The sequence below is a fragment of the Pseudacidovorax intermedius genome (genome assembly GCF_003350475.1).
Lineage (GTDB): Bacteria > Pseudomonadota > Gammaproteobacteria > Burkholderiales > Burkholderiaceae_C > Xenophilus > Xenophilus intermedius.
In genome coordinates, this window is sequence record NZ_QQAV01000012.1 from 109,977 (window position 1) to 158,523 (window position 48,547).

The 48,547-nt window shown below is 70.2% G+C and carries 44 protein-coding genes (1 of these 44 running past the window's edge); 16 read left to right on the forward strand and 28 right to left on the reverse strand.

The features are described 5' to 3' along the window. Positions 1-327, reverse strand: the beginning of a protein-coding gene (locus DFR41_RS23160; RefSeq protein ID WP_114804448.1) for a bestrophin family protein. The gene continues 585 nt to the left of window position 1, outside the view; the window shows 327 of its 912 coding nt (coding positions 1-327); its start codon is at positions 325-327; its stop codon lies beyond the left edge, outside the window. 60 nt (positions 328-387) lie between these two features. Between DFR41_RS23160 and pdxH the strand changes: the two genes are divergently transcribed. Next, positions 388-1,035 (forward strand): pyridoxamine 5'-phosphate oxidase, encoded by a 648-nt coding sequence (pdxH, locus tag DFR41_RS23165; RefSeq protein WP_114804449.1) that lies wholly within the window; start codon positions 388-390, stop codon positions 1,033-1,035. A gap of 36 nt (positions 1,036-1,071) precedes the next feature. Here pdxH and DFR41_RS23170 read toward each other — a convergent pair whose 3' ends face one another. Continuing rightward, positions 1,072-1,581 carry a DUF4019 domain-containing protein gene (locus DFR41_RS23170; protein WP_170159446.1) on the reverse strand — a complete coding sequence of 170 codons (510 nt, stop codon included), beginning with the start codon at positions 1,579-1,581 and terminating at the stop codon, positions 1,072-1,074. Positions 1,582-1,598: 17 nt separating this feature from the next. Next, positions 1,599-4,067: a YadA family autotransporter adhesin gene (locus DFR41_RS23175; protein ID WP_114804451.1), complete on the reverse strand. Its 2,469-nt coding sequence runs from the start codon at positions 4,065-4,067 to the stop codon at positions 1,599-1,601. A gap of 19 nt (positions 4,068-4,086) precedes the next feature. Here DFR41_RS23175 and DFR41_RS27795 point away from each other — a divergent pair, with 19 nt between their 5' ends. After that, positions 4,087-4,245, forward strand: a complete 159-nt coding sequence (locus tag DFR41_RS27795; protein WP_170159447.1) for a hypothetical protein — start codon at positions 4,087-4,089, stop codon at positions 4,243-4,245. A gap of 644 nt (positions 4,246-4,889) precedes the next feature. On the opposite strand, the gene DFR41_RS23180 is transcribed toward DFR41_RS27795, so the two are convergent. Further along, complete coding sequence (locus DFR41_RS23180) at positions 4,890-6,095, reverse strand: aspartyl protease family protein (RefSeq protein ID WP_114804452.1); 1,206 nt, start codon at positions 6,093-6,095, stop codon at positions 4,890-4,892. A gap of 76 nt (positions 6,096-6,171) precedes the next feature. Between DFR41_RS23180 and DFR41_RS23185 the strand changes: the two genes are divergently transcribed. Then, positions 6,172-6,738, forward strand: a complete 567-nt coding sequence (locus DFR41_RS23185) for a hypothetical protein (RefSeq protein ID WP_114804453.1) — start codon at positions 6,172-6,174, stop codon at positions 6,736-6,738. Between the two features lie 12 nt (positions 6,739-6,750). Continuing rightward, positions 6,751-6,987 (forward strand): helix-turn-helix domain-containing protein, encoded by a 237-nt coding sequence (locus DFR41_RS23190; protein WP_017760966.1) that lies wholly within the window; start codon positions 6,751-6,753, stop codon positions 6,985-6,987. 139 nt (positions 6,988-7,126) lie between these two features. Here DFR41_RS23190 and DFR41_RS23195 read toward each other — a convergent pair whose 3' ends face one another. From DFR41_RS23195 to msrA, 7 genes are all read right to left on the reverse strand, one after another. Next, entirely contained in the window at positions 7,127-8,362 is a 1,236-nt protein-coding gene (locus tag DFR41_RS23195) for an OmpA family protein (protein WP_244917847.1), read from the reverse strand. Next, positions 8,359-8,673: a hypothetical protein gene (locus tag DFR41_RS23200; protein ID WP_170159449.1), complete on the reverse strand. Its 315-nt coding sequence runs from the start codon at positions 8,671-8,673 to the stop codon at positions 8,359-8,361. The genes DFR41_RS23195 and DFR41_RS23200 overlap by 4 nt, the downstream gene beginning before the upstream one ends. Before the next feature lie 243 nt (positions 8,674-8,916). Continuing rightward, positions 8,917-11,013 carry a TonB-dependent receptor gene (locus tag DFR41_RS23205; RefSeq protein ID WP_114804456.1) on the reverse strand — a complete coding sequence of 699 codons (2,097 nt, stop codon included), beginning with the start codon at positions 11,011-11,013 and terminating at the stop codon, positions 8,917-8,919. 82 nt (positions 11,014-11,095) lie between these two features. Next, positions 11,096-11,509 carry a hypothetical protein gene (locus DFR41_RS23210; protein WP_017761108.1) on the reverse strand — a complete coding sequence of 138 codons (414 nt, stop codon included), beginning with the start codon at positions 11,507-11,509 and terminating at the stop codon, positions 11,096-11,098. Positions 11,510-11,528: 19 nt separating this feature from the next. Beyond that, entirely contained in the window at positions 11,529-13,709 is a 2,181-nt protein-coding gene (locus DFR41_RS23215; RefSeq protein ID WP_114804457.1) for a TonB-dependent receptor, read from the reverse strand. A 78-nt stretch (positions 13,710-13,787) separates the two neighbouring features. Continuing rightward, positions 13,788-14,201 carry a hypothetical protein gene (locus DFR41_RS23220; protein WP_244917848.1) on the reverse strand — a complete coding sequence of 138 codons (414 nt, stop codon included), beginning with the start codon at positions 14,199-14,201 and terminating at the stop codon, positions 13,788-13,790. A 52-nt stretch (positions 14,202-14,253) separates the two neighbouring features. Beyond that, positions 14,254-14,814 carry a peptide-methionine (S)-S-oxide reductase MsrA gene (msrA, locus tag DFR41_RS23225; protein WP_114804459.1) on the reverse strand — a complete coding sequence of 187 codons (561 nt, stop codon included), beginning with the start codon at positions 14,812-14,814 and terminating at the stop codon, positions 14,254-14,256. A 112-nt stretch (positions 14,815-14,926) separates the two neighbouring features. On the opposite strand from msrA, the gene DFR41_RS23230 reads away from it, so the two are divergent. From DFR41_RS23230 to alr, 5 genes are all read left to right on the forward strand, one after another. Next, positions 14,927-15,628, forward strand: coding sequence for a TetR/AcrR family transcriptional regulator (locus DFR41_RS23230; protein WP_244917849.1), 702 nt, complete (start codon positions 14,927-14,929; stop codon positions 15,626-15,628). Between the two features lie 41 nt (positions 15,629-15,669). Next, positions 15,670-16,341: a protein-L-isoaspartate O-methyltransferase family protein gene (locus DFR41_RS23235; protein ID WP_017759610.1), complete on the forward strand. Its 672-nt coding sequence runs from the start codon at positions 15,670-15,672 to the stop codon at positions 16,339-16,341. Between the two features lie 111 nt (positions 16,342-16,452). Beyond that, the gene (locus tag DFR41_RS23240; RefSeq protein ID WP_017759611.1) at positions 16,453-16,794 is read left to right on the forward strand and encodes a rhodanese-like domain-containing protein; all 342 of its coding nucleotides are present in this window, start codon (positions 16,453-16,455) and stop codon (positions 16,792-16,794) included. A 13-nt stretch (positions 16,795-16,807) separates the two neighbouring features. Next, positions 16,808-18,169, forward strand: coding sequence for a TolC family outer membrane protein (locus DFR41_RS23245; protein ID WP_114804461.1), 1,362 nt, complete (start codon positions 16,808-16,810; stop codon positions 18,167-18,169). Between the two features lie 129 nt (positions 18,170-18,298). Continuing rightward, the gene (gene alr, locus DFR41_RS23250; protein ID WP_114804462.1) at positions 18,299-19,435 is read left to right on the forward strand and encodes an alanine racemase; all 1,137 of its coding nucleotides are present in this window, start codon (positions 18,299-18,301) and stop codon (positions 19,433-19,435) included. A 118-nt stretch (positions 19,436-19,553) separates the two neighbouring features. Here alr and DFR41_RS23255 read toward each other — a convergent pair whose 3' ends face one another. Both DFR41_RS23255 and DFR41_RS23260 read right to left on the reverse strand, forming a co-directional pair. Next, the gene (locus DFR41_RS23255; RefSeq protein WP_114804463.1) at positions 19,554-21,200 is read right to left on the reverse strand and encodes a 3-deoxy-D-manno-octulosonic acid transferase; all 1,647 of its coding nucleotides are present in this window, start codon (positions 21,198-21,200) and stop codon (positions 19,554-19,556) included. Between the two features lie 2 nt (positions 21,201-21,202). Continuing rightward, positions 21,203-22,585: a phosphomannomutase/phosphoglucomutase gene (locus tag DFR41_RS23260; RefSeq protein WP_114804464.1), complete on the reverse strand. Its 1,383-nt coding sequence runs from the start codon at positions 22,583-22,585 to the stop codon at positions 21,203-21,205. A gap of 112 nt (positions 22,586-22,697) precedes the next feature. Here DFR41_RS23260 and DFR41_RS23265 point away from each other — a divergent pair, with 112 nt between their 5' ends. The 5 genes from DFR41_RS23265 to DFR41_RS23285 all read left to right on the forward strand — a co-directional run bounded on the left by DFR41_RS23265 (position 22,698) and on the right by DFR41_RS23285 (position 26,591). Then, on the forward strand, positions 22,698-24,245 hold the full coding sequence (locus tag DFR41_RS23265) for an AlkA N-terminal domain-containing protein (RefSeq protein ID WP_114804465.1): 1,548 nt from the start codon (positions 22,698-22,700) through the stop codon (positions 24,243-24,245). Further along, a complete protein-coding gene (locus DFR41_RS23270; RefSeq protein ID WP_114804466.1) occupies positions 24,242-24,838 on the forward strand; it encodes a methylated-DNA--[protein]-cysteine S-methyltransferase in 597 nt (198 codons plus the stop codon). Before DFR41_RS23265 ends, DFR41_RS23270 begins: the two co-directional genes overlap by 4 nt. Further along, positions 24,835-25,749: a DMT family transporter gene (locus DFR41_RS23275; protein WP_244917851.1), complete on the forward strand. Its 915-nt coding sequence runs from the start codon at positions 24,835-24,837 to the stop codon at positions 25,747-25,749. The genes DFR41_RS23270 and DFR41_RS23275 overlap by 4 nt, the downstream gene beginning before the upstream one ends. A 255-nt stretch (positions 25,750-26,004) precedes the next feature. Continuing rightward, on the forward strand, positions 26,005-26,289 hold the full coding sequence (locus tag DFR41_RS23280; protein ID WP_114804467.1) for a ribbon-helix-helix protein, CopG family: 285 nt from the start codon (positions 26,005-26,007) through the stop codon (positions 26,287-26,289). An 8-nt stretch (positions 26,290-26,297) separates the two neighbouring features. Continuing rightward, entirely contained in the window at positions 26,298-26,591 is a 294-nt protein-coding gene (locus DFR41_RS23285) for a type II toxin-antitoxin system RelE/ParE family toxin (RefSeq protein ID WP_017758483.1), read from the forward strand. Positions 26,592-26,631: 40 nt separating this feature from the next. Here the strand turns inward: DFR41_RS23285 and DFR41_RS23290 are convergent, their stop codons facing one another. The 14 genes from DFR41_RS23290 to DFR41_RS23355 form a co-directional block, all read right to left on the reverse strand. Continuing rightward, complete coding sequence (locus tag DFR41_RS23290; RefSeq protein ID WP_114804468.1) at positions 26,632-27,075, reverse strand: hypothetical protein; 444 nt, start codon at positions 27,073-27,075, stop codon at positions 26,632-26,634. Beyond that, positions 27,072-27,836: an FAD:protein FMN transferase gene (locus tag DFR41_RS23295; protein WP_170159450.1), complete on the reverse strand. Its 765-nt coding sequence runs from the start codon at positions 27,834-27,836 to the stop codon at positions 27,072-27,074. Before DFR41_RS23295 ends, DFR41_RS23290 begins: the two co-directional genes overlap by 4 nt. A gap of 97 nt (positions 27,837-27,933) precedes the next feature. After that, positions 27,934-28,488 (reverse strand): FMN-binding protein, encoded by a 555-nt coding sequence (locus tag DFR41_RS23300; RefSeq protein WP_425326725.1) that lies wholly within the window; start codon positions 28,486-28,488, stop codon positions 27,934-27,936. Continuing rightward, positions 28,488-29,330: a DUF6662 family protein gene (locus DFR41_RS23305; RefSeq protein ID WP_211322649.1), complete on the reverse strand. Its 843-nt coding sequence runs from the start codon at positions 29,328-29,330 to the stop codon at positions 28,488-28,490. Before DFR41_RS23305 ends, DFR41_RS23300 begins: the two co-directional genes overlap by 1 nt. Positions 29,331-29,565: 235 nt before the next feature. Then, on the reverse strand, positions 29,566-30,462 hold the full coding sequence (locus DFR41_RS23310) for an alpha/beta fold hydrolase (RefSeq protein ID WP_114804471.1): 897 nt from the start codon (positions 30,460-30,462) through the stop codon (positions 29,566-29,568). A gap of 60 nt (positions 30,463-30,522) precedes the next feature. After that, the gene (locus DFR41_RS23315; RefSeq protein ID WP_017762240.1) at positions 30,523-30,738 is read right to left on the reverse strand and encodes a hypothetical protein; all 216 of its coding nucleotides are present in this window, start codon (positions 30,736-30,738) and stop codon (positions 30,523-30,525) included. 91 nt (positions 30,739-30,829) lie between these two features. After that, entirely contained in the window at positions 30,830-31,594 is a 765-nt protein-coding gene (locus DFR41_RS23320; RefSeq protein WP_114804488.1) for an aspartate/glutamate racemase family protein, read from the reverse strand. 8 nt (positions 31,595-31,602) lie between these two features. Continuing rightward, a complete protein-coding gene (hydA, locus tag DFR41_RS23325; protein ID WP_114804472.1) occupies positions 31,603-33,021 on the reverse strand; it encodes a dihydropyrimidinase in 1,419 nt (472 codons plus the stop codon). A 28-nt stretch (positions 33,022-33,049) separates the two neighbouring features. After that, on the reverse strand, positions 33,050-33,847 hold the full coding sequence (locus DFR41_RS23330) for an SDR family NAD(P)-dependent oxidoreductase (RefSeq protein WP_244917852.1): 798 nt from the start codon (positions 33,845-33,847) through the stop codon (positions 33,050-33,052). After that, positions 33,840-34,850, reverse strand: coding sequence for an NAD-dependent epimerase/dehydratase family protein (locus DFR41_RS23335; RefSeq protein ID WP_114804473.1), 1,011 nt, complete (start codon positions 34,848-34,850; stop codon positions 33,840-33,842). The genes DFR41_RS23330 and DFR41_RS23335 overlap by 8 nt, the downstream gene beginning before the upstream one ends. Beyond that, positions 34,843-35,628: an ABC transporter ATP-binding protein gene (locus DFR41_RS23340; protein ID WP_114804474.1), complete on the reverse strand. Its 786-nt coding sequence runs from the start codon at positions 35,626-35,628 to the stop codon at positions 34,843-34,845. The genes DFR41_RS23335 and DFR41_RS23340 overlap by 8 nt, the downstream gene beginning before the upstream one ends. Positions 35,629-35,631: 3 nt before the next feature. Then, positions 35,632-36,447, reverse strand: a complete 816-nt coding sequence (locus tag DFR41_RS23345; RefSeq protein WP_114804490.1) for an ABC transporter permease — start codon at positions 36,445-36,447, stop codon at positions 35,632-35,634. A 79-nt stretch (positions 36,448-36,526) separates the two neighbouring features. Beyond that, positions 36,527-37,528 (reverse strand): ABC transporter substrate-binding protein, encoded by a 1,002-nt coding sequence (locus DFR41_RS23350; RefSeq protein WP_244917853.1) that lies wholly within the window; start codon positions 37,526-37,528, stop codon positions 36,527-36,529. A 302-nt stretch (positions 37,529-37,830) separates the two neighbouring features. Beyond that, positions 37,831-39,726, reverse strand: a complete 1,896-nt coding sequence (locus DFR41_RS23355) for a TolC family outer membrane protein (RefSeq protein ID WP_170159451.1) — start codon at positions 39,724-39,726, stop codon at positions 37,831-37,833. Positions 39,727-39,993: 267 nt separating this feature from the next. Between DFR41_RS23355 and DFR41_RS23360 the strand changes: the two genes are divergently transcribed. Both DFR41_RS23360 and DFR41_RS23365 read left to right on the forward strand, forming a co-directional pair. Continuing rightward, positions 39,994-40,677: a transglutaminase-like cysteine peptidase gene (locus DFR41_RS23360; RefSeq protein WP_425326727.1), complete on the forward strand. Its 684-nt coding sequence runs from the start codon at positions 39,994-39,996 to the stop codon at positions 40,675-40,677. Positions 40,678-40,741: 64 nt separating this feature from the next. Continuing rightward, positions 40,742-42,838 carry an EAL domain-containing protein gene (locus DFR41_RS23365; RefSeq protein WP_147284419.1) on the forward strand — a complete coding sequence of 699 codons (2,097 nt, stop codon included), beginning with the start codon at positions 40,742-40,744 and terminating at the stop codon, positions 42,836-42,838. A 168-nt stretch (positions 42,839-43,006) separates the two neighbouring features. On the opposite strand, the gene DFR41_RS23370 is transcribed toward DFR41_RS23365, so the two are convergent. After that, positions 43,007-48,547: Ig-like domain-containing protein (locus tag DFR41_RS23370; protein ID WP_114804477.1), on the reverse strand; the 5,541-nt coding region annotated here is incomplete at its 5' end.

Sequence of the window (48,547 nt, forward strand, 5' to 3'; positions counted from 1 at the left end):
CTCGCCGCCGCCTTCGGCCAGCGTCAGCGCCTGTCGCACGGCGGCCCGGCAGTCGATGAGCAGCGCGCCCCAGAGCATGCGCGCCTCCCACCAGCGGCCATAGCTGGTGCTGTTGCGAAAGCCCAGGAAGATCGCCAGCGTCAGCCCGATCAGCGAGAAGGGCACGAAGTTCATCGGCACCTTCCAGCGCAGCACCTGGCCGTGCAGCAGCGTCACGACGACGGCCAGCGCCAGGGTCAAGGCCAGCTGCGGCAGGATCTGCGAAAGGATGGAGCCGCGCCAGACGAAGAGCAGGCGCAGCCAGTGCGGGCGGGGGCGGACGATCATGGGCGGCCGATGTTAGGCCTCGTCAAGGCGCGGCCATGGCCAGCGCGGACAATGCCCGCCATGAGCGATCTGAAGACCTCCCTGGCCGACCTGCGCAAGAGCTACGAGCGGGCCGAACTCGACGAAACCCACAGCGCCGCCGACCCGCTGCTGCAGTTCGAGCGCTGGCTCGGCGAGGCCATCGCCGGCCAGGTGCCCGAGCCCAATGCCATGACCGTCGCCACCGTGGGCAGCGACCTGCGGCCCTCCACCCGCATCGTGCTGATCAAGGGCTACGACGCGCGGGGCATCGTCTGGTTCACCAACTACCAGAGCCGCAAGGGCCAGGAGCTGGCCGGCAATCCCTTCGCCGCACTGCAGTTCCACTGGGTCGAGCTGGAGCGCGTGGTGCGCATCGAGGGCCGGGTGGAGAAGGTGAGCGACGAGGAAAGCGACGCCTACTTCGCCAGCCGCCCGCTGGACTCGCGCATCGGCGCCTGGGCCAGCCCGCAGAGCCAGCCCATCGACGGCCGCGGCGTGCTGGTGGCCAATGCGGCCAAGTACAGCGCCAAGTTCCTGCTCAACCCGCCACGCCCGCCGCACTGGGGCGGCTACCGGCTGGTGCCCGAGCGCTGGGAGTTCTGGCAGGGTCGCAAAAGCCGGCTGCATGACCGGCTCTGCTACCAGCGGCAAGGCCAGGACTGGGTCAAGACGCGTCTGGCGCCGTGACCCGGCTGACGCAAGGGCACTGAGGTGCCCGGCGCCTCAGTGCCGCGCCGCCGCCGGAGCGCCGTGGATCACGTAGCCCGTCACCTTCCACGCCCCATCGGGCTCCAGGCGGTAGGACACCAATTCCTCGATGGCCGTGCCGGCCGAGTCCCTGGAGGCGAGCACCACGCTCAGGTAGCGCCCGCTCGGCGCGCCGGAGGACTTGTTCATGTCGATGACGGCCATGTTGACGAACTGCCGCTGGCCGATCTTGCGGTAGACCGCACGGCGGGCCTTGATGTCCCGCACGAAGCGATCCCGGGCGATCTGCTTCTTGATCGCGGGTGAGGCGTTGTCCCAGATGACCTCGACGCGGCCGGTGTCCACCAGCTGCGCGATGCGCAGGGAGCGCGCGACGATGGCCGCGCGGTCGACCTTCGGCTGCGGCGCCTGGGCCATCGCGGCCCCGGGCGCCAGGCACAACATCAGCAGGGCCAGCAGTCCGTACAGCAGGGTTTGCCAGGCGGTCGTCGGAAAAGAAGGATGGGGTCGGTCGCGCAGAACCATCGGCGTCGGCATCCCGCTCACTCGAACGCCCCGGACAGGCCCACGCGGATGCCCACGCTGCCCTGCGTGTCGGCCGACACGCCGCCATTGACGCTCCAGCGGCCGTCGCCCGAGGTGCTGCGCAGGGACATGCCGAAGGCCGACTGCCCGCCGTAGTAGCCCATGCCGGCACCGTAGGTCACCTTGCCGGCCAGGTACGGCGCGGTCTCCATCGACATGGCCGCGGCGGTACCCGCAGACGCCTTGCGGGCCACCTGGTCGATGTTCTGCTTCAGCGACCCGGCGACGGCGTCGGTGTACGCATTGGCGCTGGCCACGCCGGCCTGCAGCTGGTTGAGGTTGACGGCATCCGTCCCCTTGACGCCCGGCGCCACGTTGGAGATGACGGTGCCCTGCGGCGCCTGCCCGTTGCCGAGCACCACCGACGAATAGTCGGTGCTGCCGTCGGCGCGGGTGGCGTAGGCGACGCTGGACTGCTGCACCGAGCGCAGCTGGCGAACGTTGACGGCATCGGTGTCGGCGGTGCCGCCGGCCACGTTGGTGATCTGCCGCTCGGCGCCCGCGCTGCCCACCGACACCGCGCCCGCCGTCGAGGCGACGCGCACGCCGCTGAATGCCTCGCTCGCGCCGTTCATGCCGGCGCGGTCGGCCACTGCGCCCGCGCCCAGGGCCACGCCGCCGGTCGCGCTGGCCACCGCCGCGCCGCCGATGGCCACCGACTGGCCAGCCCCCGAGGTGGCGCCGGCGCCCAGGGCCACGCTGCTCGCGCCAGCCGACGCGGCATTCACGCCGATGGCGGTGGAAAACAGGCCCGCCGCGCCGTCGTTGTTGTAGTTGCCGCCGGGCGTGCCGCCATCGTTCACGCCCACGTAGTGCGTGCGGCTGGCCTCGGTCGCGGCGAGCCGGGCCACCAGGGCGCCGATCGCATCGTTGGTGGCATAGAGCTGGCTGCCGTTGACGGCATCGGTGCTGTCGGCGCTCAGGCGGCCGGCCGCGACGTTCTGGATCTGCCGCTCGCCGCCGACCTGGCCCACGCTGACGACGCCGGCCGCGGTGCCGCCCGCGAAGCTGTACTGCGTGCCATCGAGCACGGTCCCGGCCGTGGAGGTGGCGGCCCGGGTGGTGCTGCCATTGCCCAGCGCGACGCTGTTGGCCTCGGTCGCCTTGGCGCCGGACCCGAGGGCCGTCGACTGGTCGCCGGAGGCCTGCGCGCCGCTGCCCGCGGCCAGCGCGTCGGCGCCGGTGGCCGTGGGCGCCGCATATTGCGTGGCCGAGCCGCTGACCCAGCGCTCGGTGTTCACCCCCTGCACCGCGGCCTGCAGCTGGCCGAGGTTGACGGCATCGGTGGCCTTGACGCCGTTGCCCACGTTGGCGATGGCCGCGCCGCCGGCATCGATGCCGCTGGCGGTCACGCTCGGCCCGCCCACGATCACCAGGCCCTGCGGCCCGAGGTTGACCGCGCTGCCCATCTGCAGGCCGGTGGCGCTCAGCACGTTGGTGCCGACCGTCACGCTGTCGAAATTCACGTCCCGGGCGGTGGAGACGCGCAGGCCGTTGGCCGTGCGCTCGACAGAGATGTTGGAGCCCTGGCTCACGTCCACCGTGTCACCGGCGGAGACCTTGCGGTCGTCGGCCGAATTGACGCTCAGCCGCCAGCCGGCGTCGGTGCTGGCCTTGACCGAGTCGATGGCCTGCTGCGCCGCATAGAGCTGGCTGCCGTTGACCGCGTCGGTGCTGGCGGCACTGACGCTGCCCGGCGCCAGGTGGATCAGCTGGCGCTCGGCGCCCGCAGCGCCGATGCTCGCCACCCCGCTCGCGGTGCCGGCATAGGCATAGTTGACGCCGCCCACCGTGCCGCCGGCGACCTGGGCGGCGGCACGGTCCTGGCTGTTGCGCCCCAGCACCACGCTGCCGGCCTGAGTGGCCATGGCATTGCTGCCGATGGCCACGGCATAGGCCCCGGTGGCCTGCGCGCGATTGCCCGCGGCGATGGCGCCGTCGGCACCGGCATTGCTGTCGCTGCCCAGCGCGATGGCGCCGGCATTCCCCATCGCGGCGGCCCGGGTGCCGATGGCCAGGCCGGCCGCGCCCCCCACGTTGGCCGACTGCCCCAGGGCGATGCCACTGGCCGCATTGGCCTGCGCCATGGAGCCCAGAGCCACGGACCCATCCGCCGTGGCGCGCGAACTCTCGCCCGCGGCCAGGCTGCGCGCGCCCGCAGCGACCGACTGGTCACCCAGGGCCGACGCGCGCGCACCGGAGGCATTGGCATAGCCACCCACCGCCACCGTGCCGGCAGCAGCAAAGCTGTTGGAGCCCACGGCCACGGCCGAGGCGGAGGCGCCGCCGCCGTTGGCACGGGCGTTCTCGCCGAAGGCCAGGTCGCCCCGGCCATTGGGACCCGTGCTGGCGCCGGCCCCCACCGCCACCGAGGCCTCGCCCGCCGAGGTGGCCTGGGCACCGACGGCCACCGCGTTCAGCGGCACCGCCTGCGCCTGCGCGCCGATGGCGACGCTGCCGATGGCCGTGGCGACGGGACCGTCGGCGCAGGCCCCCGCGGAGGTCGACAGATTGACCGAAATTCCGGTGCTCGAACCGGAATTCTGGGCACCCTGGCAATTGGCCGCCGTCGCTGCCGAGACGCCGCCCGAGAAAAGGAAATAAAGGGCCGAGGCACCGGCGATCCGATGAAAAACCGGTCGACGACGCAAATGAAATGGAAGGGGCGCGGACAGGGGTTGCGAGACGCCTGCAAGCGGTTCCTGCGTTGTCATTTCAATGTGTCTCCGCAAAAAACTGCCTTTGCAAAATAGCCAGGACTCGCTTCATGCTAGCGAGCGTCCCGCTGGAGACGAACGTCCAGATGCCCAGTTTTTGTTAACTAACTTACACATTCAGGCCATCACTGCAACCGTTGCAAGTGTGGCAGGCGCCGCAGGGCCCCGAATTGGATGGGCGCCAATCAATTCATCCGAACAGGCCCGGGCCCCGTAAATCGCAATACGCGCCGAATTCGCCCTCGTCCAAACGGAGGATTGACGCCGTCTTTTGCGACCTTGCGGCGTTTAACTGCGCAAAGCCAAGCCCAGCGATTCGAGAGCCACTGCAATCGCGCGTGCGCCCAAAGGTCGTTCACTCAATGCAGGGCCAGGGATGCTCTTCACGAATGCGCGCGCCGTGGGCATCTGCGGACTCGGGCGATCTGCGTCGTTGCAAATGCTGCGCTTTGCGCCTCGCAGCTCATCCCGATCCGCAGCGCCCACTTGCCGCTCGATTCGTGAAGAGCATCCCTAGGGCAAACCCGCGCCTCACACCATTTCCCTGAGGATCAAGGTGCGCGGCCCCGCCGATGTCAGCAGTCGCACTGGGCTGCCCGGAGCCGCACGCAAGGCCGTGCGAAGCGCCCAGCCTTGCGCCGAGCCGATGGGCAGGCCGTTGACCTCTCGCAGCACGTCACCGACCCGCAGCCCCGCCGCCGCCGCCGGCCCATCGGCCAGGACTTCGGCCACCTGCAGCACCTGGCCCGTGTCACGCCAGATGAAGCCAGCGCGCGGGCCCGGGAATGCCTCGCCGAAGGCGGCATTGGGCGTCAGGGCCAGCCGGCCCTCCGATGCCGCCAGCCCCAGGTCGAAGCGCCGCAGCACCTCACCGCCGATGTTGCCGAGCCAGGCGTCAGTGGCGAACAGCCCTGCTCGGGCCAGCGAAAGCTCGACCACGGGACGCTGGAGCAGGTGCCCGCCCAATCGCAGCGCTTGCGCACGTACGCAATCGGCGTGATCGACGCCGCCGGTTGTCACGCCGGTCGCCATACGCACGCCCGGGCCCCAGCGTGTGCGCAGCGCCAGCCGCTGCACGGCGGGTGCGAACAGCGTGACAGCCTGGCCTGCGCCCGTGTCGATGGAAAACCAGCCGGCGATGCCATCCACCTCGGCTTCGACCAGCAGCTTGCCCGACGCATGGCGCCGCAGCGGCAGCAGAGGGCCGGGGCCGAGCAGTTGGCGCACCCCCTGCCACGCGGTGGCCGCCACCCCGTCGAGAAGGCCTTCGGCATAGCGGATGCGGATGGCACAGGCCCGCAGGAAGTCGGCGCCGAGCACGCCGTCCCAGGGAAACTCACGGGGGAACGCGGTGACATAGACAGGCTGCTCACGGCCCACGGCCCCGCCCACCGCAAAGTGCGGGACAACGGCGCGGCGGATCTCCCCGGAGGGCCCGCTGCCGCCGGAGCCGGGCACCACGCCATCCGAGAGCGCCAGTCCGAGCAAGCGCGCCAGCCGCACATCCAGCACGGTCGCATCGGCACCTGTGTCCAGCACCAGCGCGGCGTCATGCCCTTGCAGGCGTGCCGTGACGATGGGATAGGGATCCTCGATCCGCAACGGCACCTGCCAGAGGTCCGATGCGGCGGGAAGCACCATCGCGCTGCGACCGCCGCAAGCGCCGAGGCAAGCCGCACCCGTCACGCTGGCCAGCCGCTGAACAAACTGCCTTCGCTCGGTAGATAATTGCTGCATAACAAATATAAATTTCTGTTTTACAGAAAATTATGTGATTGAAGTCGGCCTGTCAAGCGCCGAAAAGGACTCCTGCATGCACCCCCTGCCGCCCTCTCCTGGCCCCACTCGGCCTCGCTCGACCCGACGCGCCGTCCTGCTCGGAGGGTGTGCGCTGCTGGCGAGCGTGCTGTTGCCGCTGGCGACGGCCGTGGCGCTCTGGCGCACGCCGGCCGCTCAGTGGCTCGCGCAGGTTCAGCCCACAGCGCATCACCTGACAGGGGCCGCAGCCACGTTGCATTGGTCTGTCTGGGCGGTGGTGGCTTTTCTGGCCATGGCGCCGGTGCTGGTGATGGGCGCAGCCCTGTACTGGGCAGGCCTCGGCCTGATGCGCCTTGCAGACGCCAAGGCGCTGTCTCGGACGCTGGTGCTCCAACTGCGACGTTTCGCCGCGTGCACGCTGGCCGCGGCGGTGCTGGGTACGCTGTGCCCGACCCTGATCCGTGGGGTGCTGTCCGGCGCGCTGGGCGGACCGCTTCAGCTGTCGCTGGGCGTGGATTCGCGCGAAATCGTCCTGTTGCTGTTTGCGGCCGTCACGTGGCAGCTCGCGGCTTTGCTCGACGAAGCCACGACCATCGCCGACGAATACGCGCAAATTGTCTGATCCATCGCAACCATGCCCATCCACGTGACCCTGAGCGTCGTCCTTGCGCAGCGCAACGTACGCGCCAAGGACCTCGCCGCCTTCGTCGGTATCACGGAGGCCAACCTGTCACTCCTGCGGCGCGGCCATGTGAAGGGCATCCGCTTCGACACCCTTGAGCGCATCTGCGCCTATCTGCAGTGCCAGCCCGGCGATCTGCTGACCTACGCAGAGGATGCAACGGCGCCATCGGACGGGGGCGAAGAGTAGCCGTCCCCGCCCGCGGCCTCGGGGGGCTGTGTCGGTACGCCAGGTTCGGAACGTCGGGAGTGGCGCCGGGCCGATCCAGGTGTCCGCCTTCATGAAAGCCACGGCGTCGGCACGCCGGCGCGCGGGAATCCACGCGGCCTCAGGACGAGGCGGCGCAATCCTCGACCTTGAATTCCACGCGCCGGTCCAGCGCGTCGCTCGCGTCGTCGGCACCGGTGCCGACGATGTTCTCGCGGAAGCCCATGCCGGCCTCCTTGAGGCGCTTGGCCAGGCTGGGTGCCTCGGCGGCCAGGCGCATGCGCACCACGGTCGCGCGCTGCAGCGACAGCCGCTCGTTGACCGATTCCGAGCCGGTGCGGCTGGTGTGGCCCGTCACGAGCAGGCAGTTGTTGCTCATCTGCGCCGCCTGGCGGGCGATCTGGCGCAGCCACATCGGATAGACGCCGCTGATGCGCGAATCGTTCAGGAACTCCGTGGAGCCGGGCCGGAAGAGGAACTTCACGCTCAGCTTGCTGGCCTCCAGGCCCAGCTTGGCCAACTGGCCGAAGCTGCGCTCGGCGTCCGCAGTGCGGCCCAGCTGCATCTGCGTGAGGTACAGGCCGTTGTAGACACGCAGCTGCTGGCCGTCGGGCCGCTGGGCGGCGGCCTCGTAGCGCGTCAGCGCCTCCTGCCAGCGGCCGGCCGCGTAGGCGTCGATGGCCTCCTGCAGCACGGCGGTGGTGGGCAGGCGCTGCAGGTACAGCGCATCCGCCTGCTGGCCGGCGGGCGTCTGGCTGGTGCGGATGTAGCCGTCGACGGCGCGATCGCGGGTGCTGACCGGGCTGTCGCGGTAGAAGGCGGTGGGCCGGGTGTCCAGCTTCTCGTCGGCGATGCGCGCCACGGTCTGCGCGACCACGGTGCCGCTCTTGAGCTCGGTCAGCGCGAGGGCCAGCTGCCAGCGGCCGGCCGAGGCATCGGCCTGGCGGGTCAGCGTGCCGCTGAGGACGTACTGCGCCTGCTCCACGGCTTGGCTGTCGACCTGGTTGACGGTGAACTGGCTGAAGCGCTCCTGCATGCGCTGCACGATGCGCTGCTGGGCGGCCTGCGTCACTTCGGTCTGCTGGCCGGTGGTGCCGTCGAGCAACGGGTCGATGACGATGCGGCTCTTCTGCAGCCGCGATTCGACGCGGGCCAGGAAGGCCGGCATCTTCTGCGTCTGCACCATCAGGTCGTCCACCGCCTGCTGCACGGCGCGGTCGAAGGGCATCACCTCGGTGGAGGCCACGGGCTTGTTGGCACAGGCCGCCAACAGGGTGCCGGCTGCCGCGATCAGCAGCAGCGCGCGCAGGCGCATCCAGGCACGGAGAACAACGGCGGCAACGGCAGACGGATTCAACATTCGCTCCTCAGGTAGGCCATGTCCTGCGCCGACAGCGGTTCCCCCACCGCGGCGCGCATGTTGATGTCGATGCACCGGCGCGAGGCCGGCGGGCGTGGCGGCGGCTCGGGCGCCGCCGCCTCGGTGGACACGGGGGCGGCGGCCGGCGCGGGCCGGCTGCGCGCGGCCGGACGGGGCGCGGGCGGTGGCGCGGCCTCGGCAGGGGCCGGCGTCGGCGCCGGCCGCGGCAGGGCCAGGCAGGGCGTCGGGCACGGCGGCGGCGCATCGGCCGCCACCACGGGCACAGCAGGTGCCAGCCATCCGCCCATGCCCAGCATCCACGCCCCTGCGAGCGCCGTCCCGCGCATTCGCGCTCAACCCACGCGCACGCAGACGCCGGACGGCGTGGCAGGGCCCGCTGTCCGGCTGTCCAGGCGAGCCGTGTGGAACATCATCCCGAAGAATGTAGAGGAACTATGTCACGGCGAACGCTTGCCGAATGGCCGGTCCGCCGAATGGCATAGGCGCGGGGCCGGGTGGTGGAGCGCCCTGCCCCGCCCCTCGGCGGCCGATCAGAAATCGACGCGCAGGCCCACCTTCACGCTGCGGCCGGGCAGCGGCGCGCGGGGGTAGACGGTGGTGGTCAGGATCGATGTGGCGCTGTAGGCCAGCTCGTTGCCCAGGTTGTCCACCCGCGCGTACCACAGCAGGCTGGCGCGCTGCACCTTCATGCGGTAGCCGAGCGAGGCGTTCCACAAGGTGTAGCTGTCCGTGGCCCGATCAGTGGCCGGCACGCGCTTCTGCCCGGCGTAATGGTCGAAGCCCACGCGTGCGCTCCACGGGCCGCTGGTCCAGGCCAGCGTCGCGCCCACGCGCACCGGGGCGATGCGCGGCAGTGGCTCGCCGGTGTCGGTGTTGGTGGCACGCACGGCGTCGGCACGCCACTCCAGGTCGAGCTTGCCACCGGCCAGCGGGCGCAGGCCGTCGTTGCCCAGCAGGCGCAGGCTGCCACTGGCCTCGATGCCGGTGAAGCGTGCCCGCACGCCGCGGTAGACGTATTCGGCCAGCAGTTCCTCGTCCAGCGCGGCGGCCAGGGCTTCTTCCGAGCTACCGGCAAAAGACTCACCCTCGTCGTTGCGCAGGTTGCCGGTGGCCGTCAGGCCGATGTAGTTGCGGAACTTCGACCAGTAGGCGTTGAAGCGCGCGTTGTGGGGCCCGGACTTCCACTGCGCGCCGATGTCGGCACCCAGCGAGCGCTCCTTCTGCAGGTCGGTGTCGCCCACCTCCCAGGCCGCGGTGGCCACGTGGGGGCCATTGGCGAACAACTCGTAGTCCTTGGGGGCGCGCTCGGTGTAGGCCAGGTTGCTTGTGATCTGCCACTGCGGCGCCACGTTGTAGAGCAGGCCGAAGGAGGCGCTGTGGGGGTTGAAGCTGCGCTCGCCCAGCGCAAAGCGGCTGATGCTCGGGTCGTCCGGATAGCCCTGCGACGACACCTTCACCCGCTCGGTGCGGGCGCCGAAGCTCAGCTTGCCCCAGGACAGCGGCAGTTCCTCGTACAGGAAGAGCGCATCGCTTCGCGTGCGGCTGTGCGGCGCGAAGGCCTCTTCGCCGTCGGCGGCGAAGCGCGTGCGCTCGCTCTGCAGGCCGATCAGGCCCTCGAAGCCCGCGATGGGACGGTGGCGCGCCTCGATGCGCAGGTCGTTGCCGTTGTTGGTGAAGGTGGTGCCCGGCGAGCCGCCTTCGTACTCGGTGTGCCTGTAGTCGGTGTGGCTGGCCTTGGCATGGATGCTCGTGAAGAAGCCGCCGGGGCGCCATTCGCCTTCGATGGCCTGGCGCTGCTGGCGCATGCCGATGGTGACGTCGTCCTCGGCCACGGTGCCGTAGTTGCTGCGGTAGTCGCTCACCGAGGCGCCGATCCAGCCCGCGCCGCCGAAGAACAGCGTGCCGCCGACGGCACCGCCACGGCTCTCTGAGGCCGAGTTGCAGATGCGCTTCTGCAGCACGTTGACGCCGCCCTTGCCGCACTCCAGCCAGGTGGGCGCGCTCACGTCGTCGGCATGGCGGCGGAAGGCGTCGACATGCAGCGCGAAGCGGTCGTTGCCGCCTTCGAGCACCACGGCACCGCTGCCTTCCTTGCTGCCGCTGGCGTAGCTGGCATCGGCGCGACCGCCGAAGCCGTTGATCGGTTCCGTCGGGATGCGGTTGTCGATCACATTGACCACGCCGCCCACGGCGCTGCCGCCATAGAGCAGTGCGCCGGGGCCGCGCAGCACCTCGATGCGGTCGGTGACGAGGGCATCGGTGGGCACCGCATGGTCATAGCTCAGGGCCGAGGCATCGATCGAGGCCCCGCCGTTGGAGAGGATGCGGATGCGGTCGCCGTCCTGGCCGCGGATGGTCGGCCGGCTGGCGTTGGGGCCGAAGTAGGTGCTGGAGACGCCGGGCAGGCCCTGCAGCGTCTCGCCCAGCGTGGACTGGCTGCGGTAGAGCAGCGCGCTGCCCGACAGCGCCTCGACCGGCGCGATGGATTCGGCCGCGCCGAGCGGGTTGCCCGTGACGGTGATGGTGTTCAGCGTGGCGCCGTCAGCGGCGGACTGGGCATGGGCCAGCGTGGACAGGGCGAAGAGAACGGCCGCGCCCACGGCGTGGCGATGGAATTGGGGAGTCATGAGGAAGCTCGTTGAATTCGAAAGGACGTGCCGCCACGGCCCGCACGGGGCGGTCGCGGCAGCGTCGAGGAAGCACGGGAATTCAGCGAGCGCAGGGCGGACCGCGCGCATCGAAATGCACGGTCCATCGGTAGATGGCGCGGACCTGGAGGCAGGCGAAGGTGGCCGCGGGCAGCGCCACCGGCATCAGCACCAGCGGCACGCCCGGCAGGCCGGCGCCGTGCGACAGCACGTCGTACAGCCGGCATTCGGCATCGGTCTTGTCCGCGAACAGCGCATGCAGCCAGGCATGGCGCGGCGCCTGGAGGATGGCGCCGTCAGTCGGTACAGCGGGCGCGACGGATGCTGCGGATGTCGTGGCAGTCGTGCGCCAGGCGACATGCGGATGCTTGCCCGGCGCATGCAGGGTGCCATGCACGAGGCCGAGCGTCGTCGTCACCCACACCGCGATCAGCAGTGCGAGCGCGACGAAGCGCGACGGCCTGGAGCGAGTCATCCGCGTAGGTTCCGGAAGATCAGAAGTGCGTGGTCATGCTGACGTACAGGCTGCGGCGGGTGCCGTACTGCGGCGCGCCCACGCCGACGCCCGTGCCGTCGCGCAGCAGGTACTTCTCGTCGAACAGGTTCAGCACCGCGATGCGGCCCACCACGTCATTGCCGTCACCGTACTTCCAGGTGTGGGAATAGGCGGCATTGACCACGGTGTAGTGCGGCAGCGCGGCGCTGTTGGGCGCGCCGCCATCGGGCGTGCGCCGCAGGCCGCTGCCGTAGATCAGGTCGCCGCTGACCTGGTCGGCACCGAAGCGGTAGCTGGCGCCCAACGAGGCGGTGTAGGTCTGGTCATGGTCCAGGTACACGTAGTGGTCGGCGATGTAGCTCAGCTCGTCCGCACCGAAGAGCGACTGGCTCGACACGATGTTCTTGCCCATCGCCTTCTGGTGGGCCAGGTTGGCATAGGCGGCCCAGTGGTCGTCGCTGTAGCGCGCCGACAGTTCCAGCCCGCGCGCGAAGCCCTGCGCATAGTTGAAGGGCGACAGGATCAGCGCCTGGCCGAACTGGCCTTCGTCGAGCAGGTTGTCGATGTGCTTGTAGTACGCATCGGCGGACAGCGACAGGTGCTCGCCCACCTTCTGGTCCACGCCCACGTCGAAGTAACGCGAGCGCTCGGCCTTCACCGGATCGGAGTTGGCCACCTCGGGCTGATTGGTGGTGCCGGTGTAGAGGTTGATGCTCTGCTGCGAGGCCAGCTCTTGCGGCGGCGGCGTGAAGTAGCGCGCGAAGCCGGCATGCAGCGCCGTGCTCTCGGTCGCCGCATAGGCCAGGTTCAGCCGCGGGCTCCACTGATGCTCCTTGGTGAAGGCGTTCACGCTGTCGTAGCGAAGCCCGTAGTTGAAGGTGAGCCTGGGGTCGATGCGCCACTCGTCCTGCAGGTAGAGGCTGGCCAGCTCGCCCGTCTTGCCCGAGTTGTCGTTGATGAGCACCGGCGTGTTGCCCGCCTGGGCGCCCGAGTCGTCGACCGGAAACACGTTCACGGCATTGTTGCTGCGCGTGTTCGCGCGTGTGTACAGGCCGCCGAAGCGCAGCGTGTGGGCGTCGTTCAGCTTGTACGAGGCATCGCCCTGCAGGCCGCTGGACGAGTTGGAGCGCAGCGTGTCCGAAGCCACGCCGTTGTAGATCAGGTCGCCCACCGGATCGGGCAGATAGTGCAGGCTCGAATACTGGTGGAAGGCCGAGAGCTGGAAGTCCAGCGCGCCCAGCGACTTCTGGTAAGACAGCGCCACGAAGCGCGTGCTCTCGTTCTGGCGCTCACGCACGTTCGACGAAGGCAGGCCGTTGTAGCCCGAGCCCAGGTCGCTGAAGCCGGCCAGCGAGAAGGCCGGCGTCTGGTTCGGGTTGGTCGGGATCTGGAACTTGCCGTCGTAGCTGCCGAACATCAGGCCCAGCCGCGTGTCGTCGTCCAGGTAATACGAGAAGTTGCCGAAGGTCTTGCCCTGGCGGGTGCGGTCGTTCTGGGCATTGAGCGTGGGCTGCGGGTTCTCGATGCCCTGGCTGTTGCCCACGCCACTGGCCGAGAGGTAGTAGCTCAGGTTGCCCTTGGTGCCGTACACCGAGCCGCTGCCTTCCAGCGTGTCGTGGCTGCCGATGGTGAAGCCCAGCGAGCCGCCGGGCTTGCCGAAGCCCTGCTTGGTCTGGATGTCGACCACGCCGGCCGTGCGCAGACCGTACTGGGCCGGCAGCGCGCCGGTCAGGTAGGTGATGGCGTCGATGTAGCGGGTGTCCAGCGTCTGGCCAAAGCCCGAAATGCCTTCGGGCAATTGCACGCCGTTGATGCGGTACTGCACGTTGCCATGGTCGTCACGCACATGCAGCGAGCCCGAGGCCTTGGAGTCCTTGGCCACGCCGGGCAGGGTGAGCAGCACGTCGTCCAGCGGCGTGGCGTCGCCCTTGCCCAGCGCGCCGATGGCGCTCTGATCGATGCGGTAGACGGTGGCGCCCGTCTCGGGCGAGAGCTCCATGCGCGCCTTCTTGAAGCGTTCCGAAGTGACCTCGACGGTGGACAGGGTCTGGGTCTGGGCGTGGGCTGCCCCGTTGGGCACCGCGTTGCCCTGGGCTGGGGCATCCTGGGCAAAGGCGGGGGCGCACAGGAGCGCGAGAACGGCAATGCCGATGGCACTGCGAGGGAAATTCTGGGTCATGGGAAGTCACTGGCGAATCGATGGACAGGCCGCACCGCCCACGCAGGTGCGGGCGGCGGTGGCCTGGGCTCAGGAGATTCAGCGAGTGACGGGCGGACCGCGCGCGTCGAAGAGCGCCACCCAGCGCCGCAGCGCCTCGCCCTGCATGAAGGCGAGCACCCCCGCGGGCGGCAGTGTGGGCAGCGTGAGCAGCACGATGGTTGGCGTGGCCGCATCGTGCTGAAGCTGGTCCAGGATCAGGCAGAGCGCGCTGCCGTCCTCATGGTCGTCGAACAGGGCCGCCAGGCCGTGGTGCGCGGCATGCGCGAAGGGCTCGGCGCCATGGGCATCAGCCGCATGGCCACGATCCGGGGCAGGCGCATCGACCGCAACCGCGTGCCCGCCACCCGCATGCATGTGCAGGGTGCGGTGCATGAGCCCTAGCGCCGACGCGAACACCAGCACCCACGCCAGCGCGATGGCCAGCGCAGGCGAGGCGGTCGGGCGAAGCAAGCGGGGCGGCATGCGGGCGCGAGGTTTTTCGGAGGTGCAGTGACGGAGGGCCTCAGCCCTTCTTCACCCGCTCGGCAAAGGTCTTAAGGAACTTCTCGACCTTGGGCGCCACGACGAAGGCGCAGTAGCCCTGGTTGGGATGCTTGAGGAAGTAGTCCTGGTGGTAGTCCTCGGCCGGCCAGTAGCGCTGAAGCGGGCCGATCTCGGTCACGATGGGCACGCCGCCATAGGCCTGGTGGGTCGCCAGCTCGGCCACCACCTCGCGCACCGTGGCCAGCTGGGCCTCATCGGTGGTGTAGATGGCGCTGCGGTACTGCGGGCCGACGTCGTTGCCCTGGCGGTTCGGCGTGGTCGGGTCGTGCACGACGAAGAAGATGTGCAGGATCTCGCGCAGGTCGATGACCGAGGGATCGAACTGCACCTTGATCACCTCGGCATGGCCGGTGGTGCCACTGCAGACTTGCTCGTAGGTGGGATGGTCAACATGCCCGTTGGCATAGCCGGACTCCACGTCCAGCACGCCCTCGACGCGGTCGAACACGGCCTCGGTGCACCAGAAGCACCCGCCGCCGAGGACGATGGTCTGCAGCGATGCGGATGGGGTCTCGGACATGGCGCTTCTCCTGGGCAAACCGGCGATTGTGCCGCCTCGCCTTGACGCCTGCAGAATCGGCGGCCAATAATTAATAACCAACCGGTCATTAATTTCGCTTTCCTCCCCGCCCATGGGTTCCTCCCCCTCCCTGCCCTGCCGACTGCGCGACGCCATGACCGGCGCCAAGCGCGCGCGCCGCAAGGAGGCCCGGCCGGGCGAGCTGCTGCAGGCGGCGCTCGACCTGTTCGTCGAGAAGGGCTTCGCCGCCACCCGGTCGGAAGACGTCGCCGCGCGTGCGGGCGTCTCCAAGGGCACGCTGTTCCTGTACTTCGGCTCCAAGGACGAGCTGTTCAAGGCGGTCGTCACCGAGAACCTGGCCGGCCGCTTCACCGAGTGGAACCAGGAGTTCGAGAGCTTCGAAGGCAGCAGCCCCGAGATGCTGCGCTACGCGCTGAACACCTGGTGGCAACGCGTGGGCAGCACGCAGGTGTCGGGCATCAGCAAGCTGATGATGAGCGAGGGACGCAACTTCCCCGAGCTGTCGGCCTTCTACCACCAGAGCGTGGTGGCACCGGGCAATGCGCTGGTGCGGCGCATCCTGGAACGCGGCATCGCCCGCGGCGAGTTCCGCGCCATGGACCTGGACCAGGCCGTGCATGCGGTGGTGGCACCGCTGCTCTTCATGATCCTGTGGAAGCATGCGCCCGAGGTGTGCGGCGGCGCGGCCGCGCTGGATCCGGCGCGCTATCTGGCCGCGCAGGCCGATCTGCTGCTGCACGGCATGTGCACCCGCCAGGGGCTCGCCGCGGACGGCGGCGCGGCAGGCTCCTAGAATCCCGGGCTTTGTCCGTTCTGCGTCGCCCCGCCCCCACCATGACCGCCTCCCTCGTCACCGATCCCCTGCGCTTCAACATGATCGAGCAGCAGATCCGCCCCTGGAATGTGCTCGACCTCGAGATCCTGGAACTGCTGACCGAAGTGCGCCGCGAAGACTACGTGCCCGCCGCCCACCGCAGCATGGCCTTCTTCGACATGGACATCCCGCTCGGCGACGGCCCCGGCCAGGTCATGCTCTCGCCCAAGATGGAGGCGCGACTGCTGCAGGACCTGCAGATCAAGAAGACCGACTCCGTGCTCGAGATCGGCACCGGCTCCGGCTACATGGCCGCCCTGCTCGGCGCCCGCGCCGCCCGCGTGCTGACGCTGGAGATCGACCCCACGCTGGCCGCCACCGCCGCCCAGACCCTGCAGCGCAACGGCGTCGGCAATGTCGAGGTGCGCCACGCCGACGGCGCCAAGCCGCTGCCCAGCGGCCCGACCTTCGACGTGATCCTGCTCAGCGGCTCGGTCGCCCGCATTCCGCAGAACCTTCTGGGCTCGCTGAACATCGGCGGCCGGCTGGCGGCCATCGTCGGCGACGAGCCGGTGATGCGCGCCCATTTCGTCACCCGCACGGCCGAAGGCAAGTGGGACACCCAGGAGCCCTGGGACACCATCGCCCCCCGCCTGCTGAACTTCCCGGAGCCCTCGCGCTTCAACTTCTGACCGCCACCGACCGCGCCTTGAGCGTCATCCCTTCGCGCTGAGCCTGTCGAAGCGCAGGGCCGGGACGTCGAAGGAGCGCCAGGGACGGTCTTCCGCCTACCCAGCGCCACCATGATCGACCAAGTCCCCCCCGCCCACCTGCAAGCCTGGTTCGACCAGGCGCCCGACGCGCCGGCCGTGGTGCTCGACGTGCGCGAGCCCTGGGAACTGCAGACCGCCAGCGTGAAGCCCGATGCCGGCTTCACCGTGGTGGCCGTGCCCATGAACGAGATCCCGGCACGGCTTGCCGAGCTCGACCCCGCCCAGCGCATCGCCTGCCTGTGCCACCACGGCGCCCGCAGCCAGCGCGTGGCGGCCTTCCTGGCTCACAACGGCTACGAGCAGGTCGCCAACATCAGCGGCGGCATCGACGCCTGGTCGCAGCAGCGCGACCCTTCCGTTCCCCGCTACTGAGCGGCGCACGCCCATGCGCCCGCTCGTTCTTCGCGCGGTGGCCCTCGTGGCCGCCACGCTGGCCCTGCATGGGCCGGCCGCCGCCCAGAACCTGGGCAGCCTCTACGACGCCGCCCGTGGCTACGACGCCAGCTATCAGGCCGCCCGCGCCCAGGCCGAGGCGACCACGGCCCGCGGCGAGCAGGCCCGGGCCGGCATCCTGCCGCAGGTGGGCTTTGCCGCCAGCGCCTCACGCACCGACTCCGACATCCGGACCCCCGCCGGCACCGGGCCGCGCGACTTCTCCACGACCCAGGTGGGGGTGCAGGCCACGCAACCCATCTACCGCCCCGCCAACTGGGCCAGCTACCGGCAGGGCCAGCGCCAGGCCGCGCTGGCCCTGGCCCAACTGCAGCTGGCCGAGCAGGACCTGATCGTGCGCGTGGGCCAGGCTTATTTCGACCTGCTGTCGGCCGAGGACAGCCTGCGGCTCATCCGCGCCCAGAAAGCCGCCGTGGCGGAACAGCGCGCCACGGCCCAGCGCAATTTCGACGTCGGCAACGCCACCGTCACCGACCAGCGCGAGGCGCAGGCCCGCTACGACCTGGTCGTCGCACAAGAGATCGCGGCCGAGAACGACCGCCAGGTGCGTCAGGTGGCCCTGGACCAGTTGGTCGGCCGCGGCGGCGCCACACCGTGGGCACCAACCGGCGCAGCGCTGCCTGCACCGCCCCAGCCCGCCGATCTGGCCACCTGGGTCGCGCTGGCCGAGGACACCCATCCCGCCATCGCCCAGGCACGCATCGGCGTGGACGTGGCGGCCCTGGAGACAGAGAAGGCCAACGCCGGCCATCTGCCCACCATCGATGCCACGCTGAGCTACGGCGTCAACCGCAATCCGGAAGGCACGCTGACCACGACGACGCCGACCACCGTCCACGCCACCCAGGCCGGCGTGCAGCTCAACCTGCCTTTGTTCGCGGGCTTCGCGGTGCAGAACCGCATTCGCGAGACGCTCGCCCTGGAAGACCAGGCCCGTGCCCAGTTCGACGGCGCCCGCCGCAACGTGGCGCAGGCCACGCGCACGGCCTGGCTGGGCCTGGCCTCGGGGCGCAGCCGCGTCGCCGCCCTCGAAGCCGCGGAGGCCTCCAGCCGCAGCGCGCTGGAAGCGACGCAACTGGGCTACCAGGTGGGCGTGCGCGTCAGCCTGGACGTGCTCAACGCCCAGGCCCAGCTCTACCAGACGCAGCGCGATCTGGCCGCCGCGCGCTATGCCGTGCTGCTGGGCGACCTGCGCCTGCGGCAGGCGGCCGGCACGCTGGACGCCGAGGCACTGCGGCCAATCGACGCCCTGCTGGCGCCGGCCCCGATGGCCGAAGCCAGCCCGGCACGCTGACGCGATACGCACCACCCCGGCCGTCAATCCTGCGGCCGATCCCTGCAAAAACCGTGAAGGCTGCGGCGGGCTGCTGCCTATAGTCCCGTTCTTTGCCGCCCCGCACCGCGAACCGCGGTGATCGCGCCGATGAACGCCTCTGTCGCTCCCTCCCATCTTGCCCCTGCCGATGCGGCCGCGCTGCCCGTCTCCGACCGTCCTTCGCGCGCGGTCATCGACCTGGACGCGCTGCGCCACAACTACCGGCTCGCGCGCCAACGCCATGGCGGGCGGGCCTTCGCCACCGTCAAGGCCGATGCCTATGGCCACGGCGCCGTGCCCTGCGCGCAGGCGCTGGCCGGTGAAGCCGACGGCTTCGCGGTCGCCTTCCTGGCCGAGGCCCAGCCGCTGCGCGCCGCCGGCCTGACCCAGCCGATCCTGATCCTGGAAGGCTGCTTCTCCGCCGCCGAACTGGTGGCCGCGCATGCACTGGGTTGCTGGGTGGTGGTGCATCACGAAGCCCAGTTGCGCGCCGTCGAGGCGCATCCGGAGCTCACGGGCCTGAACGTGTGGCTGAAGGTGGACAGCGGCATGCACCGCGCCGGCTTTGCGCCCGCCGAGGTTCGCGAGGCGCACCGACGGCTCGCCGCCTGCCCGCACGTCGCGAAGGTCACGCTGATGACGCACTTCGCCCGCGCCGACGAGCCCGACAGCCCTGCCACCGCCGAGCAGATCGCCTGCTTCGAGGCCGCGACGGCCAGCCTGCCCGGCGAACGCAGCCTGGCCAATTCCGCCGGCGTGCTGGCTTGGCCGGCGGCGCGCGGCGACTGGGCGCGACCCGGCATCCTGCTGTATGGCGCCGATCCGCTGCCCGTGCCCGATCCGGCGCTACGCGCCGTGATGACGCTCGAGAGCGAGGTCTTCGCGGTGCGCGAGCTTCAGCCCGGCGACGCGCTGGGCTACGGCGCCCGCTTCGTGGCCGACGCGCCCTGCCGCGTGGGGCTGGTCGCGATCGGCTATGCGGACGGCTACCCGCGCGTGGTGCCCACGGGCACGCCGGTCCTCGTCGGCGAGCACGCGAGCCGCATCGTTGGCCGCGTGTCGATGGACATGCTGACGGTCGACCTGACGGCCCTGCCGGGCGAAGGCATCGGCAGCCGGGTCGAGTTGTGGGGACCGCAGGTTCCCATCAACACCGTGGCCGCCGCGGCCGGGACGATCAGCTACGAGCTGCTGTGCCATGTGCGGCGCGTACCGCGGGTGTACGTGGGCGGCGCGGAAGGCTGAACGCTGCGGCGGCCGAACCAGAGCCGGCTGAACGATCGCCCAACCCAACGCTGAGAGGCGGCAGAGTCACAGGCTGCGCATGGCGCCCCCTTCCCTTGCGGGAGAGGGCCCGCTCCGATCAGCCCCTGCGCTCTTCAGGCACGATCAGCGGTGCGTCGGGATCGAACACCGGCTCGGCGCGCTCGCCCGGAGCATGGCCCGCCGGCGGTACGGTCTTCGAGGCCGATGCGGCAACCGTTCCCGTCTCCGCCATCGGTTCCGTCGTCGGCTCCTGGGCCAGCGACGACGATGCCTGCAGTGGCGGCTCCGCCCCCCCAGCCAACGAGGGGTCGGCAGACGCCGCCGCCGCGTCAAACCCCGCCGCCAGTGCCACCGGCTCCGGATCGGGCACCGACTGCCCCAGCGCGAGGATGGCCGCCGCCGTGCGCTCGGCCGCGCCGCGGTGGCTGCCGGCAAAGCCCAGCGCCGCCTGCGACATCGCGGCGCAGCGGCCCTTGTCCGCCACCAGCGACAGCGCGTGCACCACGGCCTTCATCATGTCGTCCACGCGCAATGCACCGCCGGCGGCAATGGCCAGTTCGGCCGCCTCGGCAAAGTTGAAGGTGGAAGGGCCCATCACGATGGGGCAGGCACAGGCCGCGGCCTCGATCAGGTTCTGTCCGCCCAGGGGCGCGAAGCTGCCACCCAGCAACGCGGCTTCGGAGAGGCCGTAGTACAGCGCCATCTCGCCCAGCGAATCGCCCAGCCAGATCTCCTCGCCCTCGGGCGCACCTTCCGCGGTGGACCGGCGCACGCAGGCAAAGCCGCGCTGCGCGATCAGCTCTGCCACCGCATCGAAGCGCTGCGGATGCCGCGGCACGATCAACCACTGCACGTCGCAGGCGCGAAGGCGCGGCAGATGACGCGCCCGCTCGCCGCGGGGGCGCCCCGGATTGCCGTCTGCAGCCGCGGCAGGACCGAAGTCATCGCTGGAGGGTGCGGTGGTCCAGAAGTGGCGCAGTGCATCGAGCAGCATCGCTTCTTCGCCATCGCGCGAACTGGCGAAGACCACCACCGGCTTGGGCAAACGCGCGCGCAGGGCCTGCGCATGCACCAGTTGCCGCGCATCGGGCTGCGCATCGAACTTGAGGTTGCCGAAGACGCCGCCCAGCTTGGCGCCCAGCGACACCAGGCGGTGCGCATCGGCCTCGCTCTGCGCCCACACGGCCGCCAGCGAGGCATAGGCCGGCCGCGCCAGCGAGGACCAGCGCTCGGCCTTGGCCAGCGACTTCTCGGACAGGCGCGCGTTGGCCAGCGTGAGCGGAATGCCACGCTCCGCGCAGGCCGCCGTCAACTCCGGCCAGACCTCGGTTTCCATCAGCACGCCGATGCGCGGACGGAAGCGGTCGAGGAAGGCTGCCACGGCCTTCGGTGTGTCCCAGGGTTGCCAGACCTGCACATCGCCGTCCTGCAGCAGCTTGGCGCCCTCTTCCCGGCCCGTTGCGGTGCCATGGGTCAGCAGGATGGGCACGCCCGGCAGTTGCCGCCGCAGCTCGGCGATCAGGATGGCGGCGGCGCGCGTCTCGCCCAGCGAGACGGCATGCACCCAGCAGGCATCGCGGATCTGCAGCGAAGGGTCGTACACGCCGAAGCGCTCCGCGACCGCGTGGGCATAGCCCGGCTCGGCCTTCGCGCGCTTGCGCAGCTTTCGTTTGAGTAGAGGCTGCGCGAGCCGGGTAAACAGCCCGTAGAGGCGCAGCGCAGGAGAACGGGAAACGCGCGGCACGCTCAGTGCGCCGCCTCCGCGAAGCTCGCGTCGGGCTTGACCGACTTGAGCAGCGCCGTCATGGTGGCCTCGATGCGATGCAGGGCCTCCTGCGTCTGGCCTTCGAAGCGCAGCACCAGCACCGGCGTGGTGTTGGAGGCGCGCACCAGGCCGAAACCATCGGCCCAGTCGACGCGGATGCCGTCGATGGTGGAGACCTTCGCGTCGGCGTCGAACTTCGCCTTGGCCTTCATCTCCTCGACCAGCTTGTGCGGCTCGCCCTCGTTGCACTTCACGTTGAGTTCGGGCGTCGAGAAGCTGGTGGGCAGCGCGTTGAGCACCTCGCTGGCGTTCGGATGGGCCGACAAAATCTCCAGCAGGCGGCAGCCGGCGTAGGTGCCGTCGTCGAAGCCGAACCAGCGCTCCTTGAAGAAGATGTGGCCGCTCATCTCGCCGCCCAGGGGCGAGTCGAGCTCCTTCATCTTGGCCTTGATGAGCGAATGCCCGGTCTTGTAGATCAGCGGCTGGCCGCCCGCGGCCTCGATGGCCGGCGCCAGGCGCTGCGTGCACTTGACGTCGTAGACGATGGTGCCGCCCGGCACGCGCGAGAGCACGTCCTTGGCGAACAGCATCATCTGGCGGTCCGGGAAGATGTTGTTGCCGTCCTTGGTGACGATGCCCAGGCGGTCGCCGTCGCCGTCGAAGGCCAGGCCCAGCTCGGCGTCGGTGGTCTGCAGGGCCTTGATCAGGTCCTGGAGGTTGTCGGGCTTGCTTGGGTCGGGATGGTGGTTGGGGAAGTTGCCGTCCACCTCGCTGAACAGCTCGATCACCTCGCAGCCGATGGCGCGGTAGATGGCCGGGGCCGAGGCGCCGGCGATGCCGTTGCCGGAGTCGACCACGATCTTGAGCGGGCGCTGCAGCTTGATGTCGCCGGTGATGCGCGCCACGTACGCGGGCAGCACGTCGACTTGGCGGACACTGCCGCCTTCGGCCAGCTGGGCGCTGCCGTCTTCCATCACCTTGCGCAGACCCTGGATCTCGTCGCCGTAGATGGCGCGGCCGGCCAGCACCATCTTGAAGCCGTTGTAGTCCTTGGGGTTGTGGCTGCCCGTGACCTGGATGCCCGAGGTGCACAGCGTGTTGGCCGCGAAGTACAGCATGGGCGTCGTCACGGCGCCGATGTCGATCACTTCCACCCCCGTGGCCACGAGGCCGCGGATCAGCGCCTCGGCCAGGCTCGGACCCGACAGGCGGCCATCGCGCCCCACGGCCACTGCGCGCTCGCCAGCGGCGCGCGCGGCGCTGCCGAATGCGCGTCCCAGCGCCTCGGCCACCTCCGCATCCAGGGTGCTCGGCACGATGCCGCGGATGTCGTACGCCTTGAAGATCGAGGGGCTGAGTTGCATGGCTGGGGGGGAGAGGAAATGACAACAAAAGTGACGGCGGCGATTGTAGGCACCGCCCCTCGCGGCTCGCATGTCCGGAAATGGCGCATTTGGGCGGCTTCGCACAGGTAGCATGCCCCGCATGAACACTCGGCCCGACGCCTTGACGGATACCGAAGGCGACGCCTGTTACCTGGCGTTGAAGACGCGCGACGCACGCTTCGACGGCGCTTTCTTCACGGCCGTGACGAGCACCGGCATCTACTGCCGGCCGGTGTGCCGCGTGCGCCTGCCGCGGCGCGAGAACTGCCGCTTCTACCGGCATGCGGCGCAGGCCGAGGCGGCGGGCTTTCGCCCCTGCCTGCGCTGCCGGCCCGAGCTGGCGCCGCGGGCCAGCGATGCGCCGGCATGGAGCACCGAAGATGCCTCGCGCATCCTGGCGCGCCAGGCCGCGCGCTTGATGGACGAACCCGAGCTGTGGGCGGACGCCGACGACGACGCGCAGCCCGGCCGCATGGTGGCCCGCATGGCCGAGCGCCTGGGGGTGAGCGACCGCCACCTGCGCCGGCTGTTCGAGGCCGAATTCGGCGTCTCGCCGCTGCAGTACCTGCAGACGCGGCGCCTGCTGGCCGCCAAGCAACTGCTGGCCGACACGCGGCTGCCGGTGGCCGAGGTGGCGCGGGCCAGCGGCTTCGGCAGCGTGCGACGCTTCAATGCCGCCTTTGCCGAGCGCTACGGCCTGAACCCGCGCGACCTGCGCCGCGCCCGCGAGGGCGAGGTCCAGGCCCAGGGCGACGTCGGCGGCGCCTCGCTCACGGTGCGGCTGGGCTTCCGCCCGCCCTACGATCTGGCGACGCTGCGCGAATTCCTGGGCCGCCGCGCCCTGGCCGGCGTGGAGCGCCTCGACGCCGATGGCCGCTTCGTGCGGACGGTACGCATCGGCGCGCAGACCGGCTGGCTGGCACTGGGCTTCGACCTGCCGGCCTCGCAGGTGCGACTGACGCTCGCGGAATCGCTGGCGCCCGTGCTGCCGATCCTGGCCAGCCGCGTGCGCGCGCTGCTCGACCTCGATGCCGATCCGGCCGCCATCCATGCCGTGCTGGGCCCCCGCTTCCCCGCCGCCGAAGGCCTGCGCGTGCCCGGCACGCTCGACGGCTTCGAGCTGGCGGTGCGCGCCGTGCTGGGCCAGCAGATCACGGTGGCCGCCGCCCGCACGCTGGGCAGCCGGCTGGTGCAGGCGCTGGGCGAACCCGTCGCCACGCCCTTCGAGGGGCTGGACCGCCTCTTCCCCACACCTGCGGCACTGGCAGCCGTCGATGGCGAAACACTCGGCCGGCTCGGGCTGGTGCGCCAGCGACAGGCCGCCTTGCGCGCATTGGCCGAAGCCGTGCTGGACGGCCGGCTACTGCTGCATGCCGGCGCCGAACCACAACGCACCTGCGCCGCCCTCCAGGCCCTGCCCGGCATCGGCGCCTGGACCGCGCAGTACATCGCCATGCGCGCATTGCGCTGGCCCGATGCCTTTCCCGCTGGCGACATCGCCCTGCAGAAGGCCCTGGGCGTGACCCAGGCCCGCGCCGCCGAAGCCGCCTCGCAGGCCTGGCGGCCCTGGCGCAGCTATGCGGTGCTCGCCGCCTGGCACGGCATGGCTGCACCCAACTCCACGAAGGACCTCCCATGATCCCTGCCCATTTCCGCGGCCGCCCTGCGGCACTGCTGCGCACCTGCCACATCGACACCCCTCTCGGCGGCGTCCTCCTGGCCGCCAGCGCCGACGGCCTGGCCGGCCTGTGGTTCGACGCACAGCGCCACCATCCCGACACCACCGGCTGGGAGCCCGATCCGGGCCATGCGCTCCTGCAGGACGCCGCCGGCCAGTTGCAGGATTACCTGGCCGGCCGGCGGACCGGCTTCGAGCTGCCGCTGGACCTGTCGCGCGGCACGCCCTTCCAGAAGGCCGTGTGGCGCGCCCTGCTCGCGATTCCGCGCGGCGGCACGCACAGCTACGGCGCCCTGGGCCTGGCGCTCGGCCGGCCGGCCGCCATGCGCGCCGTCGGCGCCGCCGTGGGGCGCAACCCACTCAGCGTGATCGTGCCCTGCCACCGGGTGATCGGCGCCGACGGCAGCCTGACCGGCTACGCGGGCGGGCTGGATCGCAAGCGTGCGCTGCTCACGCTGGAAGGCGTGGCACTGCCACCGGCGGACCGAGGGCCAGCCGCGAGGCGGGTCGGCAACGCCCCGACCGCGCGCGAGCGAACGCGGGAGGTGGCGTGAGTCCGCAGCGTTCTGCATCACGCCCCTGGCTGATCGACCTCGTGCTGCTGGCGGCGCTATGGGGCGCCTCCTTCCTCTTCATGCGCGTCGGGGCCGCCGAGTTCGGTGCGCTGCCGGTGGCGGCCATGCGCGTGGGCATCGCCGCGCTGGTGCTGGTGCCGCTGGTGCTGCTGCGTGGCCAGGGCGCCGACCTGCGCCGCCACTGGCGGGTGACCAGCGGCGTGGGCATGCTCAATTCGGGCCTGCCATTTGCGCTCTTCTCCTTCGCACTGCTGACCATTCCCACCGGCCTGGCGGCGGTGATCAACGCCACGGTGCCGATGTTCGGCGCGCTGGTGGCCTGGGCGGCCTTCGGCGACCGGCCGGACGGCTCGCGGGCGCTGGGGCTGGTGGTCGGCTTCGTGGGCGTGGCGCTGCTGGCCAGCGGTTCGACCGGTCTGCACACCGGCGCGGGCGACTGGCGCACGCTGTGGGCCGTGCTGGCCTGCCTGGGCGCCTGCCTGTGCTATGGCCTGTCGGCCAGCGCGGCCCGGCGCTGGCTGCAGCCGGTTCCGCCGCTGGTCAATGCCGCCGGCAGCCAGATCGGCGCGACGGCCCTGCTGGTCGTGCCCGCGGCGCTCAGCTGGCCCAGCCAGACGCCCGGCCTGCGTGCCTGGCTGGCCCTGGTGGCGCTCGGTGTGGCCTGCACCGGGCTGGCCTACATCCTGTTCTTCCGCCTGATCGCCCGCGCGGGGCCGGCCAAGGCCCTGACCGTGACCTTCCTGGTGCCCGTGTTCGCCGTCTTCTACGGCTGGCTGCTGCTGGGCGAGCAGGTGACGGCCTGGATGCTGGGCTGCGCGCTGGTGATCGTGTGCGGGGTGGCGCTGTCGAGCGGGCTGGTGCGGCTGCCGCGGGGGCGACGCGCTGCTTAGGGACGCCCTTCACGAATGCGCGCGCCGTGGGCATCTTGCGGACTCGGGCGATCTGCGTCGCTGCAAATGCTCGCAATAGCCGGGCTATTGCTGCGCTTTGCGCCTCGCAGCTCCTCCCGATCCGCAGCGCCCACTTGCCGCTCGATTCATGAAGCGCATCCCTAGGATCTCGGCCGGATCGGCCAGCACATCGACAAAGTCGCGAAGCCGGGCAGCGTGACACAATCATGCTACAGACCATCGGAGCGCCCTCCCATGTCCACCACCACCATCCGCCTTGAAGAACAGCTGAAAGCACGCATCGCACAGGCTGCAGCGCGCGCCGGCAAATCGCCGCACGCCTTCATCCTCGACGCGCTGGCAAACACCGTCGAACACGACGAGATCGATGCCGAAATGCACCGCATCGCCGAAGAGCGTTGGGCGAAGGTTCAGCGCACGGGGGCAACGGTGCCCTGGTCGGAAGCCAAGGCCTACATCCAGGCACGGGCCGCCGGGCAGAAGGCTGCTCGCCCGTCCACCCGCAAGACGCAACGCTGAAAGTCGCCGTGACCCGCATCGAACTGGCGCCCGAGGTGCTGGACGATCTGGAGCGTTTCGTCGAACACCTCGAGCAGCACAGCGCTGACGGACCACTTGAGCGGATGCAGGAGATCCTCGAAGCCTTCGACGTCCTCGCACACAGCCCAGCCATTGGCCGTCCGGTCAAGGACGGCAAGCGTGAACTCGTGATCGGCAAGGGCAGCCAAGGGTATGTCGCGCTGTACCGGTACGTCGCCTCCGTCGACACCATCTTCGTCCTTGCGCTGCGGGCCCAACGGGAGTCCGGGTTCAAGCATTGAGAAAGACGCTCACACTTTGGCACCCGTGCCCGCGCGCCAGTCAGCCCGATCGGGCGCTGCGCCGCCCGCGCCACAGATGCCAGGGCAGGGCCGCGGTGACGGCAAGGCCCAGCGCGACATGGGCGACATGCACGCCGTCGCGCCATTCCTCCGCGCCGTAGAGCAGTGCCAGCGCCGTCAGCGCCGCCGCCGCGAACAGGCCCAGGGCGCAGGCCCCGGCAACGCGGTTGCGCCGCGCCTTCCAGGCCACCACCACGTGATGCGGCAACACGCTGCCCAGCGCCACCAGACTGAGCGCACCCGTGAGGCCATGCACGATCCACCATGCCGTGAGCTGCGGCGGCAGCCGGTGCCATGCATCCAGCAGCAGGAACCAGCCCGTGCCCGAGACGGCGCACAGGCCGAGCACCGCGTACAGGCTGCGTCGCTGCCAGCGGGGCAGGCGGCCGATGCGGCTGGCATGCGGCCGGCCGTGCCGCGTCACAGCACCCATCCTTGCGCGCCGAAGGCCGCCAGGCAGTCGCGGGCCTTGGCGCCGCCCAGCGCCAGCACCTTGGTCAGGCCATCGGCCAGCGCGCAGGTGGGCGCCACGACGGTGTAGCTGGCGCCGCCGGCCAGCGCCCGCCCGCTGCGCGGGTCGACGATGGCGGACCGCTGTGGCTGGGCCTGAAGGCGCGCGCCGGCACCCGGCGCCGAGGTGGCGACCGCGCCATCGGCCAGGTCCCCCAGGTGCCTCAGCCGGCCCGGCGCTGACGGATCACGCACATGGATGGGCTGGGGCACCGGGCCCAGCACACGCAGGTCGCCGCCTGCGTTGACCCGGCCCTGGTGGATGCCCGCCGCGCGCAGCGCCGCCACGGCGCGATCCACGGCATGGCCCTTGGCGATGCCGCCCAGGTCGAGGCGCACCGGCGCGCCCACCCGCACCCGCGAGGCAGGCAGGAGTTGCAGGACGCCCTGGCTGGCCCCCGGCCGGCCCGCATCCGCCGCACAGTCGAAAAGCCCCGCGGACGCCTGGTGGAGGCGAGCGGCCAGGGCCAGCACCTCCCAGGTCCAGGGGTCGATCGTCAGCACCGCGCCGGCCGGCGCCGCGGCGATGCGGCAGAGGTCCGAATCCGGCCGGTGCGGCGACATGCGGGCCTCCACGCGTTCGATGGCGGCATAGGCCGCCTCCACAGCGCCGAGCACCTCGGCGGCCGACATGCCGGCCGCCGGCTCGGCCATGACTTCGACATAGGTGCCCATCGCCGGCCGGCAGCGGCGGACAGGGGCCACAGCCGGCACCGGCACGGCCGCGCCATGGCGACCTGCACGACGCGATGGGGCGCGCACTGCCTGGGCGTCAGCGGCCACGCAGCACCAGCCCATACACCGCCAGCACGCGCTTGACGCCATCGGTGAGGTGCTTGGCCGACAGCGTGGCCCCGGAGATGTTCTCCACGTCCTTGCCGAGCTTGAGCGGGGCAGCGCCATCCTTGCCCTCGAACTGGTGCAGCCACTGCGGCTCGGCCACCTCGTAGCCGTAGGACTCGTGGTACTCCAGCACCTCCACGCGGCGCACGCGGCCCTGGCCGTCCAGCGCTACGGCGTAGGTGATCATCTCGTGCTTGCCCACCACCTCGTCCACCACGAACCAGCCGCCATCGGCCGCCTTCCAGATGCGGCTGCCCTGGAAGGGATGGGCCACGGACGAGGCCGCGCGCACCTCGTCCTGCTGGGCGGGCGTAAGCACCACCGGAAAGGCCGCCAGCGACTGGCTGCCGAACAGGTCGCGCTGGGCTTGCTCGACCGACACATAGATGCGTGCCGCCGCGTAGACGGGCGCCGTGGGCGCCAGCGCCGCGCCCAGCGCGGCCAGCGGCAGCAGCGCGGCCGGCTTCCATTGCATGCGCGTCATTACAGCGGGATCCCCAGCTTCACGACCACCTGGTTGCGGCCGTGGTTGTCCCACACCTTGCCCAGCGAGCAATCGGCGGTTCCATCGGCATAGCAGTGGCCGCCGATCTGGTAGCGCCAGGCGGCCGTGACCCACCAGTTGCGCTCGGCGTAGTGGATGTTGGGGCCGATGAAATTGGCCGTCTGCGTGTGCTTGTTGAAGTGGTAGCCGTCGTGGTCGGTGTGGAAGCGACCTTCCACGCCGGCCGTCCACTTGGGCGCGAAGCGGTAGCTGGCGCCGTACAGCAGGTCCGCCATCGAGTTCTTGATGATGCCGGCCGGGTCGTACTTCTCCTTCTCGATCTCCACCAGCAGGTTGGCCGCGAGCACCAGCCGGTCGTCGAGGAAGTTGGACTGCGCGATCAGGCGGAACTCGAGCTCGTCCTCCAGCTTGCCCCAGGTGGGCTCCACGTACAGGCCGATGCCGACGGGCGCGGTGACCGGGTTGGTGATGCGCCAGATGCCTTCGATGGAGGCACCGTCGAAGCGGCGGTAACTGTAGGGATCGCTGGTGTTGGCCGTGCTGGGCACACCGAAACCTGCCGTACAGGGCGTGCGGTCGCACACCTCGGGACTGATGTAGTTGTTGTGCGCGCTGATCGACGCGGCATTCAGGTAGCCGCCGATCTGCAGGTCGTTGGTGACGCCGTACTCCAGCTCTGAGCGGTACAGGCCGAAGTCGTAGCGGCCGGCGGCCTGGCCGTGGGTCACGTCCACCTTCTGCTCGAATTCCGCCGTGCCCTTGGGCTGCAGGTCCAGCGTGTAGACCCAGCCGAAGGCGCCCTCGCCGGCCTGTGCGGGCATGCCCGCCATCGCTGCAGCACCGATTGCGCATGCAGCCGCTGCCCTTTTGATTCGCTTGAACGCTCCCACGAACAACCTCCCGTCAGAGATGAGAAAAGAGAATGCGAGTGATTCTCGAAAACATCACTGACGGAGAACTGAGCGGAAAAAAGCGGCGCGGCAACGGCAGCCATCCGCCCTTGCCCGCTGCCGGGCACAAGCGCTTTGCTGCACCCGCAACCGGCGCCTGCTTCGGCTATCCGGCCGCGGCGAGGAAAGGCATCACGCGCGCCAGCAGCGCCTCGGGGGCCTCTTCGGCGATGTAGTGGCCGCAGGGCAGCGGGCCGCCCTGCACATCCGCCGCCACACGCTGCCATTCGGCCAGGGGCTGGAAGCAGCGGTGCACCACGCCCTCCTCGCCCCACAGCGCCAGCAGCGGCATCGTGAGTTGGCGGCCGGCCTCGCGGTCGGCGCGGTCGTGCTGCAGGTCGATGGTGGCGGCCGCGCGGTAGTCCTCGCAGGTGGCGTGCGCGGCACCGGGCAGCGCGATGCAGCGCTGGTACTCGGCCAAGGCGCGGGGGTCGAAGGGAGCCAGGCCGGCGCTGCGCTTGCCCATCAGGTCGGTGATGTAGCGCGCCGGGTCGGCCTCGATCAGCCGCTCGGGCAGCGGCGCCGGCTGGATCAGGAAGAACCAGTGCCAGTAGGCGCGCGCGAAGGCCTCATTCGTCTGCTCGTACATGGCGAGCGTGGGCGCGATGTCCAGCGTCACCAGGCGGCGCACGGCCTGCGGATGGTCCATGGCCAGCCGGTGGGCCACGCGGGCACCGCGGTCATGCGCGAGGAGGAGGAAGCGGTCGAAGCCCAGCGTGCGCATCAGCGTCACCTGGTCCTGCGCCATGGCGCGCTTGGCGTAGTTGGCGTGGTCGGGCAGACCGGCGGGCTTGGAGGAGTCGCCATAGCCGCGGATGTCTGCCGCGACGAGGGTGTAGTGCTGCGCCAACGTGGGCGCCACCTTGTGCCAGATGGCGCGGGTTTGCGGATGGCCGTGCAGCAGCAGCAGCGGCGGGCCGGAGCCGCCGATGGTGGCGGCGATCTCGATGCCGTCGCCGACGTCGACGCGGCGTTCTTCGAATCCGGGAAAGAGCGGGGTCATGCAGGGGTCTCCTAGGGACAGCCCTGCATGGTAGGCGCGCGCCCCGCGGCGCGCAGCGGGTCAGCGGTAGCGCGGGTCGTTGGGGCGCGCGTCGTAGCGGTTGGGTACGCCATCGCCATCGCGGTCACGGTCGTAGCGGTTGGGCATGCCGTCGCGGTCCCGGTCTCGGTAGGCGCCCGGTGGCGGCCCCGAGGGCGGGGGCGGAGGAGGCGCGACGATGCAGCCGGTCAGGGTGACGGCCAGCAGGCCGAGCAGCAGGGGTGTCTTGATCTTCATGGGGAGGCTCCTTGCGGCGATGCCGCTGGCGGCAGCCTGCCGCCGAGCCCCCAGCCGGTCTGTCGGACGCCGCCGCCCGCGCCCGGCTGACTCAGGCCGACGCGCCGCGGGCCTGCGCCGTCTCGAGCAGCGCAGCAAGCGCTGGCGGCAGGCCCTGGTGCGGCTTGGCCGGCGGTGGCGCCATGCTGCCGCGTCGGGCCGTGCCCGGCTGCAGGCCATGCAGCATCTCGGCCTGCCGCACGGCGCTGGAGACACCGTCGACCACCGGCACCGGCAGCCGTCCAGCCAACTGGCGCGCCAGCCCGGCCAGCGGCGCGCCGGCCAGGATCAGCACATCGGCGCCGTCCTCGGCCACGGCCCGCTCACACAGGGCGAGCAGCGCTTCGGTGTGGTCTTCCTGGATGCCGTCGATGCGCGCCAGCGGCCGGTCGAGCGCGCGGATGCTCGCCAGTCGGCCTTCCAGCCCGTTGGCCTGCACCACCTCGCGGTACCAGGCCTGGATGCGCTGCGAGATGGCGATGATCGAGAAGCGCGGCCCCAGCAGGCACGCACTCGCCAGGGCCGATTCGGTGAGGCCCAGCACCGGCATGGGCAGCACCTCGCGCAGGGCCGCGAGGCCCGGGTCGCCGAAGGCGGCCACGATCACCGCGTCGTGGCCCGCCGCATGCTCGGCTGCGACGTTGGCCGCCGCATAGGCGCCCACCATGGCCTCGAAGCGGGTCTCGATGTAGGCCACGCCGAAAGGCGCGGTACGCAGCGTGAGTTCGGTGCCGGGGCTGGCGCTGCGCGCCGCCTCGCTGCCGATGAGGGCCGTGACGCTGTCGGAGATGTTGGGGTTGATGACGAGGATGCGCATGGGGCCGATCATCCCCGGCGGCGCGGCACCAGCGTGGGCGTGCCGCAGTGCAGGAAGCGCCCTGCGCCCTGGCGGCCGCTGAAGTCCTTGCCGTCCCAGACCACCTCGCCGCGCGACAGCGTCATGCCGGGCCAGGCCGTCAGGTGCATGCCTTCATAGGGCGTGTAGTCCACGTTGTGGTGCAGCTGGGCATTGGTCAGCACGAACTCGCGCTCGTCCCAGATCACGAGGTCGGCATCGGCGCCCACGGCCAGGCTGCCTTTGCGCGGATGCAGGCCGTAGGCCTTGGCCGGGTTCGTGGACGTGAGCTCGACGAACTTCTGCGGCGTGATGCGCCCCGCCATCACACCTTCGGACCACAGCAGCGCCATGCGCGTCTCGATGCCCGGGATGCCGTTGGGAATGTGACGGAAGCCCACTTCCTCGCCACCCGGCTTCTTGCCCTCCGTGCCGTCGAACTTGTAGGGCGCGTGGTCGGACGAGAACACGGTGAACAGGCCATCGGCCAGGCCGTTCCAGATCACCTGCTGGTTGCTCTTGTCCCGCGGCGGCGGGCTGCAGACGCACTTCGCGCCGTGGTAGCTGTCGTCGATGCCCAGGTCCTCGGCGGTGAGGAAGAGGTACTGCGGACAGGTCTCGGCGAAGACGTTCAGGCCGTGGGCGCGGGCCCAGCGGATCTGCTCGACCGCCTCGCGGCCGGAGACATGCACGATGAGGATGGGCACATCCACAAGCTCCGACAGCGCGATGGCGCGGTGCGTGGCCTCGCGCTCCACCAGCATGGGCCGCGCATGCGCATGCCAGCGCGGCGCGGTGCGGCCGGCGGCCTCCAGCCGCTTGCTGAGCCATTCGATGCAGTCGGCGTTCTCGGCATGGATCATGGCCATGGCGCCGTGCTCGCGCGCCACGGACAGCACGTCCAGGATCTGCCCGTCGTCCAGCTTCAGGCTGTCGTAGGTCATGTAGATCTTGAACGAGGTGTAGCCCTTGCGGATCAGCGCCGGCAGTTCTTCTTCGAGCACCGTGGGCGTGGGATCGCTCACGATCAGGTGGAAGGCGTAGTCCACATGCGCTTTGCCTTCCGCGCGCTGGTGGTAATCGGCCACCGCGTCGCGCAGCGACTGGCCCTTGTGCTGCAGCGCGAAGGGAATGACGGTGGTGGTGCCGCCGCAGGCCGCCGAGCGCGTGCCGGTGTCGAAGTCGTCGGCCATCACCACCGGCGGCGGCTCAGGCTGGTCGAGGTGGCAGTGCGCATCGACGCCGCCGGGCGTCACATGGCGGCCGGCCGCGTCGATCTCGCGCGCCCCGGCCGGCAGGTGTTGGCCCAGCTGCACGATGCGGCCGTCCTTCACGGCGATGTCGCAGTCGAAGATATCGCTGGCCGTGACGGCGCGCGCGTTGCGGATGACGAGGTCGAAGGCGGACATGGGATTCGTGTTCAAGAAAAGAGAAAGGTCAGGCAGCCATCCAGCCGCCGTCGACCATGAGTTCGGCGCCGGTGATGAAGCGCGCCTCGGCGCTGGCCAGGAAGAGCACCGCCTCGGCCACGTCCTCGGGCCGGCCCAGGCGCGGCCAGGGCGTGCGGCGGATGGCACGCTCCATCACGACGGGGTCGAGGGCGCGGCCGCCCTGCCCCGTCTGGATCTTGCCGGGGGCCACGGCGTTGCAGGCGATCTGCTCGGCGGCATAGTCGGCGGCAACCTGCCGCGTCATGTAGCCGATGCCGGCCTTGGTCACGCCATAGCCCAGGTCGCCCGGCGCGGCGATCAGACCGTGCTGCGACGACAGGTTGACGATGCGCCCGCGCACCTCGTCGACCACGGGCTGCGTACGCATCTGCCGCACGGCGGCCCGGCTGGCGCGGAAGGCGCCGCCGAGGTTGATGTCGAGCAGGCGCTGCCAGTCGGCGTCTTCCAACTCGGCCAGCGGGCGGGCGTGGCGGATGCAGGCGTTGTTGACCAGCACGTCGAGCCGGCCCTGGCAGCGCACGGCTTCGGCCACGAGCGCATCGACCTGCTCGGTGCGGCTCACGTCGCAGTGCACGAAGCGGGCCTCGCCGCCTTCGGCCTCGATGGCCGCGAGCGTGGGCAAGCCGCCCTCGATGGGCTGCTCGGTGATGTCTGCCACGAGGACGAAGGCACCTTCGGCGGCGAGCCGTCGGGCGATGGCGCGGCCGATGCCGGAGGCGGCGCCGGTGACGATGCAGGACTTGCCGGCCATGCGGCGGGCGGACGTGGGCGTGATCTCAGACATGGGCAGGCGCCGCGCTGCGCTGCAGCCAGGCGAGGAAGTCGGCACCGGCTCGCGGCAGGTCGTAGTGCGGCACGAAGCCGGTATCCCGCCGCAGGGCCGTGATGTCCATGCTGGCGCGGTCGTAGTCGGCGTAGGGCTCGATGTTGGCGGCGTCCCCTTCGGCGGCGATGCCCCAGTCAGCGCTCTCGAAGCCCGGCTGCGTGGCGAGCCAGGCGCACCAGTCGGCCACCGACCATTCGAAGCCGGCGGCCAGGTTGTAGATGGGCTGCGATGGCGCCTCGGTGTCGAGCAGCCCCGCGATGGCGGCGGCCGCATCGCGAACGTAGAGCCAGTCGCGGCGCAGCGGGCGCGGCAGCCGCACCGGTTGACGGGCGCGCAGCAGCCGCAAGGCCTGAAGCGGCGCGCTGGGCGTGTCACGCACGCCGGTGTCGCGCTCCCAGGGGCCGAAGCAGGTGCCCAGGCGGCCGATGCGCAGGTCCATGCCCAGCAGATCGGCCAGACGATATGCGGCCGCTTCGGCCGCCATCTTGGAGATGCCGTACAGCCCCTCTGGCTGCAGCGGCGTGTCGGTCTCATGCAGAGGGCCGGGCAGGCGTCCGCTCGCACCATAGGCGGAGCCGGAGCTGGCCAGCAGCACCCGCTGAACCCCCTGCGCGGCCGCCAGACGCAGCGCTGTCGTCACGGCCACCAGATTGACGGCAAAGATGCATTCGGGCGCGCGCCGTTCGCGCTCGGCCGCCGCGGTCACGGCCGCCAGCAGCACCAGGCGTTGCGGCCGGTGCAGGGCCAGTGCGGCCTCCAGCGCCGCGGCATCGCCCACGTCGCCGCGCAGCGCGGTGAAGCGTCCGGGCAGCGTGGCCAGCGCGCGTTGTGCCGCTTCCGGCAGCGGCGCCACATCCCAGCCGACGACCGTCTCGCCGCGTGCGAGCAGATGCTCCACCAGCGCCAGGCCGACGAAGCCCGCGGCGCCGGTGATGAAGGTGACCGGCACGGTGTCAACCATGCGCGGCAGCGGCCGGGGTGGCCGCGCCCTCGGGCCGCAACAGCTGCAGGATGTGGCGCTTGTAGTCGTTGAAACGCGGACTGGTCGAATCGCGCGGGCGCGGCAGGTCCACCTCGATCAGCTCGCGGATGCGGCCCGGTCGCGCCGACATGACCGCGATGTGCGTGCCCAGCGCCAGCGACTCCTCGATGCCGTGCGTGACGAACACGATGGTGCTCTGGCTGTCGCGCCAGATGCGCACCAGCTCGGCATGCATGTCCATCTTGGTCTGCTCGTCCAGCGCGCCGAAGGGCTCGTCCATCAGGATCACCTCCGGATTCATCAGCAGCGCCCGGGCGATGCCCACCCGCTGGTTCATGCCGCCCGACAGCTCGCTGGGAAAGTGGTTCTCGAAGCCGCGCAACCCCACCATGTCGATGAAGTGCTGCGCCTTCTTGCGCCGCTCGGCCTTGGGCAGGCCGCGCATGGTGAGGTGGAAGGCCACGTTCTCCCACACCGGCAGCCAGGGCATCAGCGTGGGCTGCTGGAAGACCACGCCGCGGTCCACGCCCGGCGCGGTTACCTCCCGGCCGCCCACGGCCACCACGCCCCGCGTGGGATGGTCGAAGCCCGCGATCATGTTCAGGAGCGTGGACTTGCCGCAGCCGCTCGGGCCCAGCAGGCACAGGAATTCGTTGCGCCCCACGCTGAGGCTCACGTCGTCCAGCGCCTTGACGGCGCTGCCGCGGCGCGGGTCCTCGAAATGACGCGAGACGTTCTGGATGGTGATGAGGCTCATGGCTCAGCCTTCCTTCGATTGCAGGGTGGAGCCGCGCTGCCAGCGCAGCACGCGTGCCGACAGCAGCTTGATCAGCAGATCGCTGCAGTAGCCCAGCAGGCCGATGCTGGCCATGGCGGCGATGACGATGTCGTAGCGCAGGAAGTAGTACGAGTCCCAGAGCACATAGCCCACGCCGCTCTTCACGGCCACCATCTCGGCCGTGACGGTCAGCATCCAGGCCGAGCCGATGGCGATGCGCAGGCCCGAGAAGATGCTGGGCAGCGCCGCCGGGAACACGATGTGCCGCAGCAGCAGCCGTGGCGTGCCGCCGGCCATGGCACCCGCGCGCAGCAGGTTGCGGTCGCAGGTCTTCACGCCGTGGATGGTCGACAGCAGCACCGGGAAGAAGGAGCCCAGGAAGACCAGGAAGATGGCCGGCTTGTTGGCGATGCCGAACCAGATGATGGCCAGCGGGATCCACGACACCGGCGGCACCGGCCGCAGCACCTGCAGCAGCGGCTCGATCAGCTTCTCGATGGTGCGCGACCAGCCGATGGCCATGCCGAGGCCGATGCCCAGCGCCGCCGCCAGCGCGAAGCCGGCGAACACGCGGCCGGCGCTGGCCGCCACGTCGAAGATCCAGTGGCCCGAATAGGTCTGCGTGTTGCCATCGGTGCCGATCACCCAGTCGGCCCAGGCCACCAGCACCTGCGAAGGCGCCGGCAGCAGCGCGGGCGGCAGCACGCCCGAGCGGGAGAACAGCTCCCAGCCGATGAGCACCAGGGCCGGCACGATGGCGCGCTCGATGCGCCGGTACAGCCGCTTCCAGGCCGGCATCGCGGCTGTCTGCGCGGCCGCGGGCGCGGCCGGCAGCGTGGTCGTGGAGGAGTCCGCCATCGTCGTCCCACCCATGGCCTCAATAGCCCAGCTGCGACTTGGGCTTGCCCGTCGCGGCTTCCAGGAAGCGGTAGTCGATGTTCTTCTCGACCGCCGCGGTCACGTCGTTGTTGATGTACTTGAGGTCGCGCATCATCTGCGCGATGGCCACGGCCGAGGCGCGGTGGATCTCGTAGTCGGGGTACAGGTTGGCGGCGGCGCCGGTGGCGATGGCCTTGTCCAGGCCGGTCACCTTCTGGATGGTGTCGATGAACAGGCCCTTGTCCTTGGTCATCAGGTCGTTGACCTTGATGATCGAGCGCACGGTCTCTTCCACCGCCTTGGGCTTGCTGGCGATCACGTCGGAGCGGGTGACGATCAGGTTCGTGAGCTTGCCGGCCGCCTGGTCATAGGGATAGGTGAAGAACTTGGCGGCCTTCACTTCGCGGATCTGGGTGGCGAAGGGGTCGACCGAGCAGATCAGCTCCACCTCGCCGCGGCGCAGGGCCTGCACGTGGTCCGACGGGTTGGGGATGTTGATGAACTGGACGTCCTTGTTGATGTCGATGCCCTGCTTGGCGAAGGCGCCGCGCATGTGGATGTCCTGCGCGTTGCCGCGCGAGGCCGCGACGCGGAAGGGCTTGCCCTGGGCCTTGTAGTCGGCGATGACCTTCTTCAGGCCCGCCCAGTCGTTCTCGGCCACAGGCACGTCGTTGCCCACCAGGATCTGCGATCCGCCGTTGATCTGGCCCGAGATGGCGACCACGTCGAAGCCTTTGTCGAGCGCGGTGGCGTAGTGCAGGTAGGTGACCTGGGCGACGTCGATGCTCTTGGACAGCAGGGCTGTGAGCACGTCGTTGCCGGTGTTGAAGCCGGTGGCTTCGAGCTTGACCTTGGAGGCGTCGGCGTTCTGCGGCGTGAGGGCCAGCGGCGTGCAGTGCGCGCACTTGGCGTAGCCGAGCTTGATGGCGTCCTGCGCCTGGCCGGCGAGCGGCAGCAGGGCGGCGGCGGCCACCAGGAGGGGAGCGATGAATTGGCGCATGGGCATTCCCGGAAGGTTGAACAACAGGACCGGTGCGAAACCGGATACCTGCCTTCAAGCAATGGGCGTGCCACTTTGTATCCAATCCGTTCGACCGTTGAATGCACCCTTTCCTTTGAAAAAAGAAGGCGCACCGCCGGAAGACACCGCTCAATTGCGCATCATGATTGGATACAGTTTCTCTTCATGGTGCATCCATGCACCCCTTCGATGCGGCCGTGGCCCTGGTGCGTGCGCCAAAGCAAACGGGCCCCGAAGGGCCCGTCGTCTTGCCGGAAAGCCCCTCGACAGGGGCGGCGCGGTCAGCGCACCGGCGTGGCTACCTCGGACTGGATCTTCCAGGCCTGGCCTTCACGCACGAAGCGCAGCGTCTTGTTGACCACGTCGTTGTAGTCGCTGGAGCGGTAGGTCTGCTTGAAGGAAGCCTGGGCGGCATTGGCGCCATCCGCGCGCACCTGCAGGTCCTCCACCGTCACACTGATCGGGCCGGCCTTGGTCACCCGCGTCGTGCGCAGCGACTTCCAGGCTTCCACACTGCCCTGCTGAGGACGGAAGGTGCTGGAGTAGAAGGCCATGTAGTTGTTCAGGTCCTTGGCCGACCAGGTGCGGGCCCAGGACTGCACCGTGGATGCCACGCCGGAGGTGTCGGGCGCGGTCTGTGCCGGCACCGGCAGCGGGCGCGGTGCGGGCGAGGTCTGGCCGGGGGTGGGCTGCAGCGGCGGCCGGGCAGCCACCACCGCGGCCGTGTCCAGCACCTGCGGCGGCGTCATCTCGGTGCTGCAAAGCACGGCCTCGTCCTCGGCCTGGCCGCCCTCGGGCACCTCGGGCGCATCGACCATCAGCGGCTTCTGGTTCATGGCCGGCAGCAGGCCGTTGGTCTGCTGCAGCACGCGGTAACCGGCCAGCAGGTAGTCGTAGCGGGCGTTGACCACGGCGCGGCGGGCCTGGAACACCTCGTTCTCGGTGTCCAGCAAGTCCAGCAGCGAGCGCTGGCCGATGTCGAACTGCTGGCGGAAGGCCTCGCGCGCCTTCTCGCTGGACAGCTGGTGCTGCTCCAGGTAATTCAGTTGCTCGCGCAGGCGACGCAGGTCGTTGTAGGCGATGGTGGCGGTCTGGCGGATGTTGCGGCAGGCCAGGTCGCGCTGGTCCTGCGCGGCGTAGAAGTTCTCCTGCGCGGCACGGGCCCGGGCATCGTCGGCACCGCCGCGGTAGAGGTTGTAGTTCAGCACCACCTGCACCGAACTGTTCTGCACACGCTGCACGGTATCCAGGCCGGACAGCTGCTTGTCCGTGCCGGTCTGCGCCACGAAGGCCACGGTGGGCGACTTGGCGGCCGTGCGCACGTCCAGGTCGGCACGGGCGGCGCGGATGCCCGACACGGCCGACAGGAAGCCCGGGTTGCGGCGCATGGCCTCGTTCAGCACCTGCTGGGCAGGCGGCAGGTTGGCCGAGGTCTCGGGCACCGGCGCCAGCTGGGCCGCGGGCAGCTGGCCCACCAGGCGCTGGAAGCGCTGGGTCACGTCGTGCAGGTTGGCGCTGTCGGTGAGCCAGTTCGACTGCGACAGGGCGGCGCGCCCCTGGGCCAGTTCCAGGTCCACGCGCTTGCCCACACCGGCCGAGGCACGGCGGTCGAGCTGCTCGCGCGTCTCGTTGTGGAAGCCCCAGTTGTCGGCGGCCAGCCGCTCCAGCTCGCGATAGCGGGCCACGTCGATGTAGGCCTGCACGGCCTGCAGCGCGATCTCGTCGCTGGCAGCCAGGTAGTCGTAGTAGCGGCTCAGCTTGGCAAAGCCGGCGCGGCGCGTGTCGCTGGAGGCGGCGCCGCCGTCGAACAGGGTCTGGCGCAGCTGCAGGTTGGCGCCGGGACGGCTGTAGCTCTGGCTGTCGCTGCCGCTGATGCGGCTGCTCTGGTAACCGGTGAAGGCCTGCAGATCCACCTGGGGACGCAGCGCGCTGCGCGCCACGGCCTGCTCGGCATCGGAAGCCTGGTACATGCGCAGGCGCGCCAGCACCTCAGGATTGCGGTTGATGGCCAGGCCGACGGCATCGCCCAGCGAGGCCGGCGGCAGCGCAGTGGCGGCAGCGGCAGGCGCCACTGCAGGCGTCGGAGCGGACGCCGAGGTGGCAGGCGTCTGGGCGACGGCGACACTGCAGGCCAACAAGGCGGCCACGGCAACGGGGCGGAAGGTCAGCACGGACATACGATCAATCAAGGTCCTGGGTGGATTTGTAAAAAAGATGGCGCGTGTCTGGTTGTTGTCAGGCTTCTTTCGCTCGCGCCGTGCGGCTGCGTGGGCCAGCTGCATCAATCTAATAAATTATTCTACGTAGCGGTAACAGACTGGTTAAGAATGTTGCAACATTCCGCTTACATTCGGAACTTTTCCGCGCTGGACCGCTGACGGGTGCCCTTCCGCTTCCCTTTTTGCGCCCAGCCTGTCGTGTTTACGCAACTCTTCTTCGCCCTGTTGCCCGGCCCGCGCACGCCACCCGTGGCGGGTCGCCGGACATGGGTCGCGCTGCTCCTGGCCGTGCTGCTGGCGCTGGGCGGCCCGGCGGGCGTCCGCGCGTGGGATGCGGCGCTCATGGAGCGCACCATGGTCCAGCGCTACGGCGCCTGGGGCCAGCAGGCCTTCACGGCCTGGCGCACGCTGGTCGACAGTGCCGCCCAGCTCGACGAACGCGAGAAGCTGCGCCGCGTGAACGAACACTGGAACCGCGCCGTGCGCTTCGGCGAGGACATGGAGATCTGGGGCCAGGAGGACTACTGGGCGACGCCGGTCGAGACCCTGGGCCGCGGCCGTGGCGACTGCGAGGACTACGTCATCGGCAAGTACTTCACCCTGCGCGCGATGGGCGTGCCCGAGGAGCGGCTGCGCCTGACCTATGTGCGCGCCCGCGTGGGCGGCGCCACGCAGGCGCACATGGTGCTGAGCTACTACGCCACGCCCGAGGCCATGCCGCTCGTGCTCGACAGCCTGGTCTCCAGCATCATGCCGGCCAGCTCGCGCCCCGATCTCACGCCCGTCTTCAGCTTCAACGCAGAAGGCATCTTTGCCGGTACGGGCAACGCCGCCAGCCATCCGGTGGACCGGCTCACCCGCTGGCGCGACGTGCTCGCGCGCATGCGTGCCGAGGGCTCGATCCCATGACCTTCCCCTGCCCTGCCGGCGCCCGCTTCTGCTGCCGGCAACGTCCCCTCCAAGGAGAAATCCCGTGTCCCTCTTGAGACGACTCTGGCTCAGCGTGCTGCTGGCCATGTTCGCGGTGCTGCTGGGCACCTGGGCCGTCAGCATCGCCACGTCGCGGCTGTACCTGCAGCAGCAGCTGCTCGCGCAGGGGGCGGACGCGGCCGTCTCACTGGCGATGTCCATCTCCCAGCAGGGCGAGGATCCGGCCATGGCCGAGACGCTGGTCAATGCCCTGTTCGACAGCGGCCACTTCCAGCAGGTGCGCTACACCGACGTCAAGGGCCAGGTGGTCGTCGACCGCAACCGCGGCGCCGTTCAGCCGGGGGCGGACGTGCCGGCATGGTTCTCGCGCCTGCTGCCGCTGCAGGCCACGCCCGGCGAGGCGCTGGTGAGCAATGGCTGGCAGCAGGCGGGCCGGGTGACGGTGATCGCCAGCACCCAGTACGCCTATGTGGCGCTGTGGCGAGGCACCCTGCTGCTGGGCGCCCTGCTGGCGCTGACCGGCCTGCTGTGGGGCCTGGGCATCACGGCGCTGGTGCGCTGGCTGCGTCGTCCGCTCAAGCACATGGCCGACCAGGCCGACGCGGTCGGCAACGGCCAGTTCCACACCATCGAGGAGCCGCGCGTGATCGAACTGCGCAGCGTGGCGCGCGCCCTCAACCGCATGGTGGCGCGGGTGCATGCCATGTTCACCGAGCAGGCGGCGCAGATCCGCCGGCTGCATGCCGAAGCCACGCGCGATCCGGTGAGCCGCCTGCCCAACCGCGAGTTCTTCATGGGCGCGCTGCGCAATGCCCTGGACGACGAGGCCGAGGACCCGGCCGGCGGCCTGCTGCTGCTGCGCGTGGGCAACCTGATGGCGCTGAACCGGCAGATCGGCCGCGAGCGCGCGGACCGCTGGCTGGCCGCCGTGGCCAAGGTCCTCGCCGGCGTGCTGCCGGTCGAGGGCGACCGGGTGCTGGCCCGCCTGAACGGTGCCGACTTCGCCTACCTCTGGCCGGGCGGCAGCGCGGCCGAGCTGGCCGAACTCGCGGCCCGAGCCCATGCCGCCGTGCTGTCGCTGCAGGACGCGCGCGACGGCAGCCTGCCCACGGGCTTCGCGCCGCCCACTTCCGGCCTTGCGCCCCTGCCCACCGGATTCGGCGCCCTGCCCAGCGACTTCGGGGCGCTGGCGGTCGGCGAGCCGGCGTCGGGCGCGGCGGCCTCGGGCTGGGCCGATACCGGGGCACGCCTGCCGGCCGCCCAGGTCGATGTGGCCCACGGCCACTGGCACCGCGGCGAAAGCCCGGGCGACGTGATGGGACGGCTGGACGCCGCGCTGATGCAGGCCGAGGGCGCCGTGCGCGGCATCGCCGAGGCGGCGGAGCCCGGCAGCGAGCTGCCGGTGATCGGCGAAAGCGGATGGGACGCGCTGCTGCAGCAGGCCCTGCAGGAGCAGCGCTTCACCCTGGTCTTCTACCCCGTCTGCCAGACCGACGGCCGCCTGATCCACCATGAGGCCATGCTGCGCATGACGCCGCCCCCGGACGCGCCCGAAGGCAGCGCGCTGCTGTCGGCCGGCCAGTTCATGCCCGCCGCCCTGCGCCTGGGCTGGGTGCAGGAATGCGACCTGATCGCCACCCGCCTGGCCCTGGACAGCCTGCAGCGCCAGCCGGGGCCGCTGGCGGTCAACCTCTCGCCGCGCTCGCTGCTGGAGCCCAGCTTCCTGCCGCGCCTGGACACGCTGCTGCGCAGCCATCCGGCCGAATGCAACTGGCTGTCCTTCGAACTGAGCGAGCGCGGGCTCGAAGAGCATGTGGACGCCCTGGCCATGCTCGCGCAGGTGCTGGCGCGCCACGGCTGCCGCCTGGGTGTGGAGCACTTCGGCCGGCAGCTGGCGCTGCTGCCGCGGCTGCACGAGTTGCAGCTGCACTACCTGAAGATCGACGGCTCCTTCGTGGCCAGCGTGGAAAGCAGCGAAGGCTACCGCCGCCTGGTGCAGGCCATGGTGGAAGTGGCACGCGGCCTGGGCGTGGAGGCCTATGCGGAGCAGGTGTCTTCGGCCGGCCAATGGCGCGCGCTGGCCGGCCTCGGCATCGGCGGCGTGACCGGGCCGGCCGTGACGCGCTACCTCAACCGCTGAATCCGACCCGCTGAAACGTCGGGCTGGGCGGCGGCGACGCGGCCGGGCCGGGCCGGGCCGCGCAAGCGTTGTGCGCACGACCGTCCAAGGCATCCGAGCGCACCCGCGCGTCTCGCAAAAAAAAGCAGCCCCCGCGAGGGGGCTGCTTTGCTTGGGGGCCTTCGCCGATCAGTCGGTGATCAGCTTGCCCTGGTTCAGCAGGTTCTGGATGATGGCCGCGTCGGTGAGCGAGTTGTTGGCCGTCAGGTCCACATTGCTCAGCACGATCTGCTGGGTCACCGCACCGCCGGCCGCGCCCTCGTGCTTCACGTCGATCACCGTGTCGCTGCCCGACTTGGTGAAGTGCAGGAAGCTGCCCAGGTTGCCGACGCCAGTGGTGTGGTTCTCGCCCTGGAGCAGGTCGCGCAGGTCGAGCACGTCGCCACCGTTGGCCTTGGAGGCCGTGCCGAAGTCCGTGACGATGTCGCGCGCCGGCGTGGCCGACGTGCCTTGGTCGCCCAGCTTCCACACGAAGGTGTCGGCACCGGCGCCGCCGGTCAGCACGTCGTTGCCCGAGCCGCCGCGGATCGTGTCCGCACCGTCGCCGCCGCGGATCGAGTCGTCGCCAGCGCCGCCGTTGATGACGTCGTTGCCGGTGCTGCCCACGATGCGGTCGCCATGGTCGGTGCCCGTGTAGTCCTGGCCCGTGGTGGACGTCAGCTGGATCTCGGACGGCGCCTCGATCCTGATCGTCACCGTCGAAGTGGCGGTGTCGCCGTCCTTGTCGGTCACGGTGTAGCTGAAGTTCTGCGTCACCGACTGCCCGGGCGCCAGCGTGTCGCGGGTGGCACGGTTGACCTCGAAGTCGTAGGTGCCGTCGGCATTGGCCTTCATCGTGCCGTACTGGCTCGTCAGGTCGCCCCAGGTCACGCTGGCCAGCCCGTCGGCACCCGCCTGCGCATCCACCTGGCCGGTGATGTGCGGCAGCGCATCGGTCGAGCTGATGCTGCCCCACAGGCTGTAGGTGTTGCTGGCCTGCTCGTCGGTGTAGATCGTGTTGACCAAGTTGCCGCTGGCGTCCTTGAAGCCCTCCACCCGGAAGGTGTAGCTCTGGATGCCGACCTGCACGATCACGTCCTGCGCCGGCAGGCTGATGATGTCGCGCGAGGCCACCGGGTCGTTGCCGTTGGGCGTCTCGGTGTGGTCGAACAGCACGTTGAAGCTCACCGCCGTCACCACGCCGTTGATCACCACGTTGGCGGACATGGTCATCGTCACCTTGTCCAGCGTGGACGAGCCGCTGTTGATCGGCCAGTTGTCGTGCGTGAAGTCGGCCAGCTTGAAGGGCGTGCCAGCCTTGATGGCGGTGCCCGTGGCGCTGGTGTAGCCGATGTTGTCCACCAGCGTGTAGCCCGACTGGCCGCTGCCGCTGGCCGGAGAGCCCCAGCTGATCTTGTCGACCAGGCTGTCGTTGTCGGTGTTGGACTGGCTGGTCTGGCGGGTGCCGTTGTCGAACACCGGGTTGATCCAGCCGCCCTGCAGCGAGTTGATGCTGATGCTGTCCGCACGCACGAAGCCGGTGGCCGTGCTGTTGGCGGCGACAGGGCTGTCGTCCTCCACGCGCACCGTCAGGCTGCCGGTGGTGGCGGTGGTGCCGTCGCTGACGCGCACGCCGACGTTGAACTGGCTCACGTCCTCCTGGCCCTTGACGGGCTGGTCGAGCGGCTTGCTCAGCGTGACGGTGTAGGCGCCGTCGTTGCCGATGGCGACGCGGATGGCCTCGGTGCCCGTGGCGCTGCCGATGTGACCGATCAGCTCCTGCGTGCCGGCGCCGGTCCAGACGATGGACTGGCCACCCGAGGTGAGGGCCGTCGTGGGCGCCACCAGCGTCACGGCCAGCGTATCGCCGTCGATGTCGCCGATCACCACGTTGCCCGTCGCGGTGCGTGCGTTGGTGGTGTCGGTGTTGCCCGTGGTGTCGGGGATGCCGCCCGGCAGGCCCTCTTCCGAGACGGCCGCCACGGCACCCGCCTGGATGGTGGGCGCGTTGTTGGTGCCGCCGATGGAGATCACCAGTTGCGCCGTCTCGGTCTTGCCGGCTTCGCCGGTGACGGTGTAGGTGAAGGTGTCCGTCACCGTCTTGTTGCTCGGCAGGCCGCTGGCGTTGTCGGCCACGTAGGTGTAGCTGCCGTCGGCATTGAGCGTGAGCTTGCCGTACTGGCCGGTCAGCGTCTGGCCGGGCGCGGCGGTGGCGGTGGCAGCCACGCTGGTCGCGTCGCCGCCGGTGTGCACGCCGGTGACCACCAGGCCGGTGCCCACGTCCTTGCCGCCGGAATCGGCGCCGCTCTGGATCACGCCATTGGCCGCGGAGACGGTCAGGGTCGCACCGCTCTTGACCCTGCCGACGTCGTCGTAGGCAACGATGGGCGCATTGGTCTCGGTGTCGCTGCCGGTGCCGGTGGTGGTGGCCGTCGGCACCGTGTCATACACGGTGGCCACGGCCGTGACGGAGAGGTCGCCGGTGTACGAGGCCGGCACCGACAGGGTCAGGCCGGTGATGGTCACCGCATGGGTCACCGGATCGACGTTCACCGTGTAGCCGCCATTGCTCGTGAGCGGCAGCGTCCAGGTGCCATCGGCATTGGCCGTGCCGGCCGACAGCGTCGCCCCCGCAGGCACGCGCAGCACCACGCCGCTGACGAACTCGGAGTTGTCCACGTCGCTCGGCGTGACGGTGACCGTCACCGGCACCGTCTCGCCCACCACATAGCTGACCTTGTTGATCACGTAGTCGTCATTGGTGCCCGGGGCCGCGAATTCGATGCGGCTGATCAGCGCGCCGGTGTCGCTCTTGACCGTGATCGACGGATCGATCAGGTCGGTCACCCCCGTCACCACGCCGCCACCGATCACCTTGCCCGTCGCGTCGTACAGCGTGTAGCTGGCATGCTCGGTCGGGTTCAGGTACGAGAAGGTCAGCGTCGCGCTGGAGGCTGCCTTGTCGAAGGCGATGGACAGCTTCTCGGACTTGCCGGACTGGTAGCCCAGCTCGGTGTCGGCACCGTTGCTGGCCGCACCCGCCACGCCGAAGCCCACCACGCCGCCACCGTTGATGAAGCTGATGGTGCCCGGGGTGCCGTCCAGCTTGGTCGCCGTCACCTTGAAGCCCTGGTCGGTGGAGCCCGCGTTCTGGCTGGTCACCGTCACCTGGGTGGCCACGGGCGTGCCGACATCCACCACCACCTTGGGCGTGTCCGCCACCGGCGCGATGGTCACGTTCACCGTCGTGGTGGCCGTGCCGCCCGCCCCGTCGCTCACCGTCACGGTGAAGCTGTCGTTGCCGGCGTAGTCCTTGGTGGGCGTGTACGTGTAGCTGCCGTCGGCATTGACGACCACGGTGCCATGCGCCGGGTTGCTGCCCTTGGCATAGCTGAGGTTGTCGCCATCCACATCGGTGGCCACCACCTTGCCGGTGACGGGCGTGTCCTCCTGGGTTGCCGTGCTGTAGTTGGTCGGCAGCACCGGGTTGTCGTTGACCGGGTCGATGCCGATGGTCACCGTCGAGGTGGCCGTGCCGCCCTTTCCGTCGCTGACCGTCACGGTGAAGCTGTCGCTGCCGTTGTAGTCCTTGCCGGGGGTGTAGGTGTAGCTGCCGTCGGCGTTGACCGTCACGCTGCCGTGCGCCGGATCGCTGCCCTTGGTGTAGCTCAGCGTGTCGCCGTCCACGTCGCTGCCCACCACCTTGCCGCTGACCGGCTTGTCTTCCTGGGTCGTCAGCTCGTAGTTGGGCACCGTGGGCGCGTCGTTGGACGGCGTGATGCCGATGGTCACGGTCGAGATGGCGGTGCCACCGTTGCCGTCGCTCACCGTCACGGTGAAGCTGTCGCTGCCGTTGTAGTCCTTGCCCGGGGTGTAGGTGTAGCTGCCGTCGGCGTTGACGACCACCGTGCCGTTCTTCGGATCGCTGCCCTTGGTGTAGCTCAGCGTGTCGCCGTCCACGTCGCTGCCCACGACCTTGCCGCTGATGGGCGTGTCTTCCGGCGTGGTCAGGCTGTAGTTCGGCGCCGTGGGCGCATCGTTGACCGGCGTGACGGTGATGAACACCGTCGAGGTCGCCGTGCCGCCGTTGCCGTCGCTCACCGTCACGGTGAAGCTGTCCTTGCCGTTGTAGTCCTGGCTGGGCGTGTAGGTGTAGCTGCCGTCGGTGTTGACGGTGACCGTGCCATGCGCCGGGTCACTGCTCTTGGCGAAGGTCAGCGTGTCGCCGTCCACATCGGTGGCGGCCACCTTGCCGCTGATCGGCGTGTCTTCGGGCGTGACCAGGCTGTAGTTCTTGGTCGTCGGATCGAAGCTCTGGCCCGGCACGTTGGGCACGTCGGTGGGCACCGGCGGATCGTTCACCGGCGTGATGTTCATCGTCACCTTGGCGGTGTCGGTGCCGCCCCGGCCGTCGTCCACCGTGTACTGGAAGTCGACCTTGCCGTTGAAGTCCTTGTTGGGCGTGAAGGTCAGCGTGCCGTCGGTGTTCAGACTCAGCAGACCGTCGGCCAGCGCCACCGGCTTGCCGACGGTGATCGGCTGGCCGTTGATGGCGGTGATGGTCAGCGCGTCGCCATCCGGATCCACGTCGTTGGAGCGCGGATCGAAGGTCAGCGGCGCGTCCTCGAAGCCCGTGACCACGTTGTCCAGCGCGTTCGGCGGGTCGTTCACGCTGTCCACCACGATGTTGACGGTGGCGATGTCGCGTGCCGTGCCGTCGCTCACCGTGTAGGTGAAGCTGGCCGGGCCGTTGTAGCCCGCATCGGGGTTGAAGGTGATGGTGCCGTTGGCATTGAGCGTGGCGGTGCCATGCTCGACCGCGATGGCCTGGCCCACGGTGGCGGCCTTGCCGTCGATCTGCGTCACGGTCAGCGCTTCGCCGTCCACGTCCGTGTCATTGGTCAGCACGCTGATGGTGACGGCCGTGTCTTCCGGCGTGGTGGCCGAATCGTCCACCGCCACGGGCGCGTCGTTGGCGCCCGTCACCGTGAGCGTCAGCGTCGTGGTCGAGGTGGCGCCCGAAGGATCCGTGACCGTGTAGCTGAAGACGTCCTTGGCGCTCTCGCCATCGTCCAGGCCTTGCGCGGCTGCATTGGGCGCATAGGTGTAGCTGCCATCGGCATTGAGGGTCAGCGTGCCCCACTGGCCCTGGATCGGGCTGCCGGCATCGACCGACGCGCCATTGAAGCCGACCTTGACCACCGACAGCGTGTCGCCGTCCTCGTCGCGGTCGTTGGCCAGCACGCCGCCCACCGTGCCCACCTTGAGCACCAGATCCTCGCTGGTGATGTTGGTGTCGGGCACCGCCACGGGTGCGTCGTTGACGCCGCCCACGGTGATCGACACCGTGGCGGTCGACGTGCCGCCGTTGCCGTCGCTGATGGTGTAGGTGAAGCTGTCGGCGCCGTTGTAGTCCAGGCTGGGGGTGTAGACCGGGTTACCGTCCGCGCCCAGGGTCACGGTGCCGTGCGAGGGCTGCGTGAAGCCGATGATGCTCAGCGGGTCGCCGTCCACGTCGGTGTCGTTGCGCAGCACCGGGATGGAGATCGGCGTGTCCTCGGCGGTGTTCACCGCGTCGTCCACCGCCTTCGGCGCGTCGTTGACGGGCGTGACCTCGACGTTGACCGTCGCCGTCACCGGCGTGCGGCCGTCCGTCGCCGTGTACGTGAAGCTCAGGCTGCCGTTGTAGTC

Coding starts and splice junctions, on each gene's coding strand:
- pdxH (WP_114804449.1), top strand. CDS start 388: ATGAGCGATCTGAAGACCTCCCTGGCCGACCTGCGCAAGAGCTACGAG.
- DFR41_RS23170 (WP_170159446.1), bottom strand. CDS start 1,581: ATGGTTCTGCGCGACCGACCCCATCCTTCTTTTCCGACGACCGCCTGG.
- DFR41_RS27795 (WP_170159447.1), top strand. CDS start 4,087: ATGGCGACGCTGCCGATGGCCGTGGCGACGGGACCGTCGGCGCAGGCC.
- DFR41_RS23180 (WP_114804452.1), bottom strand. CDS start 6,095: ATGCAGCAATTATCTACCGAGCGAAGGCAGTTTGTTCAGCGGCTGGCC.
- DFR41_RS23185 (WP_114804453.1), top strand. CDS start 6,172: ATGCACCCCCTGCCGCCCTCTCCTGGCCCCACTCGGCCTCGCTCGACC.
- DFR41_RS23190 (WP_017760966.1), top strand. CDS start 6,751: ATGCCCATCCACGTGACCCTGAGCGTCGTCCTTGCGCAGCGCAACGTA.
- DFR41_RS23200 (WP_170159449.1), bottom strand. CDS start 8,673: ATGGGCGGATGGCTGGCACCTGCTGTGCCCGTGGTGGCGGCCGATGCG.
- DFR41_RS23205 (WP_114804456.1), bottom strand. CDS start 11,013: ATGACTCCCCAATTCCATCGCCACGCCGTGGGCGCGGCCGTTCTCTTC.
- DFR41_RS23210 (WP_017761108.1), bottom strand. CDS start 11,509: ATGACTCGCTCCAGGCCGTCGCGCTTCGTCGCGCTCGCACTGCTGATC.
- DFR41_RS23215 (WP_114804457.1), bottom strand. CDS start 13,709: ATGACCCAGAATTTCCCTCGCAGTGCCATCGGCATTGCCGTTCTCGCG.
- msrA (WP_114804459.1), bottom strand. CDS start 14,814: ATGTCCGAGACCCCATCCGCATCGCTGCAGACCATCGTCCTCGGCGGC.
- DFR41_RS23230 (WP_244917849.1), top strand. CDS start 14,927: ATGGGTTCCTCCCCCTCCCTGCCCTGCCGACTGCGCGACGCCATGACC.
- DFR41_RS23235 (WP_017759610.1), top strand. CDS start 15,670: ATGACCGCCTCCCTCGTCACCGATCCCCTGCGCTTCAACATGATCGAG.
- DFR41_RS23240 (WP_017759611.1), top strand. CDS start 16,453: ATGATCGACCAAGTCCCCCCCGCCCACCTGCAAGCCTGGTTCGACCAG.
- DFR41_RS23245 (WP_114804461.1), top strand. CDS start 16,808: ATGCGCCCGCTCGTTCTTCGCGCGGTGGCCCTCGTGGCCGCCACGCTG.
- alr (WP_114804462.1), top strand. CDS start 18,299: ATGAACGCCTCTGTCGCTCCCTCCCATCTTGCCCCTGCCGATGCGGCC.
- DFR41_RS23260 (WP_114804464.1), bottom strand. CDS start 22,585: ATGCAACTCAGCCCCTCGATCTTCAAGGCGTACGACATCCGCGGCATC.
- DFR41_RS23265 (WP_114804465.1), top strand. CDS start 22,698: ATGCCCCGCATGAACACTCGGCCCGACGCCTTGACGGATACCGAAGGC.
- DFR41_RS23270 (WP_114804466.1), top strand. CDS start 24,242: ATGATCCCTGCCCATTTCCGCGGCCGCCCTGCGGCACTGCTGCGCACC.
- DFR41_RS23280 (WP_114804467.1), top strand. CDS start 26,005: ATGTCCACCACCACCATCCGCCTTGAAGAACAGCTGAAAGCACGCATC.
- DFR41_RS23295 (WP_170159450.1), bottom strand. CDS start 27,836: ATGGGCACCTATGTCGAAGTCATGGCCGAGCCGGCGGCCGGCATGTCG.
- DFR41_RS23300 (WP_425326725.1), bottom strand. CDS start 28,488: ATGACGCGCATGCAATGGAAGCCGGCCGCGCTGCTGCCGCTGGCCGCG.
- DFR41_RS23305 (WP_211322649.1), bottom strand. CDS start 29,330: ATGCCCGCACAGGCCGGCGAGGGCGCCTTCGGCTGGGTCTACACGCTG.
- DFR41_RS23310 (WP_114804471.1), bottom strand. CDS start 30,462: ATGACCCCGCTCTTTCCCGGATTCGAAGAACGCCGCGTCGACGTCGGC.
- DFR41_RS23315 (WP_017762240.1), bottom strand. CDS start 30,738: ATGAAGATCAAGACACCCCTGCTGCTCGGCCTGCTGGCCGTCACCCTG.
- DFR41_RS23320 (WP_114804488.1), bottom strand. CDS start 31,594: ATGCGCATCCTCGTCATCAACCCCAACATCTCCGACAGCGTCACGGCC.
- hydA (WP_114804472.1), bottom strand. CDS start 33,021: ATGTCCGCCTTCGACCTCGTCATCCGCAACGCGCGCGCCGTCACGGCC.
- DFR41_RS23330 (WP_244917852.1), bottom strand. CDS start 33,847: ATGTCTGAGATCACGCCCACGTCCGCCCGCCGCATGGCCGGCAAGTCC.
- DFR41_RS23335 (WP_114804473.1), bottom strand. CDS start 34,850: ATGGTTGACACCGTGCCGGTCACCTTCATCACCGGCGCCGCGGGCTTC.
- DFR41_RS23340 (WP_114804474.1), bottom strand. CDS start 35,628: ATGAGCCTCATCACCATCCAGAACGTCTCGCGTCATTTCGAGGACCCG.
- DFR41_RS23345 (WP_114804490.1), bottom strand. CDS start 36,447: ATGCCGGCCTGGAAGCGGCTGTACCGGCGCATCGAGCGCGCCATCGTG.
- DFR41_RS23350 (WP_244917853.1), bottom strand. CDS start 37,528: ATGCGCCAATTCATCGCTCCCCTCCTGGTGGCCGCCGCCGCCCTGCTG.
- DFR41_RS23355 (WP_170159451.1), bottom strand. CDS start 39,726: ATGTCCGTGCTGACCTTCCGCCCCGTTGCCGTGGCCGCCTTGTTGGCC.